Origin of the sequence: Photobacterium damselae (assembly GCF_003026815.1) — a bacterium.
Taxonomy (GTDB): domain Bacteria; phylum Pseudomonadota; class Gammaproteobacteria; order Enterobacterales; family Vibrionaceae; genus Photobacterium; species Photobacterium damselae.
Genome location: NZ_PYOG01000007.1, coordinates 1 through 57,671 on the forward strand (window position 1 = coordinate 1; position 57,671 = coordinate 57,671).

Genomic DNA, 57,671 nt, shown 5'->3' on the forward strand with positions numbered 1-57,671 from the left:
AAATAATACAAAAACCAAAAAGGAATATAAAATAAGTGTGTAATTTAGCGATTAATTCCAAATTAGAATTAAGTAAAAGTCATGATAATTATCGATTAAAAAACAGAAAATATATTCTTTGATAAACTGTATCTGTTTTCTTTTAATAATAATTAATCGCCATGTTACGTTATCATTTATATCCAATTTCGTTACTCTTTATCTCTGCGACCGCAACCTCTTCTGAACTTGAAGACTTATTAGCAATGACCTTAACCAACCTAAGTGAACAAACGGTCACGGTAACTTCTGCTGCAAAAAAAGAACAAGACTTAACCGATGTACCCGCCGCCATGTATGTGATTACTAACGATCAAATCCGCCGTAGTGGAGCTCGTTCAGTACCAGAAGCTCTTGCATTAGCGCCTGGTGTCCAAGTAACTAAGATCAGTGAATTCAATTGGCAAGTCTCTTTACGAGGACTCAATGAAGTCTTATTTAATAAACTGCTTGTTATGGTTGATGGCCGAAGTGTTTTTAGCCCTCTGATGTCTGGAACCTTCTGGAATACGATTGATACATTACTGGAAGATATTGATCGTATTGAGGTTCTTCGAGGAACAGCAGGCACCATGTGGGGAGGAAATGCCGCCAATGGTGTGATTAATATTATTACTAAAAATAGCCGGGAAACACTGGGCCATTATGGTGAACTGGCAACGGGCGAATATCACTACCAGCAAGCAGACTACCGCTACGGTTTTTTAATCAATGACCACACAACAGCAAGGTTTTCCGTAAAAGGATTAAAATCTGATTATTACACAATAAATGAGGATGAATGGCACAGCTATCAAGGTAACTTTCGCTTAGATTATGTTAATGATGAGCACACTCTCAGTCTTCATGGCGGCGGTTATCATAATAAATCTAAGCATAAGTGGTACACCTATACTTTTGCCGATCAAATCTATTTAAATATCATTGATTTTAATGATTATTCTCGCGGTGGTTATATCAATGTCGATTATCTACATCAAGACGATGGCCAGCAAATTGAAGGTCAGGTTTGGGCCAGTACAAACTCAAAGGTTGAGCCCTCATCACAAGGAACCTATCAAACAATCGATGGTAATATCTTATTAAGACAACAAATTAAAAATAATCATGAACTCACTGTTGGCGGTGGAATTCGCTTCACCCATTTATCTGTAGCGGGTGTTCCTGATGATATGTTTACTCATCAATACCCTATCTATCGCTACAGTTATGATCAAACTCAACACGAAGTAATTTATAATGCCTTATTGCAAAGTGAGTGGCTGTTTACCCCAAATATCATTGGGACTCTAGGCGTTAAAGTTGAGCACTTCACTCGCAATGACTCTACAGAAATACAACCTCAAGCGCGTATTCTCTATAAACCCAAACCCGAGCATCAAATTTGGAGCGGCATTGGTCGAGCCGTTGTAACTCCATCTATGGTTGATTTGGCCTCGCATGATTATCGTTATGTTGCGGTAGGTACCAGCAATGGCTATTTCCCGGGTATTTTATTTACTCAACCTGATCCCAATATGGAGAATGAGTCTGTGATTACTTGGGATGTTGGGTATCGCTTTAACCGTCTAGATTTTACATTTGATAGTACCCTCTTTTACAGCCAATACGATAATGTTCGAATGCTAAGAGATATCAATTGGCACTGTATCTATGGTCAATGTGAAGACGGAACCACTCAACCTAATTATGCGTTTGTTGGGTCTCAACAATACTCGGATGCACTTGAACTATCGACCTATGGCATTGAGCTTTATTCAAGTTGGCAAGCTCTTCCTAACTTTACAATAAATGGGAGTTATAGCTTTATTGAAACCGATGCATCATGCACAGGATCTAATAGTTGTATTCGTGATGATGTTGGGGGCTACCGATTAGTTTATGAAAACCAACCGAATCATTATTTATCCTTACAAACCTTATGGGATATTAATGACTCATGGCAGTTGGATTTGTGGCTAAAACACAGAGGTTCAGTCTCATCTCCGAATCAAGCCTCTCGCTCACCAGACCTGACCACTATAGATTTACGGTTAGCGTGGCAGAAAAAACCATCATGGCCAAGAGTTGAGTTTATCGTTGATAGCTTAGGCAGCTCTTCATACTCAGATGCGTCTGACTCAAGTCCTTTTATCGAAGAATCTGCATTTGTCCGTTTATCTTGGAATCAACTTTAAGAGGTTTCATGCAAAATCTTAGACTTGATAAAATAGTCTTAAAAAAGCAAACATTACGTCAAATTCTTGCTGATTTTAAAACTTACATCCGTCTAAGTGCCCGTTTGCTACTGGTAGGTTGTATCAGTAGCATTGGGTTGGTTCAAGCAAACACAATGCAAGTGGCCGATTTTAAACTCTCTGCGGTTTATATCTATCGCTTCGGCCAATTCATTCAATGGTCATCTCAGCCCTCATCATTGGTTTACTGCTCTCTTGGCACTGATAGTGTTGCTAAAACATTAAGTCAGCTAATTAACAGTAATGATCACCATACTTTTATCTCTTTAGCTCATATAAACCAAATAGAACAGTGCCATATTGTTTATATTTCACCGCAAAAAGAATCTGAAATTACTCAAGTTCCTATTAAGCCTCAAATATTAACGGTTGGAATTGGCACCTCTTTTTTAAGAAAAGGCGGCATGATAACGCTTCAGTCAATTAATCAAAAAGTTCGTCCAATTATTGGCTTAGAGCATGTTAGCCAAAGTGGAATACAAATTAGCTCTAAATTATTACAAATTGCTCTACTTTATCCGCAAGATATTATTGAAATGAGTGAGGAGGACTAATGAAACTATTATGGCCTTCATCACTTTCTCTTAGCCAGCGTTTGTTTTTACCCATGCTGAGCTTTGTCGTGATTCTATTTATCGTATTCCAAACTATCAGTTATTATAAATATGTTGGTAACGCGGAAAAAAATCTGCTAAATCGAGTTACTATTCTGGCAACAGGGATTGGCACAAATCTAACAGCAGCCATCCAATTTGATGACGAGCTGGCAGGAGCTGAAATCTTATCGGCTTTCAAAGCAGATCCAAGCATCACATCTGTTGAGGTTGTACTACCAAATAAACCCTATCCTTTTGCCTCATTTCAGCAAACAAACAGTACAGTGTCAGAGAAATTATCAGACAATGACTGGCAACAAATACAAACTTATACTGTTAATCATCACTCTCTTTATTTGGTGTTACCAATTCAATTAGAGCAACAAACGATTGCTCATATGCGTCTAACGGTATCGCTCTCAGACATGGTCGCAATGCAATATTATCAAATAAAGATCAGTGGCTGGATGCTATTGTCCCTTATTGTGGTCAGTTCATTACTGCTGCTTCGTCTACAACGTTGGGTGACACAGCCTATTAGTTCTTTACATTCAGCAATGCTAAATATTATTAATAATGACCAAAATCAACAGGTTGAAATTACATCATTACACCAAGATGAGGTGGGAAAACTGGTGTCATGTTTCAATACTATGATAGATAAACTCAACCAGCGAGAAGAACAAATACACAATTCACTCACCCAATTAAATAATGAAAAAGCTTTTGCAAATAATGTTATTGCCTCAGTTCAACACGCATTAATCGTTACTGATCTCAATGGTATTATCATACTTGCAAACAACAGTTGCTCTAAAGTATTTGGACTGACTCCCAATCAATTACTGCAAAGACCGATTATCTCAATCATAAAACCATTAGAACCGCTTGTATTTAATAACGCGTTACATGCAGCACTAAAAGGACAGCAACATTTTAAGGGTGAAGCCATTCGCTCTGCAGGTAATACAGCTCTATCTATGTACCATATTGTGAGTCACCCTCTACCGCATAAGCAGCAAATTCTCTTTTCAATTGAAGATATTACCGAAAAGAGCCAAGCCGAAGCAAATCAGAGAATGGCCGCACAAATTTTTGAAAATAGCCAAGATGCCATCCTTTTACTCGATGGTTCAGGGCATATTATTTTGGTCAATCCAGCTCTCTGCCGCTTATTTGGAGTAGATGAACATCAAATTTTAAAGAGACATTATCACTGTTTGCTAACTAACTCTGATTATCACCAACTCAAGCGATCTATTCGGGAAGCGTTACTGTTCACTCAACAGTGGCAAGGTGAAGGCTGTATTTACAACCAAAAAACAAAGACAAAGATCCCTCTGTTTCTTAAAATTAACAAGATAATAGATAAAGACAGTCAAGAAACTCACATCTCTGTCGTCGCCTCTGATCTTAGCTCAGCAAAAGAGGTTCAACGACTTGCTCAAATTGCACATCACGATGCGTTGACCCACTTACCTAATAGGCATCATTTACACCAACATCTAAGTCAATTATTAACCGCACCAAGAGAGCATAACGTTGCGGTGTTGTTTATTGACTTAGACGGCTTTAAAAACGTAAATGATATTTATGGACATAATATCGGCGATAAAGCCCTAAAAATAGTCGCAAAGAAACTATTATTGAGCACCCGACAAAATGATCTGGTTGCTCGTCTAGCTGGTGATGAATTTATTGTTGTTTTAAACCAAGTGACAAATAAGACGTTAATTGAGCAAATATGCAATCGAATTTTAAACGCATTATCAACTCCAATGAATATCCACTCTTATCATGTTGAGATTGGGGCGAGTATCGGTTTTTATACCATTCCACCCAATGAGACCACAAATATTGATGATATTTTAAGCTTTGCTGATATTGCGATGTATCAATCAAAAATAGCAGGGAAAGGACGCTTTACTGAATATCGTAAAGACTTATTTACCCAAGTTACGTCAAAATATGAGACGGAACATGAATAAATTAATCCCTAAAAATAATACGTTATTCTTAGGGATTGAAATTTTTATTATTTAGCGCGGAGACCTTGTAGATAAGTACCGTTTGATTTAAACCACAGCACCTGCTCTTGTTTACGACCAATCAACATTGGACCGTCATCAAAAAAGAGAAAGTTCTTCCAGTTACGTTTAAAAACGCTCCATTTGGTTTCAATAACGTTATATTTTTCATAACAGAAGAAAACGGTCGTATTATCTTCCCATTGAATAGAATCTAATAGGCCGTCAGGAAGAATATTTTCATCTTCATCCCACGCAGTCTGCCAATCCTTTGCCTCAGACCAGATATTTTTATCAAACGCCCAATCGCCTTGCTCAAAATGATCCGCATCGGCACTTTGTGAACTGATAAATTCACGCCAGATTTGTGCAGAGCGAGCTTGTGTTAACGGCTTAATTTGAGCTAAATCCGTCTCCGCTACAGGCATCGATGCATGAGTAAAAATCCACTTGCGCGAGTAATTGTCGAGTTCGATATAATTCATTCGTTGTCCTACTACTTAATTGACAGCAAAATGTACCGTACTCAAGCTATAGATACCAGTACCAAGTGGACTTTACAGCGATTATTTAGTTACTTGTTTAGATCCCACATATTACTGACCCAACCGCCAGCATGTTCATCATAGTGGTTACCATTAAACATGGGAGGAGCTTTCTCTGGTTTGGATTGATTAAGAAGGTGAGAGATGTGAGTTGCCATAGGATCACCACTTTCCAGTAGTTGATGTCTCTGTGCGACTTCTTTGATGATTTGTAGGCGATATGATGACTTCATTTTTTTCATAACCCAATCCTCCTTCTCTGTTATTCAATTACATTGAGCAATACCCTTGAAATCAGTAGAGCCAAATAACAATAGAACTTGTTTAAAAAATCGTCAAATCACATTCATCATACTGAAATATCTGCATGATATTTGCCATGTGGTTATTTTTATATAAAACAATGGGATAAGTTATTATTTAAAACGATATCATCAGATAAGAAATTAAAGCATTAAATAACCATCTGATATATAAAATATATTTATAACAATTATTTTTATGAATTTTTTATGACAAATTCATAAATATCATTAAATAGTGACTAAATATCTTAATTTTGAGCTTTTTACATCAACAAATGGATTAAAAATAAGTAGAATACTTCCCTTAACTAAAATAAAAGGGATGGTTTGCCTTAACCCAATTTCCCGAACAAACAAAAACAGACTACGATATGTATAATCTTGCAACAAATTTAGAACGTAACGCGAAATTTCGCCCTCACAATACTGCGCTTATTCTTCAAGATGAGAAAATTACTTATCATGAACTCAACATCATGGTGAATAAGGTTGCTAACCACCTCGCCAATGTAGGTGTGAAACCTGACGATAAAATTGCACTCTCTTGTCCAAATATTCCAGCATTTGTTGTTAACTATTATGCCATTCAGAAAGTAGGTGCTGTTGCTGTTCCATTAAATATTCAGCTAAAAGGATCAGAGGTTGCTTATCATCTTAGCGATTCTGATGCCGTTGCGTTTATTTGTTACCAAGGTAATGAGGCACTTCCAAGCGGTGAGTACGGCTTTGAAGGTTTTGAACAAACCCCAACCTGTCAGCATTTTATCTTAATCGAAAGTGATAATACGATCGGTGAAGAGAGTGATACCGTTCACTCTTACAACCGCTGGCTAAGTACCGATAAGAGCTGTTTCGATGCGGTATATCGTACAGCAGAAGATACTTGTGTGATTCTTTATACGTCTGGAACAACAGGACACGCAAAAGGTGCAGAATTAAGCCAAAGTAACATGCTCTGTAATGCTCAAGCTTGCCAAGCATTAACCAATCAGAAAGGTACCGATGTTAGTATTGCGGTACTCCCTCTATTTCACACCTTTGGTCAGTCTTTAATCTTAAACACGACTATTCTAACCGGTAGTGCTTTGGTTTTGATCCCTCGCTTTGTACCAAAAACAGTGATGCAGCAAATGTATCAACACAAAGTGACGCATTTTGCCGGTGTCCCTACTATGTATATTGGCTTACTCGCTTTTGCTGAAAAACACGGTTCTGAATATATCGATGAAATTGCCAAAAATATGAAAGTAGCGATTTCTGGTGGCGCTTCAATGCCTGTCGAAATTATCCGTCGTTTTGAAGAAAAATTGAATGTACCCGTTATCGAAGGCTATGGTCTGTCAGAATCGTCTCCTGTTGCCGCTTTTAACCTACTGGAATATGAACGTAAACCTGGCAGTATTGGTCAACCACTGCCAGGCGTTACCATGAAAGCTGTCGATAAAGATGGTAACGAAGTAGCACAAGGCCAAGAAGGTGAATTATTAATCCGCGGTCATAACGTTATGAAGGGCTATTATAAAAAGCCAGAAGAAACGGCTAAAACTGTAGTTGATGGTTGGCTACACACAGGTGATATTGTACGTTTTGATGAAGATGGTTATGTTTACGTTGTTGATCGCCTAAAAGAAGTGATTATTCGTGGTGGCTACAATATTTATCCTCGTGATATTGAAGAAACCTTTATGACCCACCCAGCGGTACATCAAATTGCGGTTATTGGTATCCCTCATAAATCTTTTGGTGAAGAAGCTAAGGCCTTTATTATGCTAAAAGAAGATGCTCAGATAAGCGAAAAAGAGCTTATTAACTGGGGTAAAGAGCGTTTAGCTGATTACAAATACCCTCGTCATATTGAGTTGGTTACTAGCTATCCGATGACGGCAACAGGTAAGATCTTAAAACGCCTATTAAAATAATGAGACTAAAGCAGATTTAATCTCTTAGAGCTACAGCAATATAAGCGGAGGAAATAAGATTTTCTCCGCTTTTCTTTTGTTTATCAAAGATCCCCCACCCGATACCCAATTTTAAGTTGCACTTACATAGCCTGACTGCTAACTTTTTATAAAAATAATGTAGGATTGTGTATGAAGTTAGCCTTTTATTTTTTGTTAAGTTTATTCGTTTTACCATCCGTTGCTCATGCATCTTCAGGGATACAAAGCACATCTGCCATTACACCTTTTAGTCAGTATCACCAATGCGATAAAAGGCTCAACTATGACGTTTATTTTCACGGCCAACGCATCGGTAACTACAATCGGCATATTCAATGGCAAGATGCTTTTAAAGCAACCGTAACCACCACAGGAAAAGCGAACGTTTTATTAACGAAATCAACGTTAAATATGACATCTCATCTCTATTGGTCTGATAAAAAGCAACAATTTGTTAGCCAAGGTTATGAGCGTAAAATTAAAGGCCTATTATCTGGTAAGGTTACCGCACAGTTTCTTCGTGATGGCGAACAATCGAAGTTGGTTGTTGATAAAACCCAATTACAGTTTGCAAGCAAAGATTTCATGCCAATTTTAGATGGTGATGCAATTGGAGCACAAATGCGTTATTTGATCCTAAAAGGCGAGAAAAGCTTTGAGTTTAACTTTCAAGATACCGATGAAGTTAATCATTACTACTTTATCGTGAAAGGCGAAGAGATGATTAATACTCGATTTGGTAAGCTAAAAACCATTCGAGTAGAGCAGACTCGTAAAAAAGATCGAAAGCTTGTGTTATGGTTTGCGCCATCTATTGATTATCAATTAGTGAGAGCAACCTATCATAGAAAACTCCTCGACCTTGAAGCGGTTCTCGTCAGTAAAAATTTCAGCTGTCACTAACGAGTCTCCCTTCCCTGCTCTGGTTTATTTAGCAACGGCTTTACCACCAATAATTTTAAATGCAGGGGTTCCTCTCACTAAAGTATCGCGTGCAAAAATTGTATCGCAATAGGGGCAAGTACACGGCGTTTTTGTATGATCTTCAACAATGCGCTCCTTAAAACATTTTACTAGAGCGCCCTTTCCACCTTTTCGATATTTAAATAAGATCCCTCGACAACGGTTACAGATCACTTCCACTGTTCTAGTGGGACCTTTTTTATTGGGTTTTGCCATGCTATATCCTATCGAGTAAAAATATCCTCTGGATCATAGCGAGATATCATCTTAATTTCATCGTACATAAGCATAACGAAAGTCATTTACAGCAATATTGACTTAATAATAACAAGCCAAGTAAAAAAACATCATATTATTATGTACATTACCATTATTATCACTATCATTATGGCAATGTAATTACACAGCCTAATTGACTTTTATATAGGAATAATCATGAAAAAGCTTCTTGTTCTTTTAGGTGCTGTTGCACTGCTATCAGCATGTTCACCAAAAGTGGGTAGCGAAGAGTGGTGTACTCAGCTAAAAGAAAAGCCAAAAGGCGACTGGACAGCCAATGAAGTGGGTGAGTTTGCGAAAAGCTGTATTATTCGCTTTGATGATCAATCAGAGAAATAATCTTAAAAAGAGCCTTGAGGCTCTTTTTTTATATCTGTAATCCCCTAGCAATGTCTTATGACATATCAGATACAGTAAATCTATTTTATAGTGGCGAAAAAAAAAGCTCATCAAATGATGAGCTTTCTTATAGATGGTGCCCCGGGCCGGACTTGAACCGGCACAGCGCGAACGCCGAGGGATTTTAAATCCCTTGTGTCTACCAATTCCACCACCAGGGCACGCAATTCTTTATTGCGATGGAGACACCATCTTCAGTATCGCTTTCGCCATACTTACAAAATTTGGAGCGACACACGAGGTTCGAACTCGTGACCTCAACCTTGGCAAGGTTGCGCTCTACCAACTGAGCTAGTGTCGCATAATGGAGGCGCGTCCCGGAGTCGAACCGAGGTCCACGGATTTGCAATCCGCTGCATAGCCACTCTGCCAACGCGCCATCTTGTTGACCACTCTCTGTGGTACGGGATGCATTCTACGGAATTATCAGATTGAGTCAATACTATTTTTTATCAAAACGAACCAATAGAACAAAAAAGAATCAAATAGATAACAAAGAAAACAACCATTCTGATAAATCAAAAATTTCATTCTATTAACAACGAATCTGATTTGAAACTTAATGATTAATTGCAGAGAATAAGCACACTAATTCACAATCTATTTAGGTAAGCTTTGTGTCTTATTGTAAGTTACCCACCCTATTCTTTATTGCTCTATCCGCTTTAGTTGGGTGTAATGACCATCATCAACACACAAAAATTAACTTAGCAATTAATTACTTCTCTCAAGCTCCTGAGTCCATTTTGGCGAAAGTAAATATCTTAGGACAGCAAGAGCGATTGGTTGCCGACTGGTTATCTCAAAATTTATATGAGGCAAGAGAGACATCGGAGTATCAACACAGCCATTTTATATCACTTTACTCCAATCAAAGTCAGCGCCAAGGAACATCAACCTCAGCGCTCGCATTAGTTGATGTGCTATTACTAAAACCAGACTCTATAGCCGAACATCAATTTGCGATCCCTAAAGGTAAACCGATACTGGCAACCACCATGAATCTTGCTCCTTTCCGCCATGATGGACTTAATCTCTTTGGCATTGATGGAGACAAAAACCGAGTATTTACCAAATATTACGATAAAGATCTGGTTGGCTTTATTTCCTTGAATAACTCAAACTACGATCCAACAACTTCCGTCACCAAAAATGACATTGTGCGACTAAAAGAAACGGTTCACGAGTTAGAACAAAATCATATAAATAAAGTCATTCTAGTGAGTCAGTTTGACATGAAAACAACTCAGGCCATTATTGCAAAAGCCCAATTAACAAATATAGATGTCGTATTGACTCAGGAAGCCCCCAAAAAAGCAGTACTTGATGGTGGCACTTGCTATGCCTCATTCTCTAACCATTTTGATCAACTGGATCGATTGCAATTACAGTTTTCACAACAAGGTGCGATCACCATCTGCTCGTTTTAGTCATTAGACAACACAGATCTCATCGCAGAAATAGGAACTAATGCATAGGGATATGCACTGATCGCTTTCATCATCTCTCGTCCCAAACTTAACCGGTACTCAATCATCTCACCTTTGACAAAACCCGCAATATAGCCTGCAATAAATCCATTCGAAATACGCTTTGTTAATCCAACAGAACGATAAAAATACAGCCGAGATTGCGAGCTTTTCATGAGTTGTCTCATTCGTTCTGATATAACCAGCTTAGCCGAAGATGAAACAATAATTTCAGAACACCCTGATCGCATCAGATGGTACATACCTTCTCCTATCGTACGCCAACGTTTATGTTCATTTTCATATAAGACGAAAGCAAGATCGGCATAAGAAAGTATCTTAAGCACCCAATATTGCGACTGTTTTACTGTCCAAAAATAATGACCACAATAACAATTAAAAATACACTTTCCACCTTGATGTTTTAATGCTTCAAGCAACGTAACTAATATGATCTTTGACTTATCATCTAATCGAGATACCGCAAACGCCGATAAGTACAAAACATCAATCTGCTTGAGTTCAATGGCTCTTTCAAGCTTAGTTATCGAATGGGAAAATAGGGTTGAAAACGCCGTATTATCTTGCCAATGGTGCTCTATAATTTGATTTTTAGCTTGATATTCTGGGTAGTAAAAATGTGGAAATTGTGCACTTCTTTGCTCGGTTAAGCCCAAGGATATATGCTCATCACGGCATACCTGCTTCCAAGCTTGAGTAAAAGGGTCTAACCCAACCGCAGAAGCAAAATCTATCTGAAAGTGTTTATATTGGCCTAGGCGCGCTAAATAAACAGCAATATGAAAATCATCACCGCCAATGGTCTGACAGAGAGGATAATGACTTAATTCGACATAGCACTCACCCAGTACCGCTATTCTCATATTACTTGCCTTTTCAGCGACTTTAATATTAAGCGTAATCCATTGTGGCCGCATCACCGCATTAGAAAAGTTTGGATTTCGTCAATTTCTAGTTAAATATTCCATTAGCCTACAATGTATGCCGCAAAATGATACAATTGTACCTATGAATCAATAAATTAAATCGAGACTCGGTATGGAAGTCGAACAAATAGAAATATTGAATTTTATTAATCAACAGCCCCCTTTCGATCTCTTACCTGAAGAAAAACAACAAGAAATCGCGGTTGAAATTGAGATTGCTTATTATCGATCAGGCGCTACCATTCTTAACATTGGAGACCAAATTCATGATCTGTATTTATTACGTAGCGGTGCGGTAGAAATTTATCGCCGCAACGGAGAATTATACGATCGACTTGAAGAAGGTGATGTCTTTGGTCAAGTCGGGTTACTAATGAATAACCGAGTTCGTATGCCCGCTAAGGCGCTAGAAGATACCCTGCTCTACTGTATCCCAGAACCCATATTTAGTGCACTTTGCGATGAATTTGATAATTTTTCTGAATTCTTTGAAGTTAGAGATACTGCTCGACTTCGTAATACGGTATCAACTCAGCAAGATGAAAATGATTTAACCACATCAAAAATCAAAACCTTGCTAACCCGAGAAGCCGTTATTATCGAGAATCACTGTACGATTCAATACGCTGCTCAAACAATGGCAGATGAGAATATTTCCTCGCTGTTAATCAGTGATCCTGAAATTAATCCAGAAGATGATGAGTTAGATCCTATTGTTGGTATTATTACAGATAGAGATCTTTGTACGCGAGTGCTCGCCCAAGGGCTTGATGTAAATCTTCCTGTTAAAGACGTAATGTCGACCAATTTAATCACTCTTGATCATAATGCTTATGTCTTTGAAGCTATGTTAACCATGCTTCGTTGTAACGTGCACCATTTACCGGTTATGCGAAACCAAAAAGCGCTTGGTGTGCTGAGCATGTCTGATATTGTTCGCTATGAATCACAAAACAGTTTGCTTTTAGTCAGTTCAATCTATCAACAACAAACCGTTGAAGAGCTGGAAGCCATTTCTAAACAGGTTAAAGACTGCTTTGTTCGTATGGTAAACGAAGATGCTAACTCACATATGATAGGCAGCGCGATGGCAGAAATAGGTCGAAGCTTTAAGCAACGACTTTTAGAACTGGCAGAAGATCAACTTGGCCATCCACCGATTCCATACTGTTTTCTTGCATTAGGCTCTATGGCTCGTGATGAACAATTAATGGTAACCGATCAAGATAACGCCATTATTTTAGATAACAGTTATGATCCCGAAAAACACGGCCAATATTTTTCCGATCTTGCTCAATTTGTTTGTGATGGCCTAGCAGCTTGTGGCTATAGCTATTGTGAGGGAGAAATTATGGCAATTAACCCTGAGTGGCGCAAAACACGTCGTGAATGGGAGCTCTGCTTTGCTGATTGGATTGATAACCCTAAACCACAAGCACTCCTTAACAGCTCCATATTTTTCGATTTAGACGGGGTATGGGGGCGCACTAAATGGGCTAAACAGCTCAATGGTTTTATTGTTAAAAAAGCCCGTAACAATCAGCGGTTCTTAGCCTGTCTTGCCCGAAACGCCTTAAATAGAACACCTCCGCTGGGCTTTTTTAAAGATTTTGTAATGGAAAAAAATGGGCAACATAATAATTCCATCAATTTGAAACGCCGCGGAACGGCCCCTCTTGCAGATTTAATCCGAGTACACGCTCTTGCTGCCGGCTCTCGCTCTCAGAACTCACTAGAACGACTTGATGATGTTATCGAAGCGGGTATTTTGCCGCCAGGACGTGGGCCCGATCTACGAGATGCCATGGAATATATCTCTTTAGTTCGTATTCGACATCAAGCGCTCGATATTGAAGCAGGGATAGAACCCGATAACAGTATTGAACCAGAAAATATGTCTGATTTTGAGCGTCGAAACCTCAAAGATGCATTCCAAATTTTAAGTAAAGCGCAAAACTTCTTAAAGTTTCGTTATCAGCCAACTCGAAAATAAGGAGCTAAAAATGCAAGAAATAGCGCACTTTATTCGAGGTGGACAAGCGCCCGACTGGCAACAACGCTATCAAGATCGATTATCTAAAACCCAAGATCTTCGTCTACGTCATTTTTATCAAACTGGAATGATTGACGGTAAGACACCACTAAAAGATGTACCATTTGTTGCGCTGGATTTTGAAACAACTGGGCTTAACTCTAAAACCGACGATATTGTTTCAATTGGTTTGATCCCTTTTACAATCCATCGTATTTATAGCAAACAAGCTCAACATTGGGTGGTAAAGCCTAAACGCCCTCTTGCTGAAGAGTCAGTAGTTATTCATGGGATTACCCACTCAGATATTCAAGCAGCACCAGATCTTAGACGCATCCTCGATCAGGTCTTAGATGCGTTAGCGGGAAAGGTGGTAGTGGTGCATTATAAAACCATTGAGCGCCAATTTATGGATGCAGCATTACAGCTTAGAATCGGCGAAGGTATTGAGTTTCCTGTGGTTGATACTTTAGCTTTAGAGTATGAAATTGAGCGGCAAAAACACAGTGGATTTTGGAATCGATTACGAGGAAGAAGACCAGGCTCGGTTCGTCTTAACAAGTGCCGTGAACGTTATGGTTTACCAACCTATCAGCCTCATCACGCTCTTACCGATGCAATTGCTACCGCAGAGCTACTGCAAGCCCAAATAGCTTATCACTTCACACCAGAGACCCCTATCTGTCAAATCTGGGAATAATAAAAAGGCGCAGCCGGATTTTCTCACCGACTGCGCCTAATTCTTTATTTACCAATGTTCAACTTAACGAAAACGTTCTGTTCTAAAGCCCATCAGCAAACTTATACACATCAAAAATAGAATAAATGTAAACGGTAAGGCTGTTGATATTGTACCGGCTTGAAGTGCCTGAATAGCCTGCGTACCACCGACCCACAATAGTGCAATCGCAATCGCGCCTTCAATAGCAGCCCAGAAAATACGTTGCGGTACTGGGTTATCCACTTTACCACCAGCAGTAATACTATCGATTACAAGCGAACCAGAGTCTGAAGAAGTGATAAAGAATACCAATACCAGCAGAACCGAAATAATCGATAAGATCGAACCAAATGGCAATGCGTCGTACATCTGGAACATCGCAAGTGGAACTTCTTTCAAACCATTTGCACCCAAGGTACCTATATGATCAATAACCTGATGAATTGCTTGACCGCCAAATGCTGACATCCAAACCGTTGTTACTACCGTTGGAACAATCAAAACAGCGATTAAGAATTCACGAACTGTACGACCTTTTGATACGCGTGCAATAAATGAACCTACAAATGGAGACCATGAAATCCACCATGCCCAATAAACAACAGTCCAATCATGTAACCAAGCTTCATCTGGACGATCATATGGATTACTTAGTGGAATAAAGTTCTTCACATAACCCATAATGGTTTTTGGTAATGTATCGGCAAAAGCGCCAAAACCCACCAGAATAACAAAAACCAACAGCACAATAGCAACGAGCATATTGATATTACTGAGTAGTTTTACACCAGAATCAATACCTTGAGATACCGAGTAAATCGCAATCAGAGTCACAACAACAATAATGGATATTTGCAGCGTTAAACCATCAGAGATACCAAATACATGGTGCATACCGCTGGCCGCTTGTTGAGCGCCTAATCCTAACGATGTCGCTAAACCAAACAATGTCGCTAATACCGCCAAGATATCAATGATGTGTCCTGCCCACCCCCAAGTACGATCACCTAGCAATGGATAAAAGACCGAGCGAATCGATAATGGCAAACCTTTATTGTATGCAAAAAATGCCATCGCTAAGGCAACAACACCATAGATAGCCCATGGGTGCAGTCCCCAATGGTACATGGTCGCACCCATGGCAACTTCAACCGCTTGCGGGGTATCTGGTGTCACGCCTAATGGTGTACCTGCCCAGCCGGTGTAATAAGCAACAGGTTCTGCAACACTCCAGAACATTAAGCCGATACCCATACCTGCAGCAAACAACATGGCTAACCAAGACATGGTTGAGTGCTCAGCTTCTGCGTCTTGACCACCTAATCGAATTCGGCCATAGGGTGACACAATTAACGCCACACAAAATAAAACAAAAATATTACCTGCCCAGATGAAGAGAGAATCAAACTGATTGATAATGGCAGACTTTACACCGCTAAGTGTTGCATTTGCTGTAGCGGGATCACTAACTAAAATAGCGATTAAAAAGAGGATGATTAGGCCAGCACTAATACCAAACACGGCGTTATGAACATCAAAACCCCATTTTTGGATATTATCCTGACCAATTGTATAGTCAGTATTTTCAATACTATATTTATCGTGTTTTCTCATTATTTATTATGCCTTATATTCGGCATACCTATTTATTTAGCCCTATAAACATTTTCTTACCATTTATATATAACCATTTGTTTTACTGTGATGTCAACAGGAATAATCCTGCTAAAGCATTTCATAACCTGATGAATATGCGTTAAAAGTGTGCATTTTCAGTGCATAATAGTAATGAAATTGCTCAAGTAAAATCATTCGCCCTCTAAACATTTCAAGCTAATAACAATACCTAAGTGGTCATCATCATTTCATAGCAACAAAAAATTGGCATAAAAAAACCCATACTCACTAAAGTATGGGTTCAATCTCATGAAAGGCAAATAATACCAATCTACTGCTTTAAAAATACCTTAAAGCTCAAAGTCATCAAACTCGTCAGTATCCACTTGACGCTCTAAAAAAGCGACAAGGTCATCATGTCCGCCAATATACTTGCCATCAAGAATAATTTGAGGAACCGTTCTTACTGTTACGTTAGCAACGTGTTCGATAAATTCAATCATCTCTTCTTTGGCCAGCTCCTGACCTAAAACCAATGTTGTGTATTCTGTACCACGCCCATCTAAAATAGCTTTTGCTTTCACGCAATATGGACAATTTGGCTGAGTAATAACTAAATTTGAAAATTGAGCCAGTTGCTCTTGAGTCAGAGATGTCATGGAAGATCCACCTAGAGATAATAAATCAAAGGTAGAAGATAAAAGAAACGGTAAAGTGAGTAAATTACAATATCAATACTCATACCATAAAAGAATTGAAAATAAAGTTATCATATTGATTATAAACAACTAATATTTATTAGTATCTTTGTTGAAACTTTACGCAATATGGAAGATAGTAAAGTTACTGCACCATAAAATGTCATATAACTGAAACATTTATTCTCTAGCATGACGAAATTTTTGTACCAAGAAAATATTTAATATGGAGAACTCAATACCAATGCCGCTAACCCCTTATAATCACTATAATAAAGGTGAATTAACTCAACTTCTTGATATTGCAAGAGAAGCGATTCGGGGCCATTTATTTGATGATCCTAGCGGAATTCCTGAGCTAGATTTATACACAAAAAAAATGCGCCTACCCACAGCTTGTTTCGTTACTTTAGAAGTTGCCGGGCAGCTACAAGGAAGTATTGGCACAACTCGTCCAACCCTACCTCTTGTATTGGAAGTTCATAATAAAGCGATTTCAAGTGCTTATGAAGATCGTCGTTTTATGCCTTTAGCAGAAGAGCAACTTGATACTTTAACCATTGAAGTTTCAGTATTATCACAGTTAGAACGGCTTAAATGTGAAGACGAAGCCTCTTTGATTGATTACTTATCTCAACATCAAATCGGAGTACAGCTAACTTTTGACCATAAACAAGCCATTATGTTACCCCAAGCTTGGTGTCACGACACAACCCCAAGTAAATTTATTCAAATGCTAAAACTTAAAGCTGGGTTGGCTATGAATTTTTGGCATCCTGATATTGTGATTGAGATTTTTACCGTAGATTCACTGAAAGAAAAGTATAACTCAATTAGAGGTCAATATTTTTAATAAATATAACCAATTGATATATATTGATTTATTTTAAACCAGTAACATTCAGAAGTTTTCAGTTATCAATACAAGTAAATCTTTGCATAATGTTTATTCAGCCGATTCATTACATAGGATTCACACACATGAGAAAAATCTTTGCACTTACAGCCGCAGCTCTTCTTGCCCTTGTTACATTAACAGGATGTCAATCTACAGGTGGAAAAAATGTGGGTGAAGGCGAATGGGCTAAACTGGCAGAAAAAACAGTTAACTTCAAATCAGAAACAGATACTGTTACGCCAAACCCAATGTTTGTAAATCGCAGCTTTTCTCATGTAAAACTAACTTGTACTCAAGGCACAGTGGATATTAAAGATATCACGGTAAATTATACGGATGGTACAAGCCAAAAATTAGATACACTTGGAATATTAACTAAGGGTTCATCAACTCGTGCAATGAAGCTAAATGATGATACTAAAAAAGTAAAAAATATTGAGATGCAATACAGCAGCCTAGGTAGTCAAACTCTAAATCTTGCTGGTGTGACGAAAAAAGCCAAAGTTGAAGTGCTAGGTAAGCGCAATGTAACGACAAACCAATAAGTTATTAAAAAATACGTTACTTAAGCAACCGCACGATAAAAAAAGCAAATACGCCATGCTGTATTTGCTTTTTTTCGTTATAACAACAGAACTGTAGCCTAACTATAAAACGTTTTTTTACTTTACTGGCCAATAGCCTTATTTCGATATCGTCACATCCACCCATACCAATCTATGATCACTGTATGCAGCAGAAGTCTCTTTACCACTGTGGTTTGTTATCCACACTCGCTTTGGATCTTTTTTATCAGGCCAAAAAACGCCACTGTTTTGTATATGACAATGAGTAGAAGGTAAAACATAATCGAGTCGTAACCCCGATACGTGAGTCCAAATATCTGGCTTGCCATTACGCTTTTGGTAGACCCGTTTGTATTTCCCCCCCAAGCTTGCCGGTACTTTCGCACCAGTTGCAACACTTTTTTCAATTAAAGGGTGATTAAGAAGAGCGTCAATTCCAGCTTTAATCCCATCACCATCAATAGGATCTGCATTGAGATCCCCCATAACCACAAAAGGCTGCTGTAAATTTATACCTGAAGTTTGCCCCTGATCGGATACCAAATAATCAGCACCATCGATTATATCGACTAATAATCGCAGCTCATCATGATTACGTTTAGCATTACGGCGCTCTTCACCATCAAAAACAGGAGGCGTTGGGTGACAGCAAAGAATATTGATAATTTGTTCATCATATTCAATGGGTACACAGACATGATTTTTTGACGACAGCGGCAGTACGGATTGAGCTTGTGGTGAGTAATACTGGGTTGGTAATAAAGAGTTCGGCACCTGTTGCCAGAGCAGCGTCTGCCAAGACTGAATTTCATCGGTTTTTATGGGATATTTCGATAGTAAGACAAAACCATAATGTCCATGAAACAATCCAAATCCTAACCCATCTTCAGGAAGCGAAATAATCCCGTCGTTATTTAAATCAACTGGACTTAATTTTCCAGTATTGGACGATGGGCAATAGGAATACGGATAGTGAATTGGAGATAAATCATATTGAAAACGGTTGAGATAATGGCGGCAAAAATTTTGCAGCGCGCCGTTATCTCCCCCCTCGCCTAAATGGTCAAATTCACACAAGAGTAATACATCAGGACGCACACTTTGTATGGTTGCTGCAATTTTCTTAAAACGCAAAGAATCTAAAGTGGCAGTCTGCTCTAAAATAGCCGTCTCAGAGTCCGCAGACATTGCCACATTAAAAGAAGCAAATCGAATCATAACTGTTTATTGAATATTATTTTGGTGGCAGTTTATTCAACTAATTGGCTAATTGCCACCTGCATCTGTTGCGCATTCGACATTGCCCGATTTTTCACATCGAATCGCGGCTCAAAAACCGATTTAAAACACTCTCGCTCAATACCATTATTCTGTTTCAGCCACTGACCCACTTCTAACAATAGAAATGAGGGCCTCATATGGGCAGCTTGGTACAGTCGACCTAACCAAAATAGATCCCATTGGCTTCCACACAGTACCACTTCATAATGGCCCAAAACCTGATTTAAGTGTTGGCAAACATCCCCAACATTTAATCCTTTGGTTATCAATTCTTGTCTTGAACGATGGTGCAGTTGTTGCTCAGCAAAATCATCCCAATAGTTCCATTGCGTTGCTGATGAAAGAGGATTAATCAGTAAGCTATATCCCTCAGCGTCCGGCAATGCGTACCCTACTTCGATTGGATATGATTGATCAGATAGACCAGATGCTTCAAAATTTAGAATTGCCCACATATAGCACACTCCCTGATGCATACGTACATTTCATACAATCCGATGACATCCTTTCATCGAAATTTAAACAAAAACAAATCCCAAAATTACACGTACTTGGTTCTTATTTCTTAACTGTAGCTGTTTTTTACTTATTCTGTAGATTAAAAATGTAACAAATAACTGTTTTGCTCCTTTTTTAATACTCAACTATTTATTTTTTACACTTTCTACTACACATAAAAATACCAGAAAAGACAAACTCAATATGTGATTTAGGACTAAAATACACTCTATTACGCTCTTAATAAGCTTTCTTTTATACCAATAAAACAACGCCAGAGATAATATCGACAATATTCATCAAACTAATTGATCAATCTATTGAAAATTATTCCAGTACTTGGACTCAGCTACCTTTAGTATTAGGATACTCGGCATTATCTGTTAATTTGAGAGCAATTATGACACCTATTATTGGCTTTGCTGGTTACAGTGGATCAGGAAAAACCACGCTATTAGAGCAAGTTATTCCATTACTAAAACAAAAACTGAGAGTAGGCTTACTCAAGCACAGTCATCACGATATTGATCCTGATAAACCTGGAAAAGATAGCTATCGCTTACGTCATGCTGGTTGTAGTCAAACTCTGCTTGCAACAAAAGCACGTAATATTCTCTATTTTGAATATCCAGAACAAGAACAAAAAGATCCTGTACTAGCAGAGTGTTTACAGCAACTAGATCATAGTAAGTTAGACATTGTATTAATTGAAGGTTTTCGAGAAGAAACGTTTCCTAAAATAGAGATTCATCGTCCCAATTACGGCAAACCCCTTTTATATCCTAACGATCCTAACATTATTGCCTTTGCGACAGATGATGAAACAGGACTAGAAAAGGAGCTACCTCGTCTTGATATCAATAATCCATCAGAAGTCGCCAGTTTTATTTTAGACTGGTTACAACAACAATAAGAGAGATGGTATGCACTATTGTCCACAATGTGGCTCGCCATCATTAGAGCGAGTTAGCTACAAAGAATTTATCTGCCAGCAGTGTCAATTTACCTATTTTCATAATGCAGCAGCGGCGGTTATGGTCGCAATTGTTGTTAATGATGAGGTATTAGTCGCGATTCGAGGGCGAGACCCAAAAAAAGGAATGTATGACCTTCCAGGCGGATTTGTTGATCCAAATGAAAGCTTAGAACAAGCGGCTGTTCGTGAGATTAAAGAGGAACTGGGGTTATCAATTTACTCGCTAACGTATGTGCATTCTTACAGCAATACCTACCAATATAAAACGGTAGAATACAAAACCTGTGATTGTTTCTTTATCGTCAAGCTAGATCAAAAACCGACAGTTATCGCTCAAGATGATGTGGCCGAAGTTCAATGGGTCAATATTCATAATATCGATATCACACAGTTTGCTTTTACTTCGACTCAACAAGCCATTGAACATCTAAAAAAACAGGCTTACTCCCGACAAGAAATGGTGCATCAGGCCCAACGATTAGGTGGTTATTAATCGATTAAGCTCATTGCCACAATTTACATTAACACCAATAAAAATAGCCCCGACATTAGCTATCTGGGGCTATTTTTGATCTCACAAATGATTTTAATTCTCTGACGATGTTTGTGGCGAGAAAATCATTACACCTAAATGTCCATTAGAGTTATATGACAGCGTTAGTCGCCCTGCAAAAAAAGTAAACTGATTAACATGGGCCAACTGTTCCAGATAACGTTTATCAGCATCTTGCTGCTCAGTGGTACACTCTGTGGTGTCCATTGTTGAATAATCAGCGGCTAAATTGATAAATCCCGGTCGTAAGGTATCACGAACGGCAATGCTGTAACTGTGGCAGGCAGTTTTACCAACTAAGTGTTCATCTTGATAGAGTAAAGTAATATGAGTGTTAGCTGATACAGGTTCACCATATTGCCAACTATCCAATTTCCAACCGCTGTTATCTAGCAAATTTAACGTTAATCTTTGAACACTTTCTTGGCTTTTCTCTTCTACTAGTTGATGATTTTGCAATTGCCATATTCGTTTAACCACATTACCTGGACAACACATGGCATCGGTTGAGCTGGGTTCGATAGCCGTCATAATAATTTTGCCATTCTCAATATGAAGATCTTTGACTCGTACTCGGTCTCCAACAAATTGAGTTGCAATATTGATAGGCTGTCCTAATCGATTTTCCATTACCGCAAGATATAGGTATTGTCCTGTACCACCGGGACTAAAATCTAGCATCACTACAGCATCATCTTGTTGATCAGCTGTTAAATCTCCCTTAGCGATAATATCTGGAACCAAAATAACTTGAGGCATAATACTGCCCCCAGGTTGATAAGGTTCGCCGACCCAAATGCCATTTTGCAGACGAAATGATGCTTCAATGCCATCAATGCCGTGATAAATCGTATTTTTCAAAGCAAAGAGCGAAAATGCTTGAGTTTTGGGTACGGTTAAACTGGAGCCATCTTTTGATAATGCTGCAGCCATCTGATATTTACATGTCGAGCTATGCTCATTTTGCAAACAATCCATGAGTGATGGTGTCGCTATTACTGATGTACTCGCTATAAAAGCTGTCCCCGTCATTATTGCTCGAAGACACTTCATACCCTCTCCTTCACCATCATAAATACTTATAAAATAGGTATTACCTAAAATCTAATGATATGACTTCATCAATCAAAACTAAGTTCATTTTATTTTGTGATGATCTCCATGCTCATTCCTTGTTAGCTTACTAAAGTGAAGTTCAGCCATCACTCGCATCTTCTACCAGTATCAGTATAATGTCATACAAACATAACAATAATTTTCAACTAATCATACACCTCAGTTATCTATGCTTGAGTTACGGATGCTTGAATAACTGAAAAGCACATAGGTTTATCAATGCGCGTAAGCAACACTTATTTTCCTCTGCTAGGGCTGGTTCTCTCCTGTTCAGCTTCTGCGGCCACTTTTGCTGAATACCAACAAATACAACAACAATCACCTAATCAAGTTCAAATTATCGATTGTCGAGACAGTAACTTTTATAATGGTTGGCCACAAAACACCATGAAATCTGGCGGCCATGTTCCAGGCGCAATCAGCTTAGATGCAAATTGGTTAAATCAAACCTCTCCCCATGCACTGTCTAACTTGATGATGAGCAAGCACATCTCAAACAAAAAACAAACATTTTTATATTGTGGTGAAAAAAAAGCTCAATCTTTAGCTAACGCATTAAAATCACAAGGCATTGATAACATTAAAATTATCACTCAACCTATCGACCAATATCACGGTACGTTAAGTGCTCTTCCTCAATTCCAGCATCTTGTACCAGCATGGTGGTTAAATGATTTAATCAAAGGTAAAGATCCACTATATACCCCTAAAAATGGCTATAAAGTCGTTGAAGTTGCTTGGGGCCCACCAGCAAAATACTTACTGGCTCATATTCCAGGTGCTTACTACCTTAATACCAATGATATTGAATCAGAACCTTGGTGGAACCGAGTATCGCCTAAGCAGTTAAAACAAGTGATTAATGATCTTGGTTTACGCTATGACACAACGGTGATTTTATATGGTCGCGATAATACTGCGGCTGCTCGTGCTGCAAATATCCTGATGTATGCGGGAGTTAAAGATGTTCGTCTACTCAATGGTGGGTGGCAATCTTGGGTCGATGCAGGGTATTGCAGTGAGCCAATGCTAAATGAGAACCACGATAAGGTTGATTTTGGTAAGCCAATTCCAGCGAATCCAAACTACATTATTGATGTTCCACAAGCTAAGGCATTATTAAAACAGCCAAAAGATCAACAATCATTAGTTAGTATTCGTAGTTGGGCTGAATATACCGGTGAAACCAGCGGCTATAGCTATATCAAACCAAAAGGCCGAATCCCGGGTTCTAAATGGGGCCATGCTGGTAGCGATCCATATCATTTGGAAGATCTTCGCAACCCTGATGGTACAATGCGCAGTCCAAATGAAATCGCCCAATTATGGCAACAGTGGGATATTAAACCCAACCAAGATGTTGCTTTTTACTGTGGTACTGGATGGCGAGCATCAGAAGCTTTCTTTGATGCCTATTTAATGGGATGGAAAAATATTAGCGTATTTGATGGCGGCTGGTATCAATGGAGTGGTGATAAATCAAACCCAACAGCTCATGGTGATATAAAACCATCAAAGCAGTAAGCTAAATTAAAAATAAGCCACATATAGAGTCTCTAACAGCTCTCTATGTGGCTTTTTCTCTTTAAAGTTGTCTTAATAATCTAAAGCCAACAACTCTATGGCACACCATGACCTTTAGATGCAACCCAAATTCGGTACCACTGCTCACGGGTTAATTGAATTTTCTGAGAAGCCAATGCTGACCGCACTCGCTCTATCTTTCCAGAACCAATGATAGCCAACGGTTTTGATGGCAATTGACGAACCCAAGCATAAATTACCTGATCTACACTTTCTGCACCCACTTCTTGAGCAATCGCAAGCAACTCCGCACGTAAACGGACAGCTTGTTCGGTTTGACCGTTAAACAGCTCACCACCAGCAAGACAAGACCAAGCCATTGGACGAATACGTAACTGTTGTAATAGATCCAGCGTACCATCATCGACCACACCAAAATTCATTGGATTAATTTCAACTTGGTTAGTTACTAACTGAAAATCTAATCGTGATTGCAGCAGAGAGAATTGACTTGGTGTGAAATTAGAGACCCCAAAGTGAAGAACTTTGCCTTGATCTTTTAATGATGAAAAAGCGTGAGCAACCTCATCAGCATTCATCAATGCATCTGGGCGATGAATCAACAACATATCGATATAATCTGTCTGTAAATTCCGTAATGACGCTTCTACAGAAGAAGTAATATGTTCAAAACTGGTATCGTAATGATTTATTTTTCTACTTGGATAATGTTCAGAGCACAGTTTGATATCACATTTAGTAATGATTTCAAGCTGAGAACGAAGTAACGGAGATCGATGTAAAGCTTCTCCAAATAAGGTTTCACAACGATAATCACCATAAATATCGGCATGATCAACGGAAGAAATCCCTAACTCCAAATGCTGATTGATAAAAGCAATACGCTCTTCAACTGACATGTTCCACGATGCTAATCGCCAATACCCCTGAATGAACTCAGAAAGAAGCGGTCCATTTAGTGCACATTTTTCCTTACTTATCATGCAATATCATCCAATCTATCTACAACGTTAATCGTTCCATACTAGGACTAACTAAGTTCACATGCAATAACTCTAACCCAACAAGATCGCCATTTTTTTGACACCACTATGACACCAATTTAATCTTTTCGATTAAGCTAATCATCTCAGTCATGGCCATTGGTTTTTTTATGAGTGCTATTTTTACGATCCCAACGATATCAATGAGTTCTCTCCCCCTTAAAACACTTAAAACTCGCACATCTCATAAGAAAAGCCGTAATCATGCTCCCCATATGATTACTTGTCACCCTCACTACACTGCCTATAACAAACTAGGGGCATATGAGGAACAGTATAATACCCAAGCCAAAGTTAATATTAGGGTTTAACCTTCTAAAACTTTTACTGATATTGGTATCAATATCACAATTCACCATTTCTATTCGTCATAATTTAGAATTTTATACTACGGTTATGGCAATAAACCACTAGCGATTTAAACTATGAGAAAAATTTACACTCTTCTTCTATTATATTTATTTTCGGCTAGTAGCTTTGCCTATGCTCCAATTGATCAAAAAGAAAATATTCTTACATCAGAAGAAATTAGTTGGCTCAATAATCAAGATGAAATCAGATATGGTATTTTAAACTATGACTGGCCACCTTATTACATCCATAAAAAAGATGGTAGCGTAGAAGGTATATATATTGATTATGCCAATGATATAAATAATTTTTTAGACATTAAAAGAAAATCAAAATTTATTCCTTATTCTTCTATAAAGGAACTAGAACATGCTTTAGTCAATAATGAAATTGATGCGGTAGTGGGATTATCACCAACTCTTCGTCGCAATAAAATCATGTGGTTTACCCATTCTTTATACCAAGAGAGCTTAGGGATTATTATAAAGAACTCTATTATTGGTTTTGATGCAGATGCGATTGCCGATCTAAAATGGGGCTGTGTAACATCATCTAGTTACTGTGATGTTTTGATCACAGCTGGTGGCCAACACTTACAACAAACAAAGAATTTAACCGAAGCAATCACTTTATTCAAACAAGGGGAAATAGACGCTATTTTATCTGATTATGTCGTTCTTTCACAGCAAGAAGATGATATAAATAATGCTAGAATTATCAGTGCTGATTGGTTAAGAGCTTCAACACATAATATTGCAATACAAAAAAATAATATCTATCTACGTGATATTTTTAATAAGGTTATCGAATTTACACCACAAGGCTCTGAAAGTAGAATTAAAGATGAAATAAAAAGCCAAACTAAGAATATAAAAGCAGAAAACAAACTGACCAAAGTCATTCTTGGTAACCCAGAAATAAAACAAACAGCTTTTAGTTATACCCTACCAGGAAACTTAGTACCATTTAGTGCCTTAAATACAAACAAAGGGTTTACCCACGATTTACTGAGTCTTATATCTATGGAAACCGGATTAAGATTTAATTACTTAAAAACGAATGACTCAGTAGATTATAAAAAATTATTAACTGATAACAAAATTGATTTTTTACCGATAGCTAATATCAATGATATAGATGAAGAACAGTTCCTGATAACGGAGCCATATACAACTTTAAAATATGCCGTAATAACAACAAAAAACAGACCTGAACTTTCAAAACTTTCAGATCTTGGTAAGTTTAAAATTGGAATGATAAAAAGCGAAAAATATTTTATTAATACTAATAATACACAAGGGGATATTAAAAGCTATCCAAATTATAAAAACCTTATTGATGAGCTTCTTCAAGGAAAGGTTGATTATGTCGTCGTTGTATACAGTTCATTTATGGCTCATTTAAAACAACGTTATGGTATTAACGACTTTCGAGTTGCTTATATTGGTAATGATCTTGTTTTTCCAATTAGCATGGCGATAAATAAAGATAATCAAACATTAGCTCAAATATTAAATCTTGCTCTTAAATCTGTTCCAGCAGAAGATATCAGCCAATTAAGAAAAAAGTATCAACCATCCATTATTCTAAAAGGATTTGACGAAAGTAAAGTTATTTTATGGACGTCTATTTCTATTTTCATTGCCGTAGCTGTTATTGCTTTATTTTTATTTTGGAGTAATCAATTAAAAAAAGAAGTTAAACGCCGAGAAAAAGCAGAAAAAAAAGCTGTGCAGCAATTAGACCTACTTAATGAGATTATTGAATCAATTCCATCTATGTTATTGATGCAGGATACGAATAATCAGCGCGTTTTTTGGAATAATAATTACAAAGAGACATTCTCTCAGTTTTGGAATCACAATAACATGCAGCCAAGTTGGGAAGAGTACAATAAATCAACCTTGGAAAATGCAACAGTCCTCAAAACTGGAATTGATATCAACAATACTTCAAAAAATAATTTACGCCAAACTATATTGCCAGATGGTACCACTGTTGATCTTATTTATACTAAAAAACTTATTAAAGATCGTGATAATAACAAATTAGGTGTCATGACAGTTCTTACCGATGTAAGCGATCTTATTCAAGCACAAGAAAAAGCAGAGCGAGCTATGCAGGCTCGTACTCATTTTTTAGCAACAATGAGTCACGAACTGAGAACACCAATCGCAAGTATGATTGGTTTAATCGATATACTCGAAACAAAAAATCCATCCCAAGAACAACTCAATTATATAAAAAACCTAAAATCATCTACTAATCATCTGTTATATCTTGTTAATGATATTTTGGACTTTTCGCAGATAGAAGCAGGACAACTAAAACTAGATTATCAACCATGCCGCTGGTTAACTGAAATCGGTTTATCTCTCATAAACTTTGCCCAAGAAGCTCAGCATAAGGGGGTAAAGTTTAACTTATTTTGGCAACCTACTAAACTCACGACCCTCACGATTGATTCTATCCGTGTAAATCAAGTGATTAATAACTTATTAAGTAATGCTATTAAATTTACAGAAGCAGGTTCTATTTCCGTTTATATTGAGTTAACTCAACACTCGCTTCTGGTTAAAGTTATTGATACGGGCATTGGTATCCACGAAGATAATATCAAGCGACTATTCTCACCTTTTGAACAAGCAGAAAAAACGATAAGTCGTACCTATGGTGGTACCGGTCTTGGTCTTAGTATTTGCAAGCAGCTGGTTGAAATGATGAATGGCAAAATTGAGCTTCACAGCCAATTAAACGAAGGGACAACCGTGATCTTTAAGGTGCCATATAGCCAAGGAGATATTGAGCCAATTGAGCAGAATGACCCTATTTACTTAGAGAAAGCCCATCCCACAATCGAACAATGGCTAAAAATATGGGATATAAATTATCGTATTGCAACCAATCAAATAGACTTTCCTCTGTTGCAAATTGATGCCACATATAGTGCTCAACCTTCTTACAATATATCAACCGATCCTCTATTTCCTGGACAATTGAGAGAGCTAATTGAAAGAATAAACAATAATGACGACACAATATCGACGGCCCATAAGGCTCAATATCCACATTTACTAGGCCGTATTCTTGTTGCTGAAGATCATCAAATTAATCAGATAATACTCAATAATATGCTGACTCAATTTGGCATACAGGCTGACTTTGCTAATGATGGAGAAGAAGCCTTAAATTTATGGCAACAAAACCACTACGATCTATTATTAACCGACTGTCATATGCCAAATATGGATGGTTATGAGCTAGCGAGCCAAATTCGACAAGGGTCCGTCAATTCTCACGTTCCAATTATCGGTATCACGGCAGATTGCTCAAGCCAAAGTACGACAAGAGGATCTGTAATAGGGATGAACCATGTCATGTTTAAGCCCTATGGCATTGATGAACTTTATGCTCAGTTAACTCAATATCTTTCAGTAAGCTTAAATCATACCGCTCCATTAGAGCAGATAAAATCACCTGAAAATATCTCAGTAAAACCACAATGGCTTTCAACATTTGCAGAACAAGAACCAATCACTGACATTGCTCAAGTTTTTGTTTTTTCGATGAAAGATGATGTAGAAGCCCTCACTTTAGCCATTAATCAGGGCAATTCAGAGCAAATCAGGCGAATAGCTCATAGAGTAAAAGGCGCTCTTAGCTTAGTGAAGTTAGAGCATCTGGCAAATATGGCTGCAAATTTACAAGCATCAGCAGAAGCCGAAACGGATTTTAGTCTTATTACACAGCAAGCCATTGCCCTACAAAAAGAAATTACCGCTGAAATTGAGACAACATCAAACTGGTTATCAACTTATGACTGAAATAAAAAGCACGCAATGCCAAACCTCTACTCTACCAATGGATAAAAAAATCTTGGTACTAGAAGATCATGCATTTCAACGCTGGTTTCTAGTCAATAGTATCAAACAGCTAGGATATCAATCGGTTTTAGAAGCCGCCTCAGGGCAAGAAGCTTTAGCTATTTGTCAGCAACAAGCCATTGATATTATTTTATGCGATCTCGAACTGCCCGATATGGATGGTATCGAAGTATTACGAAAACTGTCAGAACAAAAGAAAGCTCTTTCCATTATTCTTTGTAGTGCTGTTGATGAGAGTGTGCTTTGTACTGTCAGTAAAATGGTAGAGGCATCTAACCTTGTACTGTTAGGCCAAGCAACAAAACCGATTGAGAAAGATCATCTATCACAACTACTCAATAAAAGTGTCTGTTTTTCATGCGCTTCTAGTCAACAAAACCCAGGCTTTCAACCATCACTGATAGATATTCAACAAGCGCTAGAAAATAAAGAATTTAGCGTCCATTATCAGCCGAAGGTGTGTCTAGATAATGGTCAGTGGACAGGGATAGAAGCCTTTATCCGTTGGCCCCACCCTGTTTATGGCATGATAGCACCTAATCGTTTTATTCCAATTGCCGAACAGGACGATATTATCAATGCCTTGTTCCTTTATATTGCAGACCAAGCCATTACCGATTTAGCTAACTTACATAAGCAGGGATGGCAGGGAACCGTTGCAATTAACCTTGCCGCTAAAAACTTAGTCCACTTTGAAACTATGCAGGCAATGGTGAACTTGGTCGCTGATTCAGAAGTAAATTCCAAGGACATAGTCTTAGAGTTAACTGAGCGTCAAGCCCTACCCGCTCAAGCTGAACGATCTTTAGAAGCGATGGCGCGTCTCAACATGAAGGGATTTAAACTATCACTTGATGATTTTGGTACCGGTTTTTCATCATTACAGCAGCTCGACTATTTTCCCTTTAGTGAAGTAAAACTCGATCGCTCTTTTGTTGATAACTGTCAAAGCAGTATTTTTAATCAAACCGTGATTGAATTTTGTATGACGCTAGCAAAACGACTGAATTTGAATGTGGTTTTTGAAGGTATTGAAGATATTGAAACGCTCAATTTCTTGCGAACGTTTCAATATGGTAGTGCTCAGGGCTTCTTTATTGCCAAGCCAATGCCATACGAACAGTTACTCGAATGGCATCAACAGTGGCAATTACAAAACCCAATACAAGATATATAAAATATGTTCCCCAAGTGACTTCTGTTCAACCTAAAAGCCACTTGGATATAGCTTTATCGTTTCACACACAGACTAGAGCGTACAGGTTGCTTTTCTATCTCTGCCAAAACCTTAGCTGAGTTAGCACTGTAAGCTTTGTTAAGTGATGATACACCTAACTTATGCTTTAGATAGTTTGTATAATCATTAAACTTATATTGGCTATATGCTTTAGGGTACATACGGCTACAGCTATTATACCAATCAACATAATGTTGAAAGAACAACGTCGCCTGTTGCTCTGTCATTTTAGACATCATAATGGCCATATCTTTTGATAGCTGAAAGTGCTGATAATCGATAGGCGAATTCCAAAAACCACCCCAATATAAAAAACCATTACGAGCAAAAATATCAACCACAGTTTCAGCCATCCCTTGACGATCTGGTTTACCATAGCGATATATTTCACGATTGGCGTATTTTGTTCCTTCTACTGGACTGTATTTAGCTTGTCCTGTACGAGGAAATGTGACGAACGGATTTTGAACTGGATTTAAATCAATTGCGGCACCATAGGCGTGCAGGGATAGGCTACTCGTTCCCTCTACTGGTCGGTAATTAAAAGCCGAGGTATTATTAGCGACCATCGATTTTGTATCATCACCACGATATTTTTCAATCGGCTCTGCTTTATGAATAGGAAACCCTTGCTGATACAGTTCATCAAAGATTTTACCTACATAAGGAGCAACCGCATCCATCACAATGATCTTTCCATTCGAATGCTTATGACCCGAAAAGTCCCGATAATTAAATGTGACTAGCTTTAGACGCTGGCATGAAACAGGAGCCGAAGGAGACATCACTCCAACATTTTTCATTGCCAGGCACTGTTCATTAGAAATCGCCGTCACTGTTGCGGCTGAAACGTTACCGGTAAAGCAAGCAACTCCGACGATAACGCCCAGCGAAATATAGTGTTTATTCATCATCCCTTTCTCTTATATATAGCTAAGTCACTTTAAAATACGCAGCTTGTGACAATCACCTGATTAACAGACAACAAAAAGACGCGACAGTGCGCGCCTCTCTTTAAATAAAACAGTACCGACAAATTAAAAGCTGATTGGCTTACGTCCTGTTGTACTATCAGGTTTACCGCCAGCCGCTTTATTAGCTGATTTTTTCGTTACTGAACGGTTACCTGCCGACTTTGATTTATGATTTGCTGTTTTTTTCTTCTCAGCTGGCTTTGGCGCTTTTTTCGCCATTGGCTTTATGTCTGTAATAGTTTTTTCAACAGGCTCTTGAACGGGTTGATCACATAATACAACGTAAAACTCGCCATTAAATTCAATTACATCACCATCGTACATTTTGCAGCGCTTACGTTGCTCAATTTCACCATTTACAGCAACATAACCTTCAGAAATGGCGTATTTAGCTTCACCGCCACCACTCACTAAGTTGGCAATCTTTAATACTTTATACAACTCAATCGGCTGTGCTGAAACAACTATCTCAAGCGCTTCAACTTCAATTTCTTCACACATGGTTTTACTTCCACAAAAATAATCGTTAATTCTACCTGAACTCAGCCTAAAAAAGGAAAAAATGGCTAACTCAAACAAAAAAGCATAAAGGCTCTTTTTTTATAACTCTTTTACATTAATATTTATCAAACATTCGCAATAAAAAAACACCAACAAAAAAATTACATCTTTAATACAAAGCTAGCTAACACATCTGACAATCCTCGTCTAATCTTGCTAAATGTGGCAATTTTTTGAGCGGTTATTCGTCAGGAGGCAAAAAAGCCGGAGCAAAAGCAAGCGAATAATCATTTAATTTCTCACACCTATGTTCTGTTATACATAAGTAGTGCTATACTCTGCACCCTGACATGTGACAGTAATTGTTTATTAGAGAAAAACAATGACAGATTTATCTAAATACAGAAACATTGGTATTTTCGCGCACGTTGATGCGGGTAAAACCACTACTACTGAGCGTATCCTTAAGCTTACTGGTAAAATCCATAAGATCGGTGACACTCACGATGGCTCTACTACTACTGACTTCATGGAGCAGGAAGCTGAGCGTGGTATCACAATCCAGTCAGCAGCAGTAAGCTGTTTCTGGAACGATCACCGTCTAAACGTTATCGATACTCCAGGACACGTTGACTTTACAGTTGAAGTATACCGTTCTCTTAAAGTTCTTGATGGCGGTATCGGTGTATTCTGTGGTTCTGGCGGTGTTGAACCTCAGTCAGAAACTAACTGGCGTTACGCTAACGAATCAGAAGTATCTCGTCTGATCTTCGTTAACAAACTGGACCGTATGGGTGCAGACTTCTACAACGTTGTTGACCAAGTTAAAAACGTTCTAGGCGCAACTCCACTAGTTATGACTCTACCAATCGGCCGCGAAGAAGACTTCGTGGGTGTTGTAGACGTTCTAACTCGTCAAGCGTTTGTATGGGATGACACTGGTCTTCCAGAAAACTACGAAATCAAAGAAATCCCTGCGGATATGATTGATGACGTAGAAGCTTACCGTGAAGAGCTAGTTGAAACTGCTGTTGAGCAAGACGACGATCTAATGGAAGCTTACATGGAAGGTAACGAGCCTTCTATCGAAGAGCTTAAGCGTTGTATCCGTAAGGGTACTCGTGACCTAGCATTCTTCCCTACTTTCTGTGGTTCTGCATACAAGAACAAAGGTATCCAACTTGTTCTTGACGCTGTTGTAGATTACCTACCAGCTCCAGACGAAGTTGACCCACAACCTCTAACTGATCCAGAAACTGGTGAGCCAACAGGTGAAGTTGCAACTGTATCTGCAGACGAACCATTCCGCGCACTTGCGTTTAAGATCATGGACGACCGTTTTGGCGCCCTAACTTTCGTACGTATCTACTCTGGTAAGATCAATAAGGGTGACACAATCCTTAATGCTGCAACTGGTAAAACAGAGCGTGTTGGCCGTATGGTTGAGATGCAAGCAGATGAGCGTAACGAATTAACTTCAGCTCAAGCTGGTGACATCATCGCTATCGTTGGTATGAAGAACGTTCAGACTGGTCACACTCTATGTGATCCTAAGCACGAATGTACTCTAGAACCAATGATCTTCCCAGTACCAGTAATCTCTATCGCTGTAACTCCTAAGGACAAAGGCGGTTCTGAGAAGATGGGTATTGCTATCGGTAAGATGGTTGCAGAAGATCCATCATTCCAGGTAGAAACTGACGAAGAAACTGGTGAAACTATCCTTAAAGGTATGGGTGAACTTCACCTAGACATTAAGGTAGATATCCTTAAGCGTACATACGGCGTTGACCTAATCGTTGGTCAGCCACAGGTTGCTTACCGTGAAACTATCACTACTCCAATTGAAGATAGCTACACTCATAAGAAGCAGTCTGGTGGTTCTGGTCAGTTCGGTAAGATCGACTACCGTATCAAGCCAGGTGAGCAAGGTTCAGGCTTCAAGTTCTCTTCAAGCGTTATCGGTGGTAACGTTCCTAAAGAATTCTGGCCTGCAGTAGAGAAAGGCTTCGAGTCAATGATGCAAACTGGTCCTCTAGCAGGCTTCCCAGTTCTTGACGTTGAAGTTGAGCTATTCGACGGTGGCTTCCACGCAGTTGACTCATCTGCAATCGCATTTGAAATCGCAGCGAAAGGCGCATTCCGTCAGTCTATGCCTAAAGCTGGCCCTCAGCTTCTTGAGCCAATCATGCACGTTGACGTGTTCACTCCAGAAGACCACGTTGGTGACGTAATCGGTGACCTTAACCGTCGTCGCGGTATGATCCGAGATCAACAAGCTGGTGCTACTGGCGTACGTATCAAGGGTGATGTACCTCTGTCAGAAATGTTTGGTTACATCGGTACTCTACGTACTATGACTTCTGGTCGTGGTCAGTTCTCTATGGAGTTCGCGCACTACGCACCATGTCCTGCAAACGTTGCTGAAAAAGTAATCGCTGAGCAGAAAGAGAAAAACGCTAAGAAATAATTTTTAATTATTCTTGCTAATCTCTTAACCCCGAAGGTTCGCCTTCGGGGTTATTTTTTATCGGTATACAATCAATAGAAAATTATAAGCTCATAATTTTCTTGAACTCTTCCTCTGAATATTTCTTCTCTGTACTCTTAGTTAAATCCGTCATCATCTTATAGCGCATCTGTTTAGCCATAGAGTAAGTCTGTTGCAATTGGCTATATGAATAGTCAGAAGCCATATCCAAAGCGGCTTGTGGGTCCATTTTGTATGTTTGCTGTAACACATTATCAAGCGCGCTCACCTGCTTATATAGCTTTGTCTCTTTGTCTTGCCATAATTGATGCAGTGCAGGCAGGTATTTATCGGTATTAGTTGATGCTAATGCAGTTAAACTGCGGAACTGCCAATAAGCCGAATCATCACTATAAGTGTCGGTTCCTACCGTATAAGGCTGAGGATAAGAGTGTAAACTGCTATAAAGTGGTACCAAAACCGATTCAGCTAACACGCCATAACTTTGCCAAATCAGTCCTTGAAATGGTTTAGGCATATCAGGACGAAGCGCAATAATATGAGATTCTAACTGCCTATCAACTCGAATTGGTCTTTCCCCTTTTTGTTCCAATTCGGTTCCGGCATACGTTGAACTCAACACTTTATCTATCTGTGCCACTGTAATTTTTTGGTCTGGTTTTAAAAAGAGTGGATATTGCTGTTGGCGAGTTTTCTGTTTGAAAGATGGCGTCAACATTTCCTGTCCTAGCCACTCACGATCGGTATTATATACATCACCAATCACGCCAAATGCTTTAGCAAAGTTAAATGATTTTGGATCAGGGTTATCTAGCAGTTTATGTTGCGTCACAAATTCTACGAGTGTTGGAGAGTGGAGAACATCAGGTGAATTCAGATCAACACCATGGATGCGTAGACCATTTGCCATCATAGCGTAACTATCATCAGGAACTTTTACCGCTATCCATTGATGACCAGAACCCACTTCAAATAACCACGCCTCATTAACATCCGCCAGATATAAGCTATTGCCCTCTCCTGCACCATATTTCTCAATATATTGACCTAAGAGTTCTACTCCTTGCTTGGCGGTTTTTACTTGAGGCAAAATTAGCGTAGGGATATTAGCTTCAATCACTCCCTGCTTGACCAAAGGATCCGCTGCCTGCGCTTTTTCATTCACTTCAGCACTGGTTGTGGCCGATATCGCAACGTTATATTCGTTAATACCGCGCTCTTCATAATACCGACCGTCAGGATTCATTGTGGCAGCATCCCAATCAGGAATCGCAGAATAGGCATAAAATGACGGCGGCATTGGAACAACCAATCCATTGCCTAATTGCCAGTCACCTGCTTGATTGGTCTGTGCCGGTCGATAAGCAAGATGCTTATTCCAATTATTTACACCAAAATCCTCATTACGAGCAATCATAATACTGCCATCAGCAGAGGCCTGTTTACCGACTAAAATACCGGTACAAGCACTCGCTGATAAACTTACAGAGGCAAAAATTGCAGCACTAAGTACTGTTATCGTAAATTTCTGATTCATTATCTATTCTATCCTTGTTTATCAAAGTGACTGTGAACTGTTAGAGGCTACATTCAGCACAATATAACGATGAAACATCAACTAAGCCTATAGAGAATCAGATTTCATGTTGCGGATGGGATCACGTTACAGCGATATTTCAGGAAGAAAAAAGGCTACCTCAAAAGATAACCTTCAATCATAAATAAATTACTTATCAATAAACGTCGTCTGCAATATCGCAATCGACTGATTAAATATCTGGTTCAAAGTAGCGGCATCAAGATCATCGATACAACCTCCTTTACCCCCTTTTTCAAAGGCTAAACAGATTTCAAATAACTTCATTAATCCCATGGTACCTGCTGCACCTTTTAGGGTATGGGCTAATTTAGCGATGTTATTCATATCTTGTTGTTCGATGGCAAGATTGAGTTTGTCTAAAGTCTCTCCAGAAGATTGAGCAAACAGTTCAATCAACTTTTTCACCTGATCTTCACCCAGTACTTGTAAATCAGATCCAAGCACCGACTCTTTTAATAAAGGAAAATCATCTTGTTCCATCGTATCCTCAATAGATTGGTCATCACCCGCGCCTTTTTCAATCACCACGCGTTTGGTTCCTTTTAAGATACTGTTTAACGTATCAATTAGCTGCTTCTCAACAATCGGTTTTGGTAAAAATCCGGCAAAACCAGCGGCAAGATAGATTTCAACTTCTTCACGAAATACATGAGCAGAAAAGGCAACCATAGGCGTTGGCTCTTCCCAAGATTCGTGATTGGTCTCTTCTATGCGACGTAACCGATGCAACAACTTCACGCCATCAGTATCTGGTAAATTAATATCAAGCAGAGCAATATCAAATCGCTGTTGACTGTAAATTTCTTCTGCTTGAGCTCCCGTCTCGGCAACCACCACACTGTGACCCAGTCGATTTAAATATCCTTCAGCGACCATACTGTTGACGGGATTATCTTCAACAAGCAACACATGCGCTGATGGTACGTTAGCAACTGTCGCTTCAGTTCGAAGAGAAATTTCTCCTTGCTCTAATGGCAATGCAAACCAGAAACAGCTGCCTTTACCTACCTCAGAGTCAAGGCCGATTTCCCCTTCCATTGCGGCAATAATATGCTGGCTAATCGCTAATCCAAGTCCTGTACCACCAATGGTTTTTCGCCCTTCAGAAGCTTGTTGGAAAGCTGTAAACAGCAAGTCTTGCTCATCTGCTGAAATGCCAATCCCGGTATCTTTAACAGAGAACAACAATTCACCTGGCATATCAGGATGAGCGCGCACATCAATGATCACCGAACCTGTATCGGTAAATTTAATGGCATTTCCGACTAAGTTAACCAATACCTGACGAATACGGGTCTCATCGCCAACCCAAATATCAGGTAAAGAAGTTTGAATACTTTGTTGAAGAGAAATCCCTTTTGCTATCGCCCTACCATCTAGCATGTTATAGACATCAGAAATCAGTTCTCGTAATGAGAAATCAGCTTGTCGGATATCTAAATGGCCCGCCTCAATTTTAGAGTAATCCAAAATATCATTAAGAATATCAAGTAAGGTTTCGCCACTTCGATTAATCACATCCACATAACGGGATTGTTGATTAGTCAGTTTGGTATCCGCTAGCAGTGATACTGTCCCCAATACACCATTCATCGGAGTTCGTATTTCATGGCTCATCGTTGCTAAAAATGCCGATTTAGCTCTATTGGCTTTTTCTGCTTCAGCTCGTGCTTTTTCGTGATTTTTAACTTCGTCATTCAGACGTGCATTAGTTTTTTCCAACTCACTCGTGCGTTTTGCAACTAAGCGCTCAAGGCTAAGCTTATGCTGTTGTAGCTCTAAGCGAATTTTCCCTTCTTCTTGTGCCAAACGATGACGCTCATAAGCCGTATCTCTTGCAACCAGAATTGCTCGCCCCATTTGGGCAAGTTCATCATCACCTTTAATCGGTAACTGAATCTCAAGATCGCCTCGCGCAATAGAGTGAAGAGCTTTGCTATAGTCATTAATTCTGCGGATAACCCGAGCATAGACATAGCGCCACATAATAAGTACAAGCGCTAGCATACCAATTGCAGAAATTACAATTAAGCTGGTTCTGGCAACAGTTAATGTTTTATCAACCATGGTTACCGCTTTTTGCGTACCATCATTAGCGGCTCGAATAATTTCATCAACCGTAGTATTGAGTTGCTGGAATAAAACGAGATTTTGTTGATCCAATCGTTCTACATCTTGCTTAGCATAAACAAGCTGCTCCATCGTCCCAAACAGTAATCCGCCTTTGTTAAGCTCTTTCATTAAGTCCATTAATTGTGCTGAACGGCTTGGATCCTCAACCGATTTCACGCGCTGACTCATAATAGTGGTTGCATTTATAAAGCGAGCTTTTAGCTTCATAAGCGTCTTTATATCAACAATTCGATTGGAATCATCTAACATATTGACGACTTGAAGTGAGAGAAAACGTAACTCAAACAGGCGCTCAGAAAGATCCATATCGACTTCAACTAAGCTGTCTAATGCTTTGTAAACGGCAGGTTTATTATTATCCGCTACTAAGTCATAGATTCGAGATACATTAGCAACAGCAATGGTATTTGCGTTGGAGACCTGAGATTGTGATAACTCATCAATTTGTTGTGTTGCAGAAGTCATTTCATGGACATAGCTGTTCACTTGATCTTGAAGATCAATTTGGCGACCAACTAACAGTCCTAGAAGAGCAAGGTTATCAACAATACGTTTAACATCCCCTTCTAGTTGCTCCATGAGTTTTGGGTCAAAAGAAAATTGCTCTAACGTACGTAAGCTTTTGTTCAAACCTTCGATATGTACTGTTAAGGCTCGTCCTTGCCGTATACGTTCTTCTTCACTTTTTGATTTAGCAAGAACTTGCGCATTAAAAATAATACGAGTACTAAGGTCGGAAAGTTGACGAGCTTCAGCGAGTGCGGGCACTGCCGAGTTAATAACAGTACGCTCTGTTTTGGCGACGAGAGAGAATCCCGCAACACCTATCATTACAGCAATAAGAGTTAAAGCCGCCATGGTAGAGAAAGCAAGAAAAAGCTTGCTACCAATACCATTACGAGTAAACATCATACTAAATTCTCTTTATAATAAACAGTTTGCATACTTATTCGGGTATATCTGCTTTATCTAGAAATCCTTTCTAAACTACTATTTAACCTTGCGAAATAAAACGGTACTATTTTGCCAGCGTTAGCAATTCATATCCTTAATAAAGTTGGTCAAAATGCGCTTTTTTTGTCTATTAGCTTTACTTTTAACCATTCAGCCGGCTCTTGCACGTTCGGTATATTCATTTACCCCTCCATTTGCAGATAAGCATCAAGTTGAAGAGGTGAATATTCAACCACTTGATTCAGTCTCTAAACCATGGAAGATTTGTGCAGTTTACCCTCATTTGAAAGATTCATATTGGTTATCGATCAATTATGGCATGGTTAAGCAAGCAAAAAAGCTTGGTGTTGATTTAGTTGTCTATGAAGCTGGCGGCTATCCAAACTTAGATAAACAAACCGCGCAACTAAAACGTTGTCATGAGTGGGGAGCTGATGCCATCATCCTTGGCACTGTAGATAGTCAAGGCTATAACGGTAAATTAACCTCACTGATTGGTAATACTCCTGTTTTTGTTATGACAAATGATATTGATATGACAGATCCTGATATCAAAAAACACGTTAAGGCTCGTGTTGGGGTCGATTGGTATTATATGGGACAAAAAGCAGGCGAATTCTTAGCAAAGCGACACCCTAAAGGTAGCGGTGAAGTTAAAGTAGCTTGGCTACCAGGGCCTCAACGTCGAGGAGGTACAAAGCCTGTCACTCGAGGTTTTATGGATGCCATAAAAAATAGTGATGTCCATGTTGTGACAACTCAATGGGCTGATAATAGTAAAGAATTACAACGCAACTTAATTCAACAACTGTTTGTATACCACCCTGATATAAATTATATCGTAGGTGGTGCCGTTGCCTCTGAAGTCGCGATTAGTGAACTTCGTGCAAACCATAAAACCAATAACATAAAAATTGTATCGACTTATTTAAGCCATGGTGTTTATCGTGGACTACGCCGTAATAAAATTTTATTCTCACCTTCCGATAAGATGGTTGAACAAGCCCAGCTATCGCTAGATCAAGCAGTTAGATATCTTGAACACAAACCACTGCTAAAAGATATTTCACCTCAAATAGAGTCATTAACACCGAATCACTTACCCACAACAGTGATTAAAGAATCTCTATCACCGGCTGAATTTCGTCCAGTTTTTGAAGTACTTAATAATAAAATAAAGCATTAATCGTGATTATTGTTTGAGAAAAGAACTTTCATTTCGCGTATTATTCTTATAACCAATAGTAGTAATGTAAAACAGGATGAATATCATTACTGCACTTTCGTAATTTGGAGACACCAATGCAGTCAACAACGCGCACTATGACGGTACGCAAAAATATTGCACTTGTCGCCCATGATAACTGTAAGCAAGACCTTTTAGATTGGGTTCAAACGCATAAAGAAAAACTTATGCATCACAATCTGTCTGCGACTGGTACAACTGGTCATATGCTTAGAGATAAAACTGGGTTAGACATTCATTGCATGATTAGCGGCCCTATGGGTGGAGATCAACAACTAGGGGCACGTATTACAGAAGGAAGTATCGATATGATGATTTTCTTCTGGGATCCACTGAATGCTGTTCCTCATGACCCGGATGTAAAAGCGCTTCTTCGAATTTCAGCGGTGTGGAATATCCCCGTTGCCACTAACATCAGTAGTGCCGACTTTATGATTTCCTCACCGCTATTAGAACAAGAGATTGATGTTCGAATCCCCGACTATCAAGCTTATTTAGACGAACGTCTAAGCTAACTGGTGTGAAAAAGCCTCGCGAGCAAGCGAGGTTTTTTTATGCATAAAATCGCTAACATTTGACCATTACTTAAAGCAATTTAGAAAAAAATAACAAGTACACCGCCAGGTTTTTCTTAACCTTTTCTCAGAGATAAATCCCCACATCCAGCCTCTTAATATCACTTGGGTATATACTAAAAAGGATTACAGAACAAAAATAAAAGGAAGTAGCATGCAATCATGGAGCTTATCTCAGCCTAATGGCCTTTCATCGTTAATCAATACGAACCTACCACCACCAATAACAAAAGATAATGAAGTTCAAATTAAAGTACATGCAGTTGGCTTAAACCCCATCGACTACAAACTTACCGATTGGGGCTACGCAACATGGAATTACCCTCAAATTATAGGGTTAGATATCGCAGGTGTTATTGAACAAGTGGGTAAAGAGATCTCTACATTTAAGGTAGGAGATCGAGTCTTTGGCTTTTTAGATCCTCGCCAAGCAGGTGGTTTTGCCGAATATGTCTGTTGTAAACCCGCCTCTTTGAGCCATATTCCCCCTCATGTTTTATACTCCGATGCCGCAGCATTACCTTGTGCAGGTTTCACCGCTTGGATAGCCCTTAAAGATAAACTCAGACTCCCTCCTAACAGTATCATTGCGATTACAGGTGCTGGCGGAGGTGTGGGGGGATTCGCAGTGCAGTTGGCAAAAATAATGGGATTAACAGTTTATGCCATTGCAGAGACTCATCATCATCGGCGGTTATTGGGCTATGGTGCAGATGCGGTGATAGATCCAAATGATAATGTTGGCTTAAAAATTCTTGAATTAACGGAAGCAAGGCTGCTTGATGCAGTCATTGACTGTGTCTCATCGAAGACCGCTAGTATCATGAGTGCATTGATTCGTTATAACGGGCAATTGGTCATGATTGCAGATCAATTCCAACAAATTCCAATTTTAGCAACAACCAAAGCGATCAGTATTCATGAAGTTGCTCTCCATGGTACTTACGCCCATGGAACCCTTGAACATATTCAACATCTATCAATGGTTGGAGAACAATTAATGACTTTGCTAGAAAATCATCAACTCAACCCAATGATTGATAAGATATTTCCTTTTTCTGAACTTCCTCAGGGCCTAAATTATCTAAAGCAAAATCATCATCAAGGGAAAGTTGTAGTAAGCCTTATTGATGACCTCAAATAAAAAACAACCCCAGCGATGTTAATGCTGGGGCTGTTACCTTATTAATCAAGAAAAGACTAACGACCAATACGCTTGATCTTATTATCAACCGGATATTTATCTTCAATTAACTCATTGATAAATGGCGATACATTCATTGGGTTAGCACAAACATAAACATGCTTTTTCGCTCGAGTTAACGCAACGTAGAATAAGCGGCGTTCTTCTGCATCAGCATAGGTTTCTGCCCGAGATTGCAAAATTGAAGCAAGACCCGTTTCACGATCTAACGTTGGGAAAATGCCTTTATTAACATCAACAATGAAGACATATTGTGCTTCTTGACCTTTACTTGCGTGACAAGTCATATATTGCAGATTCAGCTGTGGCCACTGCTCTTGCCAAGCTTCTAATTTGGCAGGACGCTGCTTATTGTTACGGCCAAGGATCAATACATTAGTTTGTTTGCCCTCATAACGTTTTGCCAGTTGCCCCAGTTCTTGCAAAATAAAGTCTTGTGCTAGTAGCGTCACCGCTTTTTTCTTCTGCTTCTTAAAGCTTGTTAGCTCTTTCTTTACCTGCATTGGGTTTTGCTGCACAAACACATTCGCTACGTCACCAATCATATTATTAAAACGATAAGTGGTTGAAAGCTGTGTGATATGTGTCGCTCCAAAACGTTCTTCAAAGTCTGTCGTTAAGTTTACATCAGAACCTGCAAAACGATAGATTGCCTGCCAATCATCTCCAACAGCAAAAAGGGTTGGTGCTGCTTTATCACTGTTTGGCTGAGGCTGACACAGTGCTTCAATCAGGCTTAAGCGAAGAGGTGATATATCTTGGTACTCATCGACCATAACAAAACGCCAAGGGGAGATGAATTTACCTTCCTTAACATACTGCGTCGCAACTTTAATCATGCTATTGAAATCAATCTGCTTTTTCACTTTTAAGTGTTGTTGATAAGCTTCATAGCATGGCCATAATAGTTCAAGCTCACTCTTCATTCGCGGACGCATAGCCGGGTTGCTACTATCTTGGATGTCGTTTAGCAGTTGCTCTTTGGTTGCTCCACGCTGTCCAAGTAACTCAATATGACGCCAAATCCAATTGATCGTTTGTTCATTTTCAGCTTGTTGCTCCATGGAGTTTTCTTTACTAAACCCAGGAATACGCCATTGAGTTAAATGTCGCTGCCAACGTTTAGCTGATGCGGGTTTATTCCATTGCTCCATCAACATACGAGCAATCCACGCGGAACGCGCTTTATCATCCAAAGCAATTGGCGATACATTAGGACGCTCATGTTCAACTTGGCGAATGATTTCAGTACCCAGACTGTGGAACGTTGCCACTTTGACACGGTCGCTAACTTTTGTCCGCATCCGAGCATTCATCTCTTCAGATGCCATCCGACCAAAAGCTAACATCAAAATCTCTTCAGGCAGAGCTTTCTGACTTGCAATCAGGTAGCCTGCGCGCGCAACAAGCACGCTGGTTTTACCTGATCCCGCACCTGCCAGCACAAGGTTATGATCTTGGTTAATAAGAACGGCTTCGCGCTGTGATGGATTTAAAGGTGATGACTCAAAAGAATCAAACCAAGATCCCCATTTATTCGACTCTTTCTCAATCCATTTCTTATTATGCTCATCCACCCACACGTCATTATCACCTAGCCAAGGCAAAATATGTTCGAACGCTTTCGGGCGAAAAGAAGCAGCAAGTTCTGGAGTTAATTCACTATGTTCGAGCGATGAGGTTAAAAGCTGATATAAATCATCATGCTCTGAATCACGTAAATACCCTTTTTGTCCTGTAAAGGCATGAATTCGTTTTAACATTTCAGGTAAGGCTGCATCAAGTTTTGCAACGCGTGCATGAGCCCAATTTTGATATGTTTGAACTAAGTCTTGAGCAAAAGGTTTACACTCTCGCCAAGGCAAGCCATGAACAGTCCAACAATATTTCTGATCAGATGAAGTTAGCTCTAATGTTCCCCACATCACGCCACGATGCACATCAATAGAGCCATCCCAATCATCAAATGAGATTTCATCAGTTTCAGTCTGGCTTTCAAGTACTAATCGATTGTCCTGCAACTCGATACTGTAGTAATCGCCCTGAACTAGCCATTGTGCTAGTCGGCTGGCACTTAATTGCATTGTTTCACCAATTTCCATTTTTCACTTCGACAGGATCTCAACCTATCAAAGCCATATTCTTTATCGATATAAGTTCAAGATATCCAAATAACGTATTTCTGCGTCACGTGATCTTGTGAAATGACTTAGGTTAACCCTAGATTACCAACAACTCTCATTATCCCATAGAGGTGGTAGATCGTTTGATTAAAATTCCTGCGAGAAAGTTCCCTTAATTCAAATCATTGTCGGATATAACGGAAGTTTGATATGTTTTAACACAGTTTTTATATCAAAATTGTGCTTTAGCTTTATTCTAACGGCAAGGTCGCCATTTTTTATCAGAAGATTGTTAATCTCTATGCAAACTCGTCACTTACATTTTACTCTCAGACGTTATTGGGCCAACGATCGGATCAATTACTGTATCCGTGTACTCATCGCCATGATCGGAGTGGTGTTTCCCTGTTGGTATCTCAACGCCACCAGCGAAGTTACCCCTTTAATTTTAGGTATTATAGCTGCCGCGCTTGCCGAAACAGACGATAATCTAACTGGTCGACTCAAAGCCCTTGCAACCACGCTTATTTGTTTCTTAGTGGCTTCCGTCTCAATTGAAGTTCTCTTTGACTACCCCATTTTTTTTGCTCTGGGCCTGTTTAGCTCCACCTTTGGTTTCATTATGTTAGGGGCCATGGGGCCGCGTTATGCCAGCATTGCCTTTGCCTCTTTGCTGCTGGCGGTTTATACTATGCTAGGAGCCGATTCCAGTGTCAACTTATGGTACCAGCCTATGCTGTTGCTCGGAGGGGCATTTTGGTATGGTTTACTGTCGTTAGCGTGGCACATTTTGTGGCCTAATCAACCCGTTCAACAAAACTTAGCTCATGTTTTTTCTCAACTTGCGACTTATCTAGATAGTAAAAGCCAACTGTTTGAGCCTATTGCCGATCTTCAACCACAGCCATTACGCCTTGATGCAGCTCATAACAACGCAAAAGTGGTTGCCGCACTCAATGGAGCTAAAGCAACTCTCTTACATCGCGCACGCAGAGGACAACCGCACACTACAGGCGATCGTTTTCTTAAAATTTACTTTATGGCGCAAGATATTCATGAACGAGTCAGCTCTTCTCATTATCGTTATCAAGACCTTGCAGCGACGTTTCAACGTAGTGATGTATTGTTTCGTTTTCAACGTTTGCTACGAGCACAAGCAATGGCCTGTCGCGGTATTGCAAAAGCTCTCGCAATAGGGAAACCTTATCAACATCTGGAAATTACCGAAAAAACCTTAGATGAACTCCGAGAGTCTATCAACTATTTAAAAGCACAAAACAACCCTCAGTGGCGACTACTTTTAACCCAGTTAGACTATCTTTTTAGTAACTTAGCAACGGTAGAACGCCAATTGGCCAATATCAGCAACCCAGATGCTACGGTAACCGATGAAACAGAATTGGCTGATAACGAGGCCCACAGTATTCCTGATTTATGGCGTCGAATTACCAGCCAACTCAATCCCCAATCTCTGCTATTTCGTCACGCACTTCGCATGGCAATTGCATTAACGGTCGGATATGGCTGCATTCAATTTCTCCATTTAGAACGAGGGTATTGGATTTTGCTGACCACCCTCTTTGTTTGTCAGCCTAACTACAGTGCAACGAGACAGAAACTGGTTCAACGCGTTATTGGTACTCTTGGGGGCTTACTGGCTGGAATTCCACTGCTTTATCTCTTTCCCGGCCAAGAAGGTCAACTGGTACTGATGATCTTAGCGGGTGTATTGTTCTTTGCTTTTCGTATGGTGCGATACGATTTGGCTACCGCATTTATCACTCTACTGGTGCTCTTTTGCTTTAACCAGTTAGGAGAAGGCTTTGCTGTTATTTTACCGCGTTTGGGCGATACGTTACTGGGATGCTTCTTAGCCGTTATTGCGGTTTCTTATATTTTTCCAGACTGGGAATCCCATCGACTACATAAAGTCATGGCCAGCTCAGTTAACGCCAATCGTGAATATTTAGGACAAATCATTGCACAATATCGTCTTGGTAAACGAGACTGCCTAAACTATCGAGTCGCTCGCCGTAATGCACATAATACAGATGCGCAATTAAGCACCGCTATTAGCAATATGTTGGCAGAACCTGGACGATATCGAATGGCGACCAATGAAAGCTTTCGATTTTTAACCTTAAATCATGCCATGCTGAGTTACATTTCAGCGCTTGGTGCTCATAGAACTCAACTAGAAGATAATGAAACTTATCATTTAGTATCTCAAGCTTATCGTTCTATTAATGAACATTTGGAATCTCTGACATTGCAATTAGAACAAAATAAACCGATGGCGATGCCAGAAACGGATTCAGCTCTAGAGCAAAGCCTTAGCCAGTGGCGAGATGATGATTGCGAGTCAACAAAAATGGTTTTACAGCAATTACACTTAATTCAGCGTATGTTGCCAGAACTGCACTCATTAACAAACAAACTCACTGTTCGTACTAATATATCTAAGTAACGAACATACTGTGTTTAAATAAAAAAGAGCCCGCATACGGTTTAAGTTATGCGGGCTCTTTAGTGAGATGAAGAGAATAAATATCGACTGTCCCTCTCTATCTATTCTCTACTTTTCTTTACTTAGTCGCAGTTTGTGCTGCTTGCTCTGAATCTTTTGCATGTAGCTGAAGATATTTAAGTAGCACACGTTCTTCATTCTTATTTAAGATAAAGTACTGACGCATTGAATTTAGGCTACCAATCCACTCATTTGCAGTAAGATGAGATGGTTTAGGTGCTGCGTGACACTGACTACAGCTATCTTGGTACATATTCTCAGCATAAGTCCATAGCGGTTTAAGTGTTGCGATCATACCTTTTTGAGCGATCCAAGCGGTCACTTCAACATGATCCCATTTAGCACCGTCTTTTGCTGTTTCAGTAGCAATAACCTTCTGAGTTTTCTGAAGTTCAGGCTCAAGAGCAGCAACAACAATCTTCTTACCCATCTCTTGCATTAACATATTCGCCGTTGGACCTTGTTGTGCCCAACCAGAAATTTGAATTTGCAGTTCATCGCCTTGGCGATCAAGTACTTTCACTTCAGATGCAGGGAACAACTGACCTTGTGCTGAACTTGAACCTTTAGCTGCAAATAATTGCTTAGAAGTAATCGCATACAAGTTATTAGCACGAGGTGCGGTTTCTGCACTTGCACTTAACTGTGTAAACTCGGCTTGGAAACCATTCTTCATATGAGGAAGTTGGTGCACGATACCTTTGTGGCACTCGATACAGTTCATATCTTTTGCGGCTGCTGGAGTCATTGCAGCGGCTGCAGCTGGTGACTGTTTCGCGTGATCCATCGCAGAATAAGCGTGACATGATTTACAAGGTGCAGAATTAGTTGCTTTCATCATTTTCCACACATCTTCTGCCATGCGTAGACGATTTGCTTCAAATTTAGCAGGGGTATCAATATCTTTACTAACAAATTCGCTGTAAATATCACCTAAACCACCCATTTTTGCTTTCATAAAGTCAATTGGATTATTTTCAGGAATATGACAGTCACGACATTCAGCTCGAACACCATAAGCGTTTTTATAGTGAAGTGAGGTTTTATATTCGATGTAGTTCTGCTTCATAGAGTGACATGAAGTACAAAACTCATTGGTTGATGTAAATTCAATTGTTTCGTGGAAAGTGAATACACCTGCAAGTGTTATTAAAATAAAAACAATCGCAATCGCTAATACCGAATAGCGACTACTTGGTTTAGTTAAAAAATGCCAAAACTTCTTCATCGGAAATCCAAAAAATGAGAGGGACAATATTTAAAGGAACTCAGAGCTATCTAAAATAATAAATTGATACTTATATTTAGACTGCTATTTAGCACTAAAAACCCTAAAAATAGTGTCGATAAAAAATTTTGGCTCAAACTAACATTCTTATATTAATGAGACAAATGCATTTATTCACATATATACATATTCAGTTCATATGCAAAAATATAACCCCAATATCAATTCAAATAATTTAGAAATCAGCTCACATTGATGCCACAAGATATACCAAATTATCATTAATTATGAAAAAGATCTTTTCATATTTGCAAGCCAGATAATGATTATCACTTACAACCAACATTTTTAATTAACTGTTTTTGTTGAAAAATTTATAATACAAATCAAATTCAATTTAAAACAATAAGCAAAAAAAAACAATCATTTAACATTACCTATTCATTACAATAATATTCATAGTCACTTCTCGCTTAAATATTCCTGTATTATTGAATGGTTATTTATTAGTAAGTTATTATTTTTGAAAAATTACATTGCAAATAGCATCTGTAGTGGAAGCATATTTCAGTGTAGCCTAATGCAAATTTCATCTTTATAACGATATTAATTTAAGCGTTGATTTTTTGGACTAAAACTTCAAATATCTAGTTCATTTATTTGGTTTGTTTTCATTTAACGCTTGCTTATCTATTTAGGTATACGCCATGTCATTATCACGTCGTAATTTCCTAAAGGGATCGGTAGCCACGGCCATTGCTGCTAATGGTCTAACCCTTTTCCCTGCTGGCAAAATTTTCGCATCAGACACACAAGTTATTCCATCTGCAACTCACTACGGTCCATTTAACGCTGTTGTTAAAAATGGTAAATTAATTGGTGTTCAACCAGTTAATGATATCGACCCATTCCCAACTGAGATGCTAACTAAGGGTATTATCAGTCGTACCTTCGACGATACTCGTATCAAATACCCTATGGTGCGTAAATCATTAGTGGAAGATCCATTAGGCGATCACAACCCACATTTACGTGGTAAAGAACCATTTGTACGTGTTAGCTGGGATACAGCAATTGCCCTAACCTCTTACTGTATTGCGCGCACTATCGAAAAACATGGTAACGAAGCGGTATTTAGCTCATCTTACGGTGGTTGGTCTCACGCAGGTCTAAACCGTCCCCAAACTTTACAAGGCCGTTTCTTCAACCTAATTGGTGGTCAAAGCTCATGTGCTGGTGACTACTCTGCTGGCGCATCCGGCGTTATCCTTCCTCACGTTATTGGTGATATGGAAGTTTACTCACCACAAACAGCTTGGAAAGTTATCGAAGAAAATACTGAACTTGTTCTGTTTGTTGGTTGTGACCCATGGAAAACAAACCGTATTGAATTCCGTGTTGCGGATCACTCAATGCAAAAACACTGGGAAGCGTTCAAGGAAAAAGGCGTTAAGTTTATTTCCATCAACCCACAAAAGACCCAGACAGATAAAGCGCTTGGCAGTGATATGATCAACATCCGTCCAAATACGGATACTGCGTTATTTTCTGCAATGTCTTACTACTTAGTTAAGAATAACAAGCATGACCAAGCTTATATTGATAAGTACACGGTAGGTTTTGACAAATACCTTGATTACTTAAACGGCACAACCGACGGTACTGAAAAGACACCTGAGTGGGCAGCTGAAATTACGGGTATTCCAGCAGAACAAATCACCGCTCTTGCTGATCTTTGTATGTCTAAGCGTACTCAGATTGCAGCAGGTTGGGCACTACAACGTGCAGACCACGGTGAAATGATCCACTGGGCTATTATCAACTTTGCTTCAATCATGGGTAAAATTGGTAAACCAGGCCAAGGCGCAGGCTTTAGTTTCCACTATGGTAACGGCGGTACGGCTCAATCTGGTAAACGTATGCCAATTGGTCTATCACAAGGTCGTAACCCTGTGACTAAGATTTGTCCGGTAGTTATGATCTCAGATATGCTAAATAACCCAGGCAAAGCTTATACTCGTGATGGTTCAAACCTAACGCTACCAAATGCCAAACTTATCTATAATGCGGGTAACAACTTACTGTCTCACCAGCAAGATACTAATGAACTAATTCAAGCTCTAAATAACAATATTGATACGGTTATTTGTCAGGACGCTTGGTGGTGTGCTTCTGCAAAATACGCAGATATCGTGTTACCAGCAACGACAACTCTTGAGCGCGATGACATCACTTCTGGTGGTACATACAGCAACAACAAGATCTACGCAATGCGTAAAGTGATCGAACCTGTTGGTGAAAGCTTAGACGATTATGAGATCTTCTCTCGTCTTGCCTTTATGTTTAACGTTCATGATAAATATACTGAAGGTAAAACATACTTCCAGCACATTAAGTCATCTTATGAAGCATCAGACGCAACAGAAGATTTCGATACTTTCTGGAAAAATGGTGTGACTCACCTATCAACACCAGAAGAAGCGAACAATTGGACACGTCATGGTGATTTCTATAAAGATCCTGAAGCGCATCCTCTTCATACTAAGTCTGGTAAGATCGAACTATTCTGTGAAACCGTGGCCTCTTTCAAAGCTGAAGGCTGTCCTGGTATGCCACAGTGGATCCCACCATTTGAATGGCTAGGTAATGCAAAAGAAGGCCAAGTACACGTACTAAGTCCACACCCATGGATGCGTCTACACTCACAAATGGCAAATGCTGATGTAAATAGCTACGAATCAGTTCAAGGTCGTCAGATGGTTCTGATGAACAAAGAAGATGCGGCAGCTCACGGCATTAAAGATGGCGATCTTGTTGAAGTATATAATGAACGTGGTGCATTAATTGGTGGTGCTAAACTGACTGATGAAGCAATGCGTGGTGTTATTTACATTCACGAAGGTGCATGGCTACAGCTAGATAGCAAAGGTCGTTGTAACTCAGGCTCTATCAACATGCTAACATCAAGTAAGCCATGTAGTGGTCTAAGTGATGCAACCAGTGCAAACACCTGTTTAGCATACTTTAAGAAGTGTACCGATCCAGAATCACCAAACGAAGCGTACCAACCACCTAAGATTGTTAAGACTGAAGCACAAGTTGACCTATGGGCACTACAACTAGGTAAACGCATTAAAGCGGTTGCTGCAGCTGAAGGTCCTGAGCAATCTCCTGGTGAGAAGATGTACTACAGCAGTTGTACTCTATGTCACGCGGCACCGCACCCAAGCGACTTTACCTACAAGCAGTGGAAAGGTATTACTAATAGTATGTTCCCTCGTGCTGGCTTAAATGAGAAAGACCGTAAGCTTGTCTTAGATTTCTTAAAAGAGCATGCAAAGAAAGGCTAAGTTCACCGTTCATTGATTCGTTTGGTTAAATGCCAAAGATAAACAAAGGAGTTCTTCGGAGCTCCTTTTTTGATCTTATGCAGTATTCACAACCTAAAAAAATAGCAGCCCAATCAAGGCTGCTATTTTAATAAGAATGTCTTTAATGAGAACTTTGGTTACTGGGTGAGATTAGAACTTTTGTACCATCGCTTGATGCGGAATATTTGCTTCCATAAATTCATCACCAACAGGTAAAAATCCCAGTTTACGGTAGAAATCAATGGCATGAGTCTGAGCACCTAAATCGACCTCGGGATACCCTTGCTGCTTGGCAAACTCAACCAACGTTGAGACTACTTTTGCGCCAAGGCCTCGGCCACGAGCCGCTTTTATTATTGCGATACGTCCAATATGGCCATCAGATAGAATACGCCCAGTCCCCAATGCAACACCATCTTCCACAACAAGAACATGTGCAGCTTGATCGTCTAAACCATCAAATTCAATTTCAGGATCAATACATTGTTCTTTGATAAAGACGTCATCACGAACTTGGCGAATTAACTCGCTGTATTGATGGTCAAATGCCACCATTTTAATTTCTAACATGATTTCCCTGTGTGCTTCTTGCTCTGATAAATATCAACCAATGAATAAGGCTTGTACAATAAAATTATCCAGTTACAAACCTTTCTTATATTGATGATGAATTGTCCCGATAAGACCTGACTCTAATTGCTCTTGAGCTGTCATATCACCTTGAATATAACGACTAAACAGATTGACTAAAGTTGGCTTATCCAGATTCACCTGTGTTTCTGTTTTAATATCACGTAAATCAATCATAAAGCGAGTAAATTTATCAGGAAAATCAGTGACCGCAGATAAATTCATATAGTTCTGCTGACTATAAAGCGCATTGTGTGTACCCCGTTGCTTATCGAGTACAAATGAAGCCTCTTTTAAGCTTAAAATAGAGGCTGATTTATCACATTTACGTAAGCACTTATTATCGAATCGCTTTTTCTTACATCCCACAGTTTGATGGAACAGGCACTGGCGGCTCATTAACATCATCAATGGGTGATAAATGCTGTAATACAATTCGAAATTCTCAGGACACACCATAGGATTAATCTGCTTACGATTGATCTCATTAGAGATAAACGCACCCTTAGCTTTAAACTCATCAGCAATACATTGAAGACTGAATGAGTTGGTAATATTAAGGTAAGGTCCTGCGATCCAATCAATTTCATGCTGATAGGCAACATAAGCAATACCGTTATTGTTCGTCACCAATTGCTGAGGTTTAACTCGTTCAATAAACTCAACGGCAGCTTGGTAATTTTCACCAATTAAAATAGCTGGGAACCATGGAATCAAATGAGGATTTTGTTCAAACAGTGCCACCAGCGTTTCCAATTCCATCGAAAGCCCCTCTGGCATTGCATAATACAGCGCAACTTCATCACCATGACCCAGAGTCACATCTTTTGGTTCTGAGATCAGTACAGCCAGTTTAGGCGCTATTCCCGTAGGCTTACGATGATTAACCATATTACGCGGCTTAGGTGGCTCTATCGGTGCAACAATGGCAACATTACCATTTAAACGGTAACCCATTTGATCTTTTAGCTGAGCTAGTTCTGCAAATGGTACCGACAGTGCTTCATTTAAACCTTTCGTATTAAATTCAACAATCTCAAACTCCCCTTCATTGGCTAAACTCTGGAATCGTTTTTCCAACATATCATGGGTCAAAGTTTGCTTATTTGAGTCTCGAAGTACAGAATCTGAGCACAGAACAAAATGATGATTTGGTGTCGTCACCGAGATCGATAATGGCTCACCTTCTTGCCCCGTTAGTACGATTGTCAGAGGTAATGAGCTAACATCCATATTGGCAGTTACTTGTTCAACGGTTTGAATGATCTCTGTTTTATCATCATAGAGTTTCTGCTTTACACCGTTGATCGTTTCTGGCGTTGTACACTGATACACTTTAGTAAAATGCGTCACGGCATTATCACGAGGGTTATCAATAAACATATTCTTATTGATATCGCCTTGCAGATAAGAGCTAGAAAAATCACGGTTAAATACGGTATACAGTGATTTAGTATCAGTAAGCAGTGGTTGCTGATTCAGATAACGATCAATTTGCTGTCGCCACTGATCGACAACTGTATAAACATAGTGAGATTTCTTAATGCGTCCTTCTACTTTTAGCGAGTACACGCCAGCATCCGCTAGCTCTGCCATATTAGAAAACGCTGAGTTATCTTTTAAGTTTAAAGGAAAATCTTTACCCGCAGCCGTCGTTTGGTACTGATCACGACACGGCTGACTACAACGCCCACGGTTACCTGAATTACCATTTTTCACCGAACTGATATAACACAATCCAGAGAAACCGATACAGTAGGAGCCATGAACAAACACTTCCATAAGTACATCATGTTGATGACCAAATTGAGCCAAGTGTTTAATCTCATTAATGTTTAATTCACGAGATAGATTCACTCGGCTGGCTTGTAGCTGCTTTAAAAACAGAATTTGACCATCATTATGCGTATTGATCTGCGTTGAAGCGTGAATATCTAGTGTAGGGAAACGTTCTTTGATGATCGAGAACAGGCCTAAATCTTGTAGGATTACACCATCAACCTTGGTATTAACCAGTTTGTTTAGTAAACGAATAACCGCAGGAATTTCACTGTCTAGCACCACAATATTTAGGGTTAGAAAGATCTTACAATGATTCTTATGAGCCAAACGAATGATGCCGCTTAGCACATCAAAGGTGAGATTGGTGGCTCGGTTCCGGGCATTAAAACTATCTAAGCCACAATAAATTGCATCAGCTCCTGCAGCAATCGCAGCTTTAATGGAGTCTAAATCACCACCAGGCGCTAATAATTCAAATTTATTCTGCATTACAATCTCACCACATTTTCGTTGTTATGTTTTCGGATGCGCTATTCTACGCAGGATACGATGTTCAGTCCAATTACGTGAGAGTCATCACACTTCCTATCTCATTTAAGCTGCCATAATTTAAATATCAATCTTTACCTTGTTTGTAAGCCAAGAGATTCTCACTAAACCTTTTTCTAGTAACTAACTGGGGTACAAATATAAATTTATGGCATTCATCAAAATTATTAGTTGCCAAAACATACTGTTTGCGCATTAATAACAACAGTTACTTTATAAATCATACAAAAAGATCGAAGAGGCCTGATTTTATGACTCAAACTCACGAACTGACACAACAAGAAAAAGACGCTATCGAAGAGCTGGCGATTAATCGTGTAAATTATATGAACAGTGATCAGGTCTTGGTTGAAGCTATTGACCAGAAAGTACACAACATGGAAGAGCATCTAAAAGCGTATTTTCATGAACGCTTCCAGTTCCATCACACAAAAGCACAACAAAACTGATATCCCAGCCTTTAGCTCCTTATTGCTAAAGGCTTTTTTATAAAAAATAATAAAATAAGAAGAGAAGCAATGATGAGTTGGTTACACGGTTTTTACCGCTATATAAAACACTACTTTCCAAATGTTGGCTTGCGCCATTTACACACAACACTCGCGACTTTGATTATCTTACAAATACTCAATAGTAATTTAATCCACATGACTCATGATGGCATTTTAAAAGAAGGTCCCTTTGCAACGCTTTTCTTGTGGTTCCATATCTGTATTGGCCTATTAGCGGTCTTTGCTACCATTGGTATGATCGTGTTCATGCTAACAAAGCAATCTTTTCGCCAATTTTTTCCCTACCTCTTTGGCGATAATGAAGTCTTAAAAGACGATATCAAACAGTTAATGAAAGGTAAGCTTCCAGAACCTAGAGAAAAAGGACTGGGTAATATCATCCAGGGCTTGGGTATTGGTGCTCTTATTCTAATTGAAGCCGCTGCTCTTATTTGGTTAGCTCTTTGGGTTAGTCATTCACCGTACGCTAATGAATTCCGTGAATTACATAAAACGTTCACAGGCTTAATTGAAGTGTATCTGGTTGGACATGGTGGTATGGCATTACTTCACTTTATTGTTGAACGTAAACGATTTATGACTAATGACTAAGTAACTGGCTATATACCCAATCCAACCTCGAATATAAATGTTGGATTGGGTTTCTAACATGATTAACTGTCACTAAAGACCTGTTGATTAAACATTGCCGTTAGCAAATCAGCACTGCTTGCACTTCCCGTTAAGCCTAAATCTGCCGCTTGGATATTTTCTAATTCAATCTGTTGGGACTGGCCATTTGTTGCAGTGACATCCATTACCACTTCTCCATTACTGGCATCGGCAACCACATTTGCTAATAGATCATCTAATGTTACCCCATCTCCATTCGGATCATCTAAAATATCAGCGATATCTATGCTATCTACACCTAATTCAAAATCGGTAACGGTGTCGATAAAGCCAGATAGATCAGCCAATTGCCAGTCGAAAGCGTCATCTCCCTCGCCACCAGTTAAAATGTCATTTCCTAAACCACCACGGAGCACATCATTGCCAGCTCCAGCCTGTAAAATATCATTTTGATCACTGCCAACTAAGGTCTTATCTCCACTACCATCCACAACTAAATTACCATCAACAGCCGTCGAGGCACTAGCATCAATAGTAGTATCACTCGTTGGTTGTAAATGAACATCAAGTGTTAAATTATCAATCGATTGTTCTGTTTCACCATTAATACTCGATTGAGCTGTAATCATCAATTGAGATGAACCTTGGGGTAAATCTTTAACATGTAATTGATCTAATTGACTGGCTGGAACTTCTATTACATCCATCGAAATTGGCGTTCCGATAGGACTTCCTTGGCTATTAACGATTGACGCCCCATTCAGCCCTGAGACTAAAATACTTAATTCATCAGATACCGGATTTGCAACCGCAGCCATAATACCTAGCAAAGGAATTAAAACCCCAACAGAGCTTTGAATAACGGCTGTTTGTGGTGTAGTAAAAGAGATGGTTGGAATATCAGGCTTGGCTTGAATGATAACGGGAATAGTTTTGGTATCGGTTTCGCTACTGGCTCCAGTATTACCTTGGTCATCAACAAAAACCGTAATGGTATCCGTGCCAAAATAATCTGTATCTGCAGTATATTCAACTTGAGCCAATGCTTGATTAAGTGCGGTTAACTCTCCTTCTAGCTGTATACCACCTGATAGTTGAGTAATGGTTACACCATTTGATGCCGGAACAAATAATGCCCCATGATCGGCTCGTAGCGTCATGATAAGAGCACCACTGCCAGCATCAATATCATCCACACTGAGCCCGACAACTTGGGTCGAGATATCTTCATCAACCGTTAATGTCGAAGGAACAGTCAATACCGGAGGGTCATTAATCGGGGTGATGGTAATTGGAATGGTATCGGTATCACTCAACGGACCAGGATCCCCCAAATTACCATTATCATTGGTCGTCATCACCAAAGCATCATTACCAAAGTAGTGGTTATCGGGAGTGTACTGCACACCATCTACTTGACTAAATAGCAGATTAATATCAGTTAACGAACCTGATAGTGTTACCTTCGTACTATCGTTATCAACAATACTGACTCCTGCTTGAGATGCTAAAGAGATAATACCTTGCAAAACAGTGAGCTGAACCGTCATTAACCCACTGCCTGAATCAGGGTCAGAAATACTCAAACCCGTTATCGATAATGCAGCATTTTCATCAGTCGTTAATGCCGTAGGATAATGATTAACAGGAGGATCATTTATGGGTTTAACTTCAATTTGAAAATTATCAATATCCTCTAACGGTCCGGGATCCCCTGTATTGCCATTATCATTGGTGGTCATTGTAATGGTATCCAGTCCATTAAAATCAAGATCACCTTGATAATTAATACCTTGAGTCAAAGCGGCATTAATCGCATCTAATGAACCTTCTATTGTGATGCTTGCGGAACCATCCCCTGTTACTGAAACCCCAGAGCTATTCACAATCGAAATCG

The 57,671-nt window shown here is 39.3% G+C and carries 43 protein-coding genes and 3 tRNA genes (1 of these 46 running past the window's edge); 24 read left to right on the plus strand and 22 right to left on the minus strand.

Annotation, left to right across the window (positions count from 1 at the left end):
- The first annotated feature begins 161 nt into the window (after positions 1-161).
- From CTN07_RS08655 to CTN07_RS08665, 3 genes are read left to right on the plus strand one after another with little or no spacing between them, the layout of a single operon-like run.
- A complete protein-coding gene (locus tag CTN07_RS08655; protein ID WP_005298621.1) occupies positions 162-2,216 on the plus strand; it encodes a TonB-dependent receptor plug domain-containing protein in 2,055 nt (684 codons plus the stop codon).
- A gap of 8 nt (positions 2,217-2,224) precedes the next feature.
- Positions 2,225-2,830, plus strand: a complete 606-nt coding sequence (locus CTN07_RS08660; protein ID WP_005298619.1) for a YfiR family protein — start codon at positions 2,225-2,227, stop codon at positions 2,828-2,830.
- Complete coding sequence (locus CTN07_RS08665; protein ID WP_005298617.1) at positions 2,830-4,860, plus strand: diguanylate cyclase domain-containing protein; 2,031 nt, start codon at positions 2,830-2,832, stop codon at positions 4,858-4,860. The genes CTN07_RS08660 and CTN07_RS08665 overlap by 1 nt, the downstream gene beginning before the upstream one ends.
- Before the next feature lie 47 nt (positions 4,861-4,907).
- On the opposite strand, the gene CTN07_RS08670 is transcribed toward CTN07_RS08665, so the two are convergent.
- Together CTN07_RS08670 and CTN07_RS08675 are read right to left on the minus strand one after the other, a co-directional pair.
- The gene (locus tag CTN07_RS08670; RefSeq protein ID WP_036763535.1) at positions 4,908-5,384 is read right to left on the minus strand and encodes a DUF2947 domain-containing protein; all 477 of its coding nucleotides are present in this window, start codon (positions 5,382-5,384) and stop codon (positions 4,908-4,910) included.
- A gap of 89 nt (positions 5,385-5,473) precedes the next feature.
- Positions 5,474-5,686, minus strand: coding sequence for a hypothetical protein (locus tag CTN07_RS08675; RefSeq protein WP_005298616.1), 213 nt, complete (start codon positions 5,684-5,686; stop codon positions 5,474-5,476).
- 434 nt (positions 5,687-6,120) lie between these two features.
- On the opposite strand from CTN07_RS08675, the gene CTN07_RS08680 reads away from it, so the two are divergent.
- Positions 6,121-7,668 carry a long-chain-fatty-acid--CoA ligase gene (locus CTN07_RS08680; RefSeq protein WP_036763533.1) on the plus strand — a complete coding sequence of 516 codons (1,548 nt, stop codon included), beginning with the start codon at positions 6,121-6,123 and terminating at the stop codon, positions 7,666-7,668.
- A gap of 171 nt (positions 7,669-7,839) precedes the next feature.
- A complete protein-coding gene (locus tag CTN07_RS08685) occupies positions 7,840-8,592 on the plus strand; it encodes a DUF3108 domain-containing protein (protein ID WP_005298613.1) in 753 nt (250 codons plus the stop codon).
- Between the two features lie 24 nt (positions 8,593-8,616).
- Here the strand turns inward: CTN07_RS08685 and CTN07_RS08690 are convergent, their stop codons facing one another.
- The gene (locus tag CTN07_RS08690) at positions 8,617-8,868 is read right to left on the minus strand and encodes a hypothetical protein (RefSeq protein ID WP_036763532.1); all 252 of its coding nucleotides are present in this window, start codon (positions 8,866-8,868) and stop codon (positions 8,617-8,619) included.
- Positions 8,869-9,087: 219 nt separating this feature from the next.
- On the opposite strand from CTN07_RS08690, the gene CTN07_RS08695 reads away from it, so the two are divergent.
- On the plus strand, positions 9,088-9,270 hold the full coding sequence (locus tag CTN07_RS08695; protein WP_005298611.1) for a DUF3012 domain-containing protein: 183 nt from the start codon (positions 9,088-9,090) through the stop codon (positions 9,268-9,270).
- A 134-nt stretch (positions 9,271-9,404) separates the two neighbouring features.
- On the opposite strand, the gene CTN07_RS08700 is transcribed toward CTN07_RS08695, so the two are convergent.
- The 3 genes from CTN07_RS08700 to CTN07_RS08710 all read right to left on the minus strand — a co-directional run bounded on the left by CTN07_RS08700 (position 9,405) and on the right by CTN07_RS08710 (position 9,709).
- A tRNA-Leu gene (locus CTN07_RS08700) sits at positions 9,405-9,491 on the minus strand.
- 64 nt (positions 9,492-9,555) lie between these two features.
- A tRNA-Gly gene (locus tag CTN07_RS08705) sits at positions 9,556-9,631 on the minus strand.
- A 4-nt stretch (positions 9,632-9,635) separates the two neighbouring features.
- A tRNA-Cys gene (locus CTN07_RS08710) sits at positions 9,636-9,709 on the minus strand.
- Between the two features lie 238 nt (positions 9,710-9,947).
- Here CTN07_RS08710 and CTN07_RS08715 point away from each other — a divergent pair.
- Positions 9,948-10,760, plus strand: a complete 813-nt coding sequence (locus CTN07_RS08715; RefSeq protein WP_005298609.1) for a bifunctional UDP-sugar hydrolase/5'-nucleotidase — start codon at positions 9,948-9,950, stop codon at positions 10,758-10,760.
- On the opposite strand, the gene CTN07_RS08720 is transcribed toward CTN07_RS08715, so the two are convergent.
- Entirely contained in the window at positions 10,757-11,683 is a 927-nt protein-coding gene (locus CTN07_RS08720) for a PfkB family carbohydrate kinase (RefSeq protein ID WP_005298607.1), read from the minus strand. The genes CTN07_RS08715 and CTN07_RS08720 overlap by 4 nt on opposite strands.
- A gap of 175 nt (positions 11,684-11,858) precedes the next feature.
- Here CTN07_RS08720 and CTN07_RS08725 point away from each other — a divergent pair, with 175 nt between their 5' ends.
- Together CTN07_RS08725 and CTN07_RS08730 are read left to right on the plus strand one after the other, a co-directional pair.
- Complete coding sequence (locus tag CTN07_RS08725) at positions 11,859-13,739, plus strand: DUF294 nucleotidyltransferase-like domain-containing protein (protein ID WP_005298605.1); 1,881 nt, start codon at positions 11,859-11,861, stop codon at positions 13,737-13,739.
- Positions 13,740-13,749: 10 nt separating this feature from the next.
- Positions 13,750-14,478, plus strand: coding sequence for a 3'-5' exonuclease (locus tag CTN07_RS08730; RefSeq protein WP_005298603.1), 729 nt, complete (start codon positions 13,750-13,752; stop codon positions 14,476-14,478).
- A 63-nt stretch (positions 14,479-14,541) separates the two neighbouring features.
- On the opposite strand, the gene CTN07_RS08735 is transcribed toward CTN07_RS08730, so the two are convergent.
- Together CTN07_RS08735 and CTN07_RS08740 are read right to left on the minus strand one after the other, a co-directional pair.
- Entirely contained in the window at positions 14,542-16,113 is a 1,572-nt protein-coding gene (locus CTN07_RS08735) for a BCCT family transporter (protein WP_005298602.1), read from the minus strand.
- A 353-nt stretch (positions 16,114-16,466) separates the two neighbouring features.
- Positions 16,467-16,775: a glutaredoxin domain-containing protein gene (locus CTN07_RS08740; RefSeq protein WP_005298601.1), complete on the minus strand. Its 309-nt coding sequence runs from the start codon at positions 16,773-16,775 to the stop codon at positions 16,467-16,469.
- Positions 16,776-17,040: 265 nt separating this feature from the next.
- Here CTN07_RS08740 and amrA point away from each other — a divergent pair, with 265 nt between their 5' ends.
- Together amrA and CTN07_RS08750 are read left to right on the plus strand one after the other, a co-directional pair.
- Positions 17,041-17,667: an AmmeMemoRadiSam system protein A gene (gene amrA / locus CTN07_RS08745; RefSeq protein WP_232282457.1), complete on the plus strand. Its 627-nt coding sequence runs from the start codon at positions 17,041-17,043 to the stop codon at positions 17,665-17,667.
- 128 nt (positions 17,668-17,795) lie between these two features.
- Complete coding sequence (locus tag CTN07_RS08750; protein WP_005298599.1) at positions 17,796-18,257, plus strand: DUF2541 family protein; 462 nt, start codon at positions 17,796-17,798, stop codon at positions 18,255-18,257.
- Positions 18,258-18,395: 138 nt separating this feature from the next.
- Here the strand turns inward: CTN07_RS08750 and CTN07_RS08755 are convergent, their stop codons facing one another.
- Together CTN07_RS08755 and CTN07_RS08760 are read right to left on the minus strand one after the other, a co-directional pair.
- Positions 18,396-19,496 (minus strand): endonuclease/exonuclease/phosphatase family protein, encoded by a 1,101-nt coding sequence (locus CTN07_RS08755; RefSeq protein WP_036763526.1) that lies wholly within the window; start codon positions 19,494-19,496, stop codon positions 18,396-18,398.
- 32 nt (positions 19,497-19,528) lie between these two features.
- Positions 19,529-20,014, minus strand: coding sequence for a hypothetical protein (locus CTN07_RS08760; protein WP_036763524.1), 486 nt, complete (start codon positions 20,012-20,014; stop codon positions 19,529-19,531).
- 443 nt (positions 20,015-20,457) lie between these two features.
- Between CTN07_RS08760 and mobB the strand changes: the two genes are divergently transcribed.
- Entirely contained in the window at positions 20,458-20,970 is a 513-nt protein-coding gene (gene mobB, locus CTN07_RS08765) for a molybdopterin-guanine dinucleotide biosynthesis protein B (RefSeq protein ID WP_068947303.1), read from the plus strand.
- Positions 20,971-20,980: 10 nt separating this feature from the next.
- Positions 20,981-21,526 carry an NUDIX hydrolase gene (locus CTN07_RS08770; protein WP_050787791.1) on the plus strand — a complete coding sequence of 182 codons (546 nt, stop codon included), beginning with the start codon at positions 20,981-20,983 and terminating at the stop codon, positions 21,524-21,526.
- Positions 21,527-21,619: 93 nt separating this feature from the next.
- On the opposite strand, the gene CTN07_RS08775 is transcribed toward CTN07_RS08770, so the two are convergent.
- A complete protein-coding gene (locus CTN07_RS08775) occupies positions 21,620-22,639 on the minus strand; it encodes an META domain-containing protein (protein ID WP_005298594.1) in 1,020 nt (339 codons plus the stop codon).
- Between the two features lie 282 nt (positions 22,640-22,921).
- Between CTN07_RS08775 and CTN07_RS08780 the strand changes: the two genes are divergently transcribed.
- Positions 22,922-24,226, plus strand: coding sequence for a sulfurtransferase (locus tag CTN07_RS08780; protein WP_005298592.1), 1,305 nt, complete (start codon positions 22,922-22,924; stop codon positions 24,224-24,226).
- A 95-nt stretch (positions 24,227-24,321) separates the two neighbouring features.
- Here the strand turns inward: CTN07_RS08780 and CTN07_RS08785 are convergent, their stop codons facing one another.
- On the minus strand, positions 24,322-25,230 hold the full coding sequence (locus CTN07_RS08785; protein WP_005298590.1) for an aldo/keto reductase: 909 nt from the start codon (positions 25,228-25,230) through the stop codon (positions 24,322-24,324).
- Between the two features lie 485 nt (positions 25,231-25,715).
- Between CTN07_RS08785 and CTN07_RS08790 the strand changes: the two genes are divergently transcribed.
- Positions 25,716-29,465 (plus strand): ATP-binding protein, encoded by a 3,750-nt coding sequence (locus CTN07_RS08790; RefSeq protein WP_005298588.1) that lies wholly within the window; start codon positions 25,716-25,718, stop codon positions 29,463-29,465.
- A complete protein-coding gene (locus CTN07_RS08795) occupies positions 29,458-30,702 on the plus strand; it encodes an EAL domain-containing response regulator (protein WP_005298585.1) in 1,245 nt (414 codons plus the stop codon). The genes CTN07_RS08790 and CTN07_RS08795 overlap by 8 nt, the downstream gene beginning before the upstream one ends.
- A 53-nt stretch (positions 30,703-30,755) precedes the next feature.
- On the opposite strand, the gene CTN07_RS08800 is transcribed toward CTN07_RS08795, so the two are convergent.
- Both CTN07_RS08800 and CTN07_RS08805 read right to left on the minus strand, forming a co-directional pair.
- On the minus strand, positions 30,756-31,676 hold the full coding sequence (locus CTN07_RS08800) for a M15 family metallopeptidase (protein ID WP_005298584.1): 921 nt from the start codon (positions 31,674-31,676) through the stop codon (positions 30,756-30,758).
- A 123-nt stretch (positions 31,677-31,799) separates the two neighbouring features.
- Positions 31,800-32,237, minus strand: coding sequence for an RNA-binding S4 domain-containing protein (locus tag CTN07_RS08805; RefSeq protein ID WP_005298583.1), 438 nt, complete (start codon positions 32,235-32,237; stop codon positions 31,800-31,802).
- Between the two features lie 382 nt (positions 32,238-32,619).
- Here CTN07_RS08805 and fusA point away from each other — a divergent pair, with 382 nt between their 5' ends.
- Positions 32,620-34,707, plus strand: coding sequence for an elongation factor G (fusA, locus tag CTN07_RS08810; RefSeq protein WP_005298582.1), 2,088 nt, complete (start codon positions 32,620-32,622; stop codon positions 34,705-34,707).
- Between the two features lie 82 nt (positions 34,708-34,789).
- Here the strand turns inward: fusA and CTN07_RS08815 are convergent, their stop codons facing one another.
- Together CTN07_RS08815 and torS are read right to left on the minus strand one after the other, a co-directional pair.
- Positions 34,790-36,265 (minus strand): C69 family dipeptidase, encoded by a 1,476-nt coding sequence (locus CTN07_RS08815; protein ID WP_005298581.1) that lies wholly within the window; start codon positions 36,263-36,265, stop codon positions 34,790-34,792.
- 189 nt (positions 36,266-36,454) lie between these two features.
- The gene (gene torS, locus CTN07_RS08820; protein WP_106142849.1) at positions 36,455-39,373 is read right to left on the minus strand and encodes a TMAO reductase system sensor histidine kinase/response regulator TorS; all 2,919 of its coding nucleotides are present in this window, start codon (positions 39,371-39,373) and stop codon (positions 36,455-36,457) included.
- A 154-nt stretch (positions 39,374-39,527) separates the two neighbouring features.
- Here torS and torT point away from each other — a divergent pair, with 154 nt between their 5' ends.
- From torT to CTN07_RS08835, 3 genes are all read left to right on the plus strand, one after another.
- On the plus strand, positions 39,528-40,601 hold the full coding sequence (gene torT / locus CTN07_RS08825) for a TMAO reductase system periplasmic protein TorT (RefSeq protein ID WP_005298579.1): 1,074 nt from the start codon (positions 39,528-39,530) through the stop codon (positions 40,599-40,601).
- Between the two features lie 116 nt (positions 40,602-40,717).
- Positions 40,718-41,176, plus strand: coding sequence for a methylglyoxal synthase (locus CTN07_RS08830; RefSeq protein ID WP_036763522.1), 459 nt, complete (start codon positions 40,718-40,720; stop codon positions 41,174-41,176).
- Positions 41,177-41,390: 214 nt separating this feature from the next.
- Positions 41,391-42,380 carry an alcohol dehydrogenase catalytic domain-containing protein gene (locus CTN07_RS08835; protein ID WP_005298577.1) on the plus strand — a complete coding sequence of 330 codons (990 nt, stop codon included), beginning with the start codon at positions 41,391-41,393 and terminating at the stop codon, positions 42,378-42,380.
- Positions 42,381-42,436: 56 nt separating this feature from the next.
- Here the strand turns inward: CTN07_RS08835 and helD are convergent, their stop codons facing one another.
- Positions 42,437-44,542, minus strand: a complete 2,106-nt coding sequence (gene helD / locus CTN07_RS08840) for a DNA helicase IV (RefSeq protein ID WP_005298575.1) — start codon at positions 44,540-44,542, stop codon at positions 42,437-42,439.
- Positions 44,543-44,864: 322 nt separating this feature from the next.
- On the opposite strand from helD, the gene yccS reads away from it, so the two are divergent.
- Positions 44,865-47,030, plus strand: a complete 2,166-nt coding sequence (gene yccS, locus CTN07_RS08845; protein WP_005298573.1) for a YccS family putative transporter — start codon at positions 44,865-44,867, stop codon at positions 47,028-47,030.
- Between the two features lie 118 nt (positions 47,031-47,148).
- Here the strand turns inward: yccS and torC are convergent, their stop codons facing one another.
- On the minus strand, positions 47,149-48,318 hold the full coding sequence (gene torC, locus CTN07_RS08850; RefSeq protein WP_036763521.1) for a pentaheme c-type cytochrome TorC: 1,170 nt from the start codon (positions 48,316-48,318) through the stop codon (positions 47,149-47,151).
- 707 nt (positions 48,319-49,025) lie between these two features.
- Here torC and CTN07_RS08855 point away from each other — a divergent pair.
- On the plus strand, positions 49,026-51,668 hold the full coding sequence (locus CTN07_RS08855; protein ID WP_005298569.1) for a molybdopterin-dependent oxidoreductase: 2,643 nt from the start codon (positions 49,026-49,028) through the stop codon (positions 51,666-51,668).
- Between the two features lie 171 nt (positions 51,669-51,839).
- On the opposite strand, the gene CTN07_RS08860 is transcribed toward CTN07_RS08855, so the two are convergent.
- Together CTN07_RS08860 and CTN07_RS08865 are read right to left on the minus strand one after the other, a co-directional pair.
- Entirely contained in the window at positions 51,840-52,259 is a 420-nt protein-coding gene (locus CTN07_RS08860) for a GNAT family N-acetyltransferase (protein WP_005298567.1), read from the minus strand.
- A 72-nt stretch (positions 52,260-52,331) separates the two neighbouring features.
- Positions 52,332-54,590: a peptidase U32 family protein gene (locus CTN07_RS08865; RefSeq protein WP_005298565.1), complete on the minus strand. Its 2,259-nt coding sequence runs from the start codon at positions 54,588-54,590 to the stop codon at positions 52,332-52,334.
- A 311-nt stretch (positions 54,591-54,901) separates the two neighbouring features.
- Between CTN07_RS08865 and CTN07_RS08870 the strand changes: the two genes are divergently transcribed.
- Together CTN07_RS08870 and CTN07_RS08875 are read left to right on the plus strand one after the other, a co-directional pair.
- Positions 54,902-55,099, plus strand: coding sequence for a hypothetical protein (locus CTN07_RS08870; RefSeq protein ID WP_005298563.1), 198 nt, complete (start codon positions 54,902-54,904; stop codon positions 55,097-55,099).
- A gap of 69 nt (positions 55,100-55,168) precedes the next feature.
- Positions 55,169-55,753, plus strand: a complete 585-nt coding sequence (locus tag CTN07_RS08875; RefSeq protein ID WP_005298560.1) for a cytochrome b/b6 domain-containing protein — start codon at positions 55,169-55,171, stop codon at positions 55,751-55,753.
- 62 nt (positions 55,754-55,815) lie between these two features.
- Here the strand turns inward: CTN07_RS08875 and CTN07_RS08880 are convergent, their stop codons facing one another.
- On the minus strand, positions 55,816-57,671 hold the end of the coding sequence (locus CTN07_RS08880) for a retention module-containing protein (protein ID WP_005298557.1). Its footprint extends 12,595 nt past the window's final position; the window shows 1,856 of its 14,451 coding nt (coding positions 12,596-14,451); its start codon lies beyond the right edge, outside the window; it ends in the stop codon at positions 55,816-55,818.

What these genes read in the sequence shown, in the direction of transcription:
- CTN07_RS08655 (WP_005298621.1), top strand. Translation starts at nt 162, where the DNA reads ATGTTACGTTATCATTTATATCCAATTTCGTTACTCTTTATCTCTGCG.
- CTN07_RS08660 (WP_005298619.1), top strand. Translation starts at nt 2,225, where the DNA reads ATGCAAAATCTTAGACTTGATAAAATAGTCTTAAAAAAGCAAACATTA.
- CTN07_RS08665 (WP_005298617.1), top strand. Translation starts at nt 2,830, where the DNA reads ATGAAACTATTATGGCCTTCATCACTTTCTCTTAGCCAGCGTTTGTTT.
- CTN07_RS08670 (WP_036763535.1), bottom strand. Translation starts at nt 5,384, where the DNA reads ATGAATTATATCGAACTCGACAATTACTCGCGCAAGTGGATTTTTACT.
- CTN07_RS08675 (WP_005298616.1), bottom strand. Translation starts at nt 5,686, where the DNA reads ATGAAAAAAATGAAGTCATCATATCGCCTACAAATCATCAAAGAAGTC.
- CTN07_RS08680 (WP_036763533.1), top strand. Translation starts at nt 6,121, where the DNA reads ATGTATAATCTTGCAACAAATTTAGAACGTAACGCGAAATTTCGCCCT.
- CTN07_RS08685 (WP_005298613.1), top strand. Translation starts at nt 7,840, where the DNA reads ATGAAGTTAGCCTTTTATTTTTTGTTAAGTTTATTCGTTTTACCATCC.
- CTN07_RS08690 (WP_036763532.1), bottom strand. Translation starts at nt 8,868, where the DNA reads ATGGCAAAACCCAATAAAAAAGGTCCCACTAGAACAGTGGAAGTGATC.
- CTN07_RS08695 (WP_005298611.1), top strand. Translation starts at nt 9,088, where the DNA reads ATGAAAAAGCTTCTTGTTCTTTTAGGTGCTGTTGCACTGCTATCAGCA.
- CTN07_RS08720 (WP_005298607.1), bottom strand. Translation starts at nt 11,683, where the DNA reads ATGAGAATAGCGGTACTGGGTGAGTGCTATGTCGAATTAAGTCATTAT.
- CTN07_RS08725 (WP_005298605.1), top strand. Translation starts at nt 11,859, where the DNA reads ATGGAAGTCGAACAAATAGAAATATTGAATTTTATTAATCAACAGCCC.
- CTN07_RS08730 (WP_005298603.1), top strand. Translation starts at nt 13,750, where the DNA reads ATGCAAGAAATAGCGCACTTTATTCGAGGTGGACAAGCGCCCGACTGG.
- CTN07_RS08735 (WP_005298602.1), bottom strand. Translation starts at nt 16,113, where the DNA reads ATGAGAAAACACGATAAATATAGTATTGAAAATACTGACTATACAATT.
- CTN07_RS08740 (WP_005298601.1), bottom strand. Translation starts at nt 16,775, where the DNA reads ATGACATCTCTGACTCAAGAGCAACTGGCTCAATTTTCAAATTTAGTT.
- amrA (WP_232282457.1), top strand. Translation starts at nt 17,041, where the DNA reads ATGGAGAACTCAATACCAATGCCGCTAACCCCTTATAATCACTATAAT.
- CTN07_RS08750 (WP_005298599.1), top strand. Translation starts at nt 17,796, where the DNA reads ATGAGAAAAATCTTTGCACTTACAGCCGCAGCTCTTCTTGCCCTTGTT.
- CTN07_RS08755 (WP_036763526.1), bottom strand. Translation starts at nt 19,496, where the DNA reads ATGATTCGATTTGCTTCTTTTAATGTGGCAATGTCTGCGGACTCTGAG.
- CTN07_RS08760 (WP_036763524.1), bottom strand. Translation starts at nt 20,014, where the DNA reads ATGTGGGCAATTCTAAATTTTGAAGCATCTGGTCTATCTGATCAATCA.
- mobB (WP_068947303.1), top strand. Translation starts at nt 20,458, where the DNA reads ATGACACCTATTATTGGCTTTGCTGGTTACAGTGGATCAGGAAAAACC.
- CTN07_RS08770 (WP_050787791.1), top strand. Translation starts at nt 20,981, where the DNA reads ATGCACTATTGTCCACAATGTGGCTCGCCATCATTAGAGCGAGTTAGC.
- CTN07_RS08775 (WP_005298594.1), bottom strand. Translation starts at nt 22,639, where the DNA reads ATGAAGTGTCTTCGAGCAATAATGACGGGGACAGCTTTTATAGCGAGT.
- CTN07_RS08780 (WP_005298592.1), top strand. Translation starts at nt 22,922, where the DNA reads ATGCGCGTAAGCAACACTTATTTTCCTCTGCTAGGGCTGGTTCTCTCC.
- CTN07_RS08785 (WP_005298590.1), bottom strand. Translation starts at nt 25,230, where the DNA reads ATGATAAGTAAGGAAAAATGTGCACTAAATGGACCGCTTCTTTCTGAG.
- CTN07_RS08790 (WP_005298588.1), top strand. Translation starts at nt 25,716, where the DNA reads ATGAGAAAAATTTACACTCTTCTTCTATTATATTTATTTTCGGCTAGT.
- CTN07_RS08795 (WP_005298585.1), top strand. Translation starts at nt 29,458, where the DNA reads ATGACTGAAATAAAAAGCACGCAATGCCAAACCTCTACTCTACCAATG.
- CTN07_RS08800 (WP_005298584.1), bottom strand. Translation starts at nt 31,676, where the DNA reads ATGATGAATAAACACTATATTTCGCTGGGCGTTATCGTCGGAGTTGCT.
- CTN07_RS08805 (WP_005298583.1), bottom strand. Translation starts at nt 32,237, where the DNA reads ATGTGTGAAGAAATTGAAGTTGAAGCGCTTGAGATAGTTGTTTCAGCA.
- fusA (WP_005298582.1), top strand. Translation starts at nt 32,620, where the DNA reads ATGACAGATTTATCTAAATACAGAAACATTGGTATTTTCGCGCACGTT.
- CTN07_RS08815 (WP_005298581.1), bottom strand. Translation starts at nt 36,265, where the DNA reads ATGAATCAGAAATTTACGATAACAGTACTTAGTGCTGCAATTTTTGCC.
- torS (WP_106142849.1), bottom strand. Translation starts at nt 39,373, where the DNA reads ATGATGTTTACTCGTAATGGTATTGGTAGCAAGCTTTTTCTTGCTTTC.
- torT (WP_005298579.1), top strand. Translation starts at nt 39,528, where the DNA reads ATGCGCTTTTTTTGTCTATTAGCTTTACTTTTAACCATTCAGCCGGCT.
- CTN07_RS08830 (WP_036763522.1), top strand. Translation starts at nt 40,718, where the DNA reads ATGCAGTCAACAACGCGCACTATGACGGTACGCAAAAATATTGCACTT.
- CTN07_RS08835 (WP_005298577.1), top strand. Translation starts at nt 41,391, where the DNA reads ATGCAATCATGGAGCTTATCTCAGCCTAATGGCCTTTCATCGTTAATC.
- helD (WP_005298575.1), bottom strand. Translation starts at nt 44,542, where the DNA reads ATGGAAATTGGTGAAACAATGCAATTAAGTGCCAGCCGACTAGCACAA.
- yccS (WP_005298573.1), top strand. Translation starts at nt 44,865, where the DNA reads ATGCAAACTCGTCACTTACATTTTACTCTCAGACGTTATTGGGCCAAC.
- torC (WP_036763521.1), bottom strand. Translation starts at nt 48,318, where the DNA reads ATGAAGAAGTTTTGGCATTTTTTAACTAAACCAAGTAGTCGCTATTCG.
- CTN07_RS08855 (WP_005298569.1), top strand. Translation starts at nt 49,026, where the DNA reads ATGTCATTATCACGTCGTAATTTCCTAAAGGGATCGGTAGCCACGGCC.
- CTN07_RS08860 (WP_005298567.1), bottom strand. Translation starts at nt 52,259, where the DNA reads ATGTTAGAAATTAAAATGGTGGCATTTGACCATCAATACAGCGAGTTA.
- CTN07_RS08865 (WP_005298565.1), bottom strand. Translation starts at nt 54,590, where the DNA reads ATGCAGAATAAATTTGAATTATTAGCGCCTGGTGGTGATTTAGACTCC.
- CTN07_RS08870 (WP_005298563.1), top strand. Translation starts at nt 54,902, where the DNA reads ATGACTCAAACTCACGAACTGACACAACAAGAAAAAGACGCTATCGAA.
- CTN07_RS08875 (WP_005298560.1), top strand. Translation starts at nt 55,169, where the DNA reads ATGATGAGTTGGTTACACGGTTTTTACCGCTATATAAAACACTACTTT.